General features: G+C 64.5%; 67 protein-coding genes and 2 tRNA genes (2 of these 69 running past the window's edge). 52 read left to right on the top strand and 17 right to left on the bottom strand.

Annotation, left to right across the window (positions count from 1 at the left end):
- The 9 genes from ACGHX3_RS10270 to ACGHX3_RS10230 all read left to right on the top strand — a co-directional run.
- Positions 1–448 carry the 3' portion of a hypothetical protein gene (locus ACGHX3_RS10270; RefSeq protein WP_394694883.1) on the top strand. It extends 212 nt beyond the left edge of the window, so 448 of the gene's 660 nt are visible here — the last part of the coding sequence; its start codon lies beyond the left edge, outside the window; its stop codon occupies positions 446–448.
- Complete coding sequence (locus tag ACGHX3_RS10265) at positions 445–861, top strand: DUF5681 domain-containing protein (protein WP_394694882.1); 417 nt, start codon at positions 445–447, stop codon at positions 859–861. Before ACGHX3_RS10270 ends, ACGHX3_RS10265 begins: the two co-directional genes overlap by 4 nt.
- On the top strand, positions 848–1,048 hold the full coding sequence (locus ACGHX3_RS10260; RefSeq protein WP_394694881.1) for a hypothetical protein: 201 nt from the start codon (positions 848–850) through the stop codon (positions 1,046–1,048). Before ACGHX3_RS10265 ends, ACGHX3_RS10260 begins: the two co-directional genes overlap by 14 nt.
- Positions 1,045–1,314, top strand: coding sequence for a hypothetical protein (locus ACGHX3_RS10255; protein ID WP_394694880.1), 270 nt, complete (start codon positions 1,045–1,047; stop codon positions 1,312–1,314). Before ACGHX3_RS10260 ends, ACGHX3_RS10255 begins: the two co-directional genes overlap by 4 nt.
- Positions 1,311–3,800 (top strand): hypothetical protein, encoded by a 2,490-nt coding sequence (locus tag ACGHX3_RS10250; protein WP_394694879.1) that lies wholly within the window; start codon positions 1,311–1,313, stop codon positions 3,798–3,800. Before ACGHX3_RS10255 ends, ACGHX3_RS10250 begins: the two co-directional genes overlap by 4 nt.
- Positions 3,801–3,827: 27 nt before the next feature.
- The gene (locus ACGHX3_RS10245) at positions 3,828–4,472 is read left to right on the top strand and encodes a hypothetical protein (RefSeq protein WP_394694878.1); all 645 of its coding nucleotides are present in this window, start codon (positions 3,828–3,830) and stop codon (positions 4,470–4,472) included.
- Between the two features lie 734 nt (positions 4,473–5,206).
- Positions 5,207–5,503: a hypothetical protein gene (locus tag ACGHX3_RS10240; RefSeq protein WP_394694877.1), complete on the top strand. Its 297-nt coding sequence runs from the start codon at positions 5,207–5,209 to the stop codon at positions 5,501–5,503.
- Between the two features lie 11 nt (positions 5,504–5,514).
- Complete coding sequence (locus ACGHX3_RS10235; protein ID WP_394694876.1) at positions 5,515–5,883, top strand: hypothetical protein; 369 nt, start codon at positions 5,515–5,517, stop codon at positions 5,881–5,883.
- A 75-nt stretch (positions 5,884–5,958) separates the two neighbouring features.
- Positions 5,959–6,219, top strand: a complete 261-nt coding sequence (locus ACGHX3_RS10230; RefSeq protein WP_394694875.1) for a hypothetical protein — start codon at positions 5,959–5,961, stop codon at positions 6,217–6,219.
- Positions 6,220–6,239: 20 nt separating this feature from the next.
- On the opposite strand, the gene ACGHX3_RS10225 is transcribed toward ACGHX3_RS10230, so the two are convergent.
- The 3 genes from ACGHX3_RS10225 to ACGHX3_RS10215 all read right to left on the bottom strand — a co-directional run bounded on the left by ACGHX3_RS10225 (position 6,240) and on the right by ACGHX3_RS10215 (position 7,685).
- Entirely contained in the window at positions 6,240–7,277 is a 1,038-nt protein-coding gene (locus ACGHX3_RS10225; RefSeq protein WP_394694874.1) for a hypothetical protein, read from the bottom strand.
- 205 nt (positions 7,278–7,482) lie between these two features.
- A tRNA-Glu gene (locus ACGHX3_RS10220) sits at positions 7,483–7,558 on the bottom strand.
- A gap of 51 nt (positions 7,559–7,609) precedes the next feature.
- Positions 7,610–7,685, bottom strand: a tRNA-Ala gene (locus ACGHX3_RS10215).
- Positions 7,686–7,824: 139 nt separating this feature from the next.
- Between ACGHX3_RS10215 and ACGHX3_RS10210 the strand changes: the two genes are divergently transcribed.
- The 21 genes from ACGHX3_RS10210 (at position 7,825) to ACGHX3_RS10110 (ending at position 25,708) form a co-directional block, all read left to right on the top strand.
- The gene (locus ACGHX3_RS10210) at positions 7,825–8,559 is read left to right on the top strand and encodes a beta-ketoacyl synthase chain length factor (protein ID WP_394694873.1); all 735 of its coding nucleotides are present in this window, start codon (positions 7,825–7,827) and stop codon (positions 8,557–8,559) included.
- A complete protein-coding gene (locus ACGHX3_RS10205; RefSeq protein WP_213604248.1) occupies positions 8,552–9,349 on the top strand; it encodes a 1-acyl-sn-glycerol-3-phosphate acyltransferase in 798 nt (265 codons plus the stop codon). Before ACGHX3_RS10210 ends, ACGHX3_RS10205 begins: the two co-directional genes overlap by 8 nt.
- Positions 9,336–9,596 carry a phosphopantetheine-binding protein gene (locus tag ACGHX3_RS10200; RefSeq protein WP_162337822.1) on the top strand — a complete coding sequence of 87 codons (261 nt, stop codon included), beginning with the start codon at positions 9,336–9,338 and terminating at the stop codon, positions 9,594–9,596. Before ACGHX3_RS10205 ends, ACGHX3_RS10200 begins: the two co-directional genes overlap by 14 nt.
- Positions 9,597–9,619: 23 nt before the next feature.
- Positions 9,620–9,874 carry an acyl carrier protein gene (locus tag ACGHX3_RS10195; RefSeq protein ID WP_142124725.1) on the top strand — a complete coding sequence of 85 codons (255 nt, stop codon included), beginning with the start codon at positions 9,620–9,622 and terminating at the stop codon, positions 9,872–9,874.
- 16 nt (positions 9,875–9,890) lie between these two features.
- Positions 9,891–10,442 (top strand): hypothetical protein, encoded by a 552-nt coding sequence (locus ACGHX3_RS10190; protein ID WP_394694872.1) that lies wholly within the window; start codon positions 9,891–9,893, stop codon positions 10,440–10,442.
- Positions 10,435–12,120: an AMP-binding protein gene (locus tag ACGHX3_RS10185; RefSeq protein WP_394694871.1), complete on the top strand. Its 1,686-nt coding sequence runs from the start codon at positions 10,435–10,437 to the stop codon at positions 12,118–12,120. The genes ACGHX3_RS10190 and ACGHX3_RS10185 overlap by 8 nt, the downstream gene beginning before the upstream one ends.
- Positions 12,110–12,889, top strand: a complete 780-nt coding sequence (locus tag ACGHX3_RS10180; protein WP_394694870.1) for a glycosyltransferase family 2 protein — start codon at positions 12,110–12,112, stop codon at positions 12,887–12,889. The genes ACGHX3_RS10185 and ACGHX3_RS10180 overlap by 11 nt, the downstream gene beginning before the upstream one ends.
- A complete protein-coding gene (locus ACGHX3_RS10175) occupies positions 12,886–13,830 on the top strand; it encodes an acyltransferase (protein WP_394694869.1) in 945 nt (314 codons plus the stop codon). Before ACGHX3_RS10180 ends, ACGHX3_RS10175 begins: the two co-directional genes overlap by 4 nt.
- On the top strand, positions 13,823–15,364 hold the full coding sequence (hutH, locus tag ACGHX3_RS10170) for a histidine ammonia-lyase (protein ID WP_394694868.1): 1,542 nt from the start codon (positions 13,823–13,825) through the stop codon (positions 15,362–15,364). The genes ACGHX3_RS10175 and hutH overlap by 8 nt, the downstream gene beginning before the upstream one ends.
- Positions 15,354–15,782 (top strand): acyl-CoA thioesterase, encoded by a 429-nt coding sequence (locus tag ACGHX3_RS10165; RefSeq protein WP_394697270.1) that lies wholly within the window; start codon positions 15,354–15,356, stop codon positions 15,780–15,782. Before hutH ends, ACGHX3_RS10165 begins: the two co-directional genes overlap by 11 nt.
- On the top strand, positions 15,779–16,405 hold the full coding sequence (locus ACGHX3_RS10160) for an outer membrane lipoprotein carrier protein LolA (RefSeq protein WP_394694867.1): 627 nt from the start codon (positions 15,779–15,781) through the stop codon (positions 16,403–16,405). The genes ACGHX3_RS10165 and ACGHX3_RS10160 overlap by 4 nt, the downstream gene beginning before the upstream one ends.
- Positions 16,398–18,764 (top strand): MMPL family transporter, encoded by a 2,367-nt coding sequence (locus ACGHX3_RS10155; protein ID WP_394694866.1) that lies wholly within the window; start codon positions 16,398–16,400, stop codon positions 18,762–18,764. The genes ACGHX3_RS10160 and ACGHX3_RS10155 overlap by 8 nt, the downstream gene beginning before the upstream one ends.
- Positions 18,761–19,993 (top strand): NAD(P)/FAD-dependent oxidoreductase, encoded by a 1,233-nt coding sequence (locus tag ACGHX3_RS10150; RefSeq protein WP_313928900.1) that lies wholly within the window; start codon positions 18,761–18,763, stop codon positions 19,991–19,993. Before ACGHX3_RS10155 ends, ACGHX3_RS10150 begins: the two co-directional genes overlap by 4 nt.
- Positions 19,981–20,526, top strand: coding sequence for a DUF3261 domain-containing protein (locus ACGHX3_RS10145; protein WP_394694865.1), 546 nt, complete (start codon positions 19,981–19,983; stop codon positions 20,524–20,526). The genes ACGHX3_RS10150 and ACGHX3_RS10145 overlap by 13 nt, the downstream gene beginning before the upstream one ends.
- On the top strand, positions 20,523–21,713 hold the full coding sequence (locus tag ACGHX3_RS10140) for a beta-ketoacyl-ACP synthase (protein WP_394694864.1): 1,191 nt from the start codon (positions 20,523–20,525) through the stop codon (positions 21,711–21,713). Before ACGHX3_RS10145 ends, ACGHX3_RS10140 begins: the two co-directional genes overlap by 4 nt.
- The gene (locus tag ACGHX3_RS10135; RefSeq protein ID WP_162337833.1) at positions 21,713–22,168 is read left to right on the top strand and encodes a hotdog family protein; all 456 of its coding nucleotides are present in this window, start codon (positions 21,713–21,715) and stop codon (positions 22,166–22,168) included. The genes ACGHX3_RS10140 and ACGHX3_RS10135 overlap by 1 nt, the downstream gene beginning before the upstream one ends.
- Positions 22,165–22,899 carry a 3-oxoacyl-ACP reductase FabG gene (fabG, locus tag ACGHX3_RS10130; RefSeq protein WP_213604273.1) on the top strand — a complete coding sequence of 245 codons (735 nt, stop codon included), beginning with the start codon at positions 22,165–22,167 and terminating at the stop codon, positions 22,897–22,899. The genes ACGHX3_RS10135 and fabG overlap by 4 nt, the downstream gene beginning before the upstream one ends.
- Entirely contained in the window at positions 22,896–24,131 is a 1,236-nt protein-coding gene (locus ACGHX3_RS10125; RefSeq protein WP_313928898.1) for a beta-ketoacyl-ACP synthase, read from the top strand. Before fabG ends, ACGHX3_RS10125 begins: the two co-directional genes overlap by 4 nt.
- Before the next feature lie 53 nt (positions 24,132–24,184).
- Positions 24,185–24,628 (top strand): hypothetical protein, encoded by a 444-nt coding sequence (locus ACGHX3_RS10120; RefSeq protein ID WP_394694863.1) that lies wholly within the window; start codon positions 24,185–24,187, stop codon positions 24,626–24,628.
- Positions 24,625–25,164, top strand: coding sequence for a hypothetical protein (locus ACGHX3_RS10115; RefSeq protein ID WP_394694862.1), 540 nt, complete (start codon positions 24,625–24,627; stop codon positions 25,162–25,164). Before ACGHX3_RS10120 ends, ACGHX3_RS10115 begins: the two co-directional genes overlap by 4 nt.
- A gap of 103 nt (positions 25,165–25,267) precedes the next feature.
- Positions 25,268–25,708 (top strand): excinuclease ATPase subunit, encoded by a 441-nt coding sequence (locus tag ACGHX3_RS10110; protein ID WP_238391239.1) that lies wholly within the window; start codon positions 25,268–25,270, stop codon positions 25,706–25,708.
- A 54-nt stretch (positions 25,709–25,762) separates the two neighbouring features.
- On the opposite strand, the gene ACGHX3_RS10105 is transcribed toward ACGHX3_RS10110, so the two are convergent.
- From ACGHX3_RS10105 to ACGHX3_RS10090, 4 genes are all read right to left on the bottom strand, one after another.
- Positions 25,763–26,278 (bottom strand): DUF411 domain-containing protein, encoded by a 516-nt coding sequence (locus tag ACGHX3_RS10105; RefSeq protein ID WP_394694861.1) that lies wholly within the window; start codon positions 26,276–26,278, stop codon positions 25,763–25,765.
- A gap of 11 nt (positions 26,279–26,289) precedes the next feature.
- The gene (locus ACGHX3_RS10100; RefSeq protein WP_394694860.1) at positions 26,290–27,198 is read right to left on the bottom strand and encodes a copper resistance protein B; all 909 of its coding nucleotides are present in this window, start codon (positions 27,196–27,198) and stop codon (positions 26,290–26,292) included.
- Positions 27,195–28,997: a copper resistance system multicopper oxidase gene (locus ACGHX3_RS10095; RefSeq protein ID WP_394694859.1), complete on the bottom strand. Its 1,803-nt coding sequence runs from the start codon at positions 28,995–28,997 to the stop codon at positions 27,195–27,197. The genes ACGHX3_RS10100 and ACGHX3_RS10095 overlap by 4 nt, the downstream gene beginning before the upstream one ends.
- Before the next feature lie 121 nt (positions 28,998–29,118).
- Positions 29,119–29,526 carry a CopL family metal-binding regulatory protein gene (locus ACGHX3_RS10090; protein WP_394694858.1) on the bottom strand — a complete coding sequence of 136 codons (408 nt, stop codon included), beginning with the start codon at positions 29,524–29,526 and terminating at the stop codon, positions 29,119–29,121.
- Positions 29,527–29,686: 160 nt separating this feature from the next.
- Between ACGHX3_RS10090 and ACGHX3_RS10085 the strand changes: the two genes are divergently transcribed.
- Complete coding sequence (locus ACGHX3_RS10085) at positions 29,687–30,688, top strand: glucokinase (RefSeq protein WP_394697269.1); 1,002 nt, start codon at positions 29,687–29,689, stop codon at positions 30,686–30,688.
- Here ACGHX3_RS10085 and ACGHX3_RS10080 read toward each other — a convergent pair.
- Complete coding sequence (locus ACGHX3_RS10080) at positions 30,570–31,040, bottom strand: helix-turn-helix domain-containing protein (RefSeq protein WP_394694857.1); 471 nt, start codon at positions 31,038–31,040, stop codon at positions 30,570–30,572. The genes ACGHX3_RS10085 and ACGHX3_RS10080 overlap by 119 nt on opposite strands.
- Positions 31,041–31,221: 181 nt before the next feature.
- On the opposite strand from ACGHX3_RS10080, the gene ACGHX3_RS10075 reads away from it, so the two are divergent.
- From ACGHX3_RS10075 to ACGHX3_RS10010, 14 genes are all read left to right on the top strand, one after another.
- The gene (locus ACGHX3_RS10075) at positions 31,222–31,473 is read left to right on the top strand and encodes a hypothetical protein (protein ID WP_394694856.1); all 252 of its coding nucleotides are present in this window, start codon (positions 31,222–31,224) and stop codon (positions 31,471–31,473) included.
- Positions 31,470–31,646: a hypothetical protein gene (locus ACGHX3_RS10070; protein ID WP_394694855.1), complete on the top strand. Its 177-nt coding sequence runs from the start codon at positions 31,470–31,472 to the stop codon at positions 31,644–31,646. Before ACGHX3_RS10075 ends, ACGHX3_RS10070 begins: the two co-directional genes overlap by 4 nt.
- Positions 31,643–31,837 (top strand): hypothetical protein, encoded by a 195-nt coding sequence (locus tag ACGHX3_RS10065; protein WP_394694854.1) that lies wholly within the window; start codon positions 31,643–31,645, stop codon positions 31,835–31,837. Before ACGHX3_RS10070 ends, ACGHX3_RS10065 begins: the two co-directional genes overlap by 4 nt.
- The gene (locus tag ACGHX3_RS10060) at positions 31,830–32,006 is read left to right on the top strand and encodes a hypothetical protein (RefSeq protein WP_394694853.1); all 177 of its coding nucleotides are present in this window, start codon (positions 31,830–31,832) and stop codon (positions 32,004–32,006) included. The genes ACGHX3_RS10065 and ACGHX3_RS10060 overlap by 8 nt, the downstream gene beginning before the upstream one ends.
- Positions 31,999–32,343 carry a hypothetical protein gene (locus ACGHX3_RS10055; protein ID WP_394694852.1) on the top strand — a complete coding sequence of 115 codons (345 nt, stop codon included), beginning with the start codon at positions 31,999–32,001 and terminating at the stop codon, positions 32,341–32,343. Before ACGHX3_RS10060 ends, ACGHX3_RS10055 begins: the two co-directional genes overlap by 8 nt.
- Positions 32,340–33,452, top strand: coding sequence for a replication initiation factor domain-containing protein (locus ACGHX3_RS10050; protein ID WP_394694851.1), 1,113 nt, complete (start codon positions 32,340–32,342; stop codon positions 33,450–33,452). Before ACGHX3_RS10055 ends, ACGHX3_RS10050 begins: the two co-directional genes overlap by 4 nt.
- A 5-nt stretch (positions 33,453–33,457) precedes the next feature.
- Positions 33,458–33,748, top strand: coding sequence for a single-stranded DNA-binding protein (locus tag ACGHX3_RS10045; protein WP_394694850.1), 291 nt, complete (start codon positions 33,458–33,460; stop codon positions 33,746–33,748).
- A 3-nt stretch (positions 33,749–33,751) separates the two neighbouring features.
- Positions 33,752–33,982, top strand: a complete 231-nt coding sequence (locus tag ACGHX3_RS10040) for a hypothetical protein (protein ID WP_394694849.1) — start codon at positions 33,752–33,754, stop codon at positions 33,980–33,982.
- Positions 33,983–34,022: 40 nt separating this feature from the next.
- A complete protein-coding gene (locus ACGHX3_RS10035; RefSeq protein WP_394694848.1) occupies positions 34,023–34,250 on the top strand; it encodes a hypothetical protein in 228 nt (75 codons plus the stop codon).
- A gap of 753 nt (positions 34,251–35,003) precedes the next feature.
- Positions 35,004–36,014, top strand: coding sequence for a hypothetical protein (locus tag ACGHX3_RS10030; protein ID WP_394694847.1), 1,011 nt, complete (start codon positions 35,004–35,006; stop codon positions 36,012–36,014).
- The gene (locus ACGHX3_RS10025) at positions 36,014–36,334 is read left to right on the top strand and encodes a DUF2523 family protein (protein WP_394694846.1); all 321 of its coding nucleotides are present in this window, start codon (positions 36,014–36,016) and stop codon (positions 36,332–36,334) included. The genes ACGHX3_RS10030 and ACGHX3_RS10025 overlap by 1 nt, the downstream gene beginning before the upstream one ends.
- Entirely contained in the window at positions 36,331–37,491 is a 1,161-nt protein-coding gene (locus tag ACGHX3_RS10020; protein ID WP_394694845.1) for a zonular occludens toxin domain-containing protein, read from the top strand. The genes ACGHX3_RS10025 and ACGHX3_RS10020 overlap by 4 nt, the downstream gene beginning before the upstream one ends.
- Positions 37,445–38,098, top strand: coding sequence for a TraX family protein (locus tag ACGHX3_RS10015; protein WP_394694844.1), 654 nt, complete (start codon positions 37,445–37,447; stop codon positions 38,096–38,098). The genes ACGHX3_RS10020 and ACGHX3_RS10015 overlap by 47 nt, the downstream gene beginning before the upstream one ends.
- Before the next feature lie 22 nt (positions 38,099–38,120).
- Entirely contained in the window at positions 38,121–38,606 is a 486-nt protein-coding gene (locus ACGHX3_RS10010) for a DUF4124 domain-containing protein (RefSeq protein WP_394694843.1), read from the top strand.
- Positions 38,607–38,657: 51 nt separating this feature from the next.
- On the opposite strand, the gene ACGHX3_RS10005 is transcribed toward ACGHX3_RS10010, so the two are convergent.
- From ACGHX3_RS10005 to ACGHX3_RS09990, 4 genes are all read right to left on the bottom strand, one after another.
- Entirely contained in the window at positions 38,658–38,957 is a 300-nt protein-coding gene (locus ACGHX3_RS10005) for a hypothetical protein (protein ID WP_394694842.1), read from the bottom strand.
- 398 nt (positions 38,958–39,355) lie between these two features.
- A complete protein-coding gene (locus ACGHX3_RS10000; RefSeq protein WP_394694841.1) occupies positions 39,356–39,808 on the bottom strand; it encodes an SseB family protein in 453 nt (150 codons plus the stop codon).
- 57 nt (positions 39,809–39,865) lie between these two features.
- Positions 39,866–40,138 carry a BPSL0761 family protein gene (locus tag ACGHX3_RS09995; protein ID WP_162109349.1) on the bottom strand — a complete coding sequence of 91 codons (273 nt, stop codon included), beginning with the start codon at positions 40,136–40,138 and terminating at the stop codon, positions 39,866–39,868.
- Between the two features lie 70 nt (positions 40,139–40,208).
- Positions 40,209–41,087, bottom strand: coding sequence for a DNA-binding protein (locus tag ACGHX3_RS09990; protein ID WP_213605397.1), 879 nt, complete (start codon positions 41,085–41,087; stop codon positions 40,209–40,211).
- Positions 41,088–41,195: 108 nt separating this feature from the next.
- Here ACGHX3_RS09990 and ACGHX3_RS09985 point away from each other — a divergent pair, with 108 nt between their 5' ends.
- Positions 41,196–42,308 (top strand): site-specific integrase, encoded by a 1,113-nt coding sequence (locus ACGHX3_RS09985; protein ID WP_185896178.1) that lies wholly within the window; start codon positions 41,196–41,198, stop codon positions 42,306–42,308.
- Positions 42,309–42,329: 21 nt separating this feature from the next.
- Here the strand turns inward: ACGHX3_RS09985 and ACGHX3_RS09980 are convergent, their stop codons facing one another.
- Positions 42,330–42,632: a helix-turn-helix transcriptional regulator gene (locus ACGHX3_RS09980; protein ID WP_249720640.1), complete on the bottom strand. Its 303-nt coding sequence runs from the start codon at positions 42,630–42,632 to the stop codon at positions 42,330–42,332.
- A 128-nt stretch (positions 42,633–42,760) separates the two neighbouring features.
- Here ACGHX3_RS09980 and ACGHX3_RS09975 point away from each other — a divergent pair, with 128 nt between their 5' ends.
- The 6 genes from ACGHX3_RS09975 (at position 42,761) to ACGHX3_RS09950 (ending at position 49,379) form a co-directional block, all read left to right on the top strand.
- Positions 42,761–43,573, top strand: coding sequence for a hypothetical protein (locus ACGHX3_RS09975; RefSeq protein ID WP_260618959.1), 813 nt, complete (start codon positions 42,761–42,763; stop codon positions 43,571–43,573).
- Positions 43,574–43,847: 274 nt separating this feature from the next.
- Positions 43,848–44,144 (top strand): type II toxin-antitoxin system RelE/ParE family toxin, encoded by a 297-nt coding sequence (locus ACGHX3_RS09970; RefSeq protein WP_185896994.1) that lies wholly within the window; start codon positions 43,848–43,850, stop codon positions 44,142–44,144.
- Between the two features lie 20 nt (positions 44,145–44,164).
- Positions 44,165–45,283, top strand: a complete 1,119-nt coding sequence (locus ACGHX3_RS09965) for a HigA family addiction module antitoxin (protein ID WP_185896176.1) — start codon at positions 44,165–44,167, stop codon at positions 45,281–45,283.
- Between the two features lie 17 nt (positions 45,284–45,300).
- Positions 45,301–45,780, top strand: a complete 480-nt coding sequence (locus ACGHX3_RS09960; RefSeq protein WP_185896175.1) for a hypothetical protein — start codon at positions 45,301–45,303, stop codon at positions 45,778–45,780.
- A 67-nt stretch (positions 45,781–45,847) separates the two neighbouring features.
- Positions 45,848–46,090, top strand: a complete 243-nt coding sequence (locus ACGHX3_RS09955) for a hypothetical protein (protein ID WP_185896174.1) — start codon at positions 45,848–45,850, stop codon at positions 46,088–46,090.
- 7 nt (positions 46,091–46,097) lie between these two features.
- Positions 46,098–49,379 carry a hypothetical protein gene (locus ACGHX3_RS09950; protein ID WP_221893555.1) on the top strand — a complete coding sequence of 1,094 codons (3,282 nt, stop codon included), beginning with the start codon at positions 46,098–46,100 and terminating at the stop codon, positions 49,377–49,379.
- Between the two features lie 270 nt (positions 49,380–49,649).
- Here ACGHX3_RS09950 and ACGHX3_RS09945 read toward each other — a convergent pair whose 3' ends face one another.
- The 4 genes from ACGHX3_RS09945 to ACGHX3_RS09930 all read right to left on the bottom strand — a co-directional run.
- Positions 49,650–50,207 carry a hypothetical protein gene (locus ACGHX3_RS09945; protein WP_394694840.1) on the bottom strand — a complete coding sequence of 186 codons (558 nt, stop codon included), beginning with the start codon at positions 50,205–50,207 and terminating at the stop codon, positions 49,650–49,652.
- A gap of 104 nt (positions 50,208–50,311) precedes the next feature.
- Entirely contained in the window at positions 50,312–50,980 is a 669-nt protein-coding gene (locus tag ACGHX3_RS09940) for a hypothetical protein (RefSeq protein ID WP_185896170.1), read from the bottom strand.
- A 69-nt stretch (positions 50,981–51,049) separates the two neighbouring features.
- Complete coding sequence (locus tag ACGHX3_RS09935) at positions 51,050–51,580, bottom strand: EYxxD motif small membrane protein (protein WP_185896169.1); 531 nt, start codon at positions 51,578–51,580, stop codon at positions 51,050–51,052.
- Between the two features lie 876 nt (positions 51,581–52,456).
- Positions 52,457–52,798 carry the 3' portion of a response regulator gene (locus tag ACGHX3_RS09930; protein WP_394694839.1) on the bottom strand. Its footprint extends 774 nt past the window's final position, so the window shows 342 of its 1,116 coding nt (coding positions 775–1,116); its start codon lies beyond the right edge, outside the window; it ends in the stop codon at positions 52,457–52,459.

Here is a 52,798-nt window from a genome sequence, read left to right as displayed (position 1 = left end):
CGCGATCGACACGCCGGCGCACTCGCCCTTCGATTACGTCTTCCCGCCGCTGCTGGTGCAAGACGCGGACGGGATGCCCGACGGGGACGAGATGCAGGCCATCGCCGGCGTCCGCTCGATGCTCTGGCATTCCGGCCTGCCCAAGGTCGACGGTGACGGACTCATGCAGGCCATCGCTGACGAATCGCACCGCCTGGGCGAGCGCATGGACCAAGCCACTTTCGAGATGCACGAGCGGCAGTCCGACGCGGCGCTGCGCGGAATCTGGGGCGATCGCTACGACTCCCTGCGCGGGAAGCTGGAGGACCTGTTCGATGAGCTCGGCCGAAAGACGCCTGGCGGCATCGAGCCGCTGTTGGAGGCCAACTGGCACGTGCTCATCTCGCCGCTGGTGATGAACCGGCTGCTGCAGCACGTCGACCGCCTGGAGCATCGGAGGCGCAAGTGAGCCGATTCCAGCCCGGACAGAGTGGCAACCCGAGTGGCCGAACGCCCGGCTCGCGAAACCGCGTGGGCGCCGCGTTGGACGGCTTGTTGTCGGAGGCCGACCGCAAGGCCGTCGTCCGCAAACTGGTGGCCAAGGCGAAGGGCGGGGACGTGGCGGCCGCCACGGTCATCGCCGACCGCTTCTGGCCCCGCCTGCGCCCTCAGGCGGCAACCGTCACCGTCGACCTGGGCGAAGCCAGGACGCTGGTGCAGAAGGCCGAGGCCATCGCCGACGCCGTCGCGGGCGGCGAGCTTCCCGCGGACATCGGCGGCGACCTGCTGCAGGCCCTGGCGGCCATCGCGCAACTGCAGCGCATCACCGAGCTGGAAGCACGGCTCGTCCAACTGGAGGAATCCCTCAATGCGCAGTCTTGAGCAGCTGGAAAAGCGTCTGGCGCGACTGGAAGAGGCCGCCGACGCCATCAACCGCCCGCAAGTGCATGTCATGCGCGGTCCGAACGGCACGCAGGAGGCCGCGTTCGCTGCCTACCGTTCCAGTACGCCGCCGGCGCGGCGCGCATCCCTCGTCGTATTCGTTCGCACCTTTGGAGCTACCGCATGAACAACGTCAATGCACTAGAGCGACGCATCCAGAAGCTGGAGGAGCAGGCACGAAACAGGGCGGACGATGCCCTTCGCCAGGCCCACGGCATCGGCTTCTTCCATTTCTCGCGCAGCCCTGAGCAGGCAGCCGAGTTCAAGCGCCGTCTGGACGCGTGTCCGCCCGGTCTTCGCCCGCGTCATGTCCTGCACATCAAGGTCTGGCGGGGATCGTGGAAGGAAGCATCCGCAAGCCCTACCTTTCGAGTGCTGGATACGCTGCCGTGACCAAGAAAACGCTTTGCCATGAGCTGATCGAGGAGGCGACCGGTCGCGCCTTCACCGCTGCCGAGGTTGATCGGTTCAAGCGCCGGTTTGAGCGCCGCGCGGCACGCTTGAGGGAGTCTGAGATGGGGCTCAGCTACAACGATTCGCTGGCCAGGGTCGTAGATGAGTTCAAGCAAGAAGCGGAAATGATGCTGGCGGTGTCGCGACGAGAGGTTTTGCTAGACCAACTCCGTCGCATGGATGCCCTTGACCAGTTGGAAGGGCAGTGGAAAGACGATCCGAGCGGCGGCCTGAAGGCCATGCTGGTGGGAACGCAGGATGCCCGAGCAGGCGCACGGCGCAGCATCGGCACCGAAATGACGGCGATGACCGACCAGATGTTGGGCGGGATGGTTGCTGACGTGGCAGCCGTCGAGCCGGCAGCGCTGAAGATCTTTTCCAGCGGCGCCCAAGATGATGACGTCGCCCGCGCTCTCTGGGCGCTCTCCAACGGAGACAAGCTAGACGGTTTCCCGAGCCTGACGGTGGGCATCGCCAAGGCAGTGCGTAAGTGGCAGGAATACAGCCGCGTCACCGCCAACGACGCCGGCGCCTGGATCGGAGAGACGAGGGGCTACATCGTCTCGACCTACCACGACACCAGCCGGATCGCCCGCGATCGCGATGGCTGGATGGAGTACGCGCGCACCCACTTCGATCTCCAGCGCATGGCTGACGAGATGGAGGTGGACATGTCGGACATGCAGAACATCCTGTCGGGCATCTGGCAGGACTTCGCTGACGGCGTGCACATGAAGCTCTGGCAGCCGCCCAAGCCCAAGGGGCCCTGGAGCAACCGCGACGCCGGCAAGGACGTGTCCTGGGAGCGCGTGATTCACTTCAAGTCCGCGGACTCCTGGACGGCCTACAACGAGGCGTTCGGTGCCGGCAATCTGCGAGAGGCGGCGATCTGGGGCCTCCGGTCGCGTGCCCGCGCGGTCGCACTGCTCAACGGGCTCGGTCCGCACTACGAGGCCAACTACGATCGCCTGGGCACCGAGGTGCTGGCCAAGCTGAAGCGCTCGAAGGCGCCGCCGGAGACCATCACCAAGTTCCAGCGCGACGTTCGCCGCTACAAGCGCATGTACCTGGCTGAGCTCGACGGCAGCCTGGACGTGCCTGGCAACGACACGCTGGCCACCGTCAGTGGGACCATCCGCGCGATCCAGTCCATGAGCAGCTTGGGCGGCTCGACACTCTCGTCGGTGTCCGATCTCGGAGTGATCGTGCTCGGGGCGAAGTACAACGGCCTCAACGCGCTGCAGACCGTGTCCCGCGGCATCGGCAACCTGTTCAAGAGCGTGCCGTCCGCGGAACGCCTCGAGCTGCAGGCCGACCTCGGGCTCGCGCTCAACTCGCTGACCGGGAAGCTGGCGCACGGGCGGTTCACGCCAGAGGATGACGTGCGCGGGATGATCGGCAGCCTGCAGCAGAAGTTCTTCACCTGGAACCTGCAGAACAGGTGGACGGATGCCTTTCGGGAGTCCATCGCGGAGATGATGTCCGCGAACCTGGCCAGGCGAGTAGGGGAGGGCTTCGACCTACTGCCCGAGCGCCTGCAGACCACGCTCGGCCTGTACGGCATCGACGCCGGGCGCTGGGATTTGATCCGCCAGGCCGAGCTGGGCGAGGTGGAGGGCTCCAAGTTCCTTTCGCCGAGCGCGCTGGATGACCTGCCGGACCACGCCCTGCAGGGCTATCTGGAGGCCCACGAGCGACCGACCACCGCGGGGGCCATCAAGGACCTCCGGCGAGAGCTGCAGCGACAGCTGCGGTCGTACTTCGTCGACCAGCGGGACTACATGCTGCTGAGCCCCGACGCGGGGACCATGGGCATGCTCAAGCAGGGGACCCAGCGCGGTACGGGCCTGGGCGAAGCCGTCCGCTTCATGATGCAGTTCAAATCGTTCCCCTTGGCCTACACGCACAAGATCATCGGCCGGGAGATCGCACAGGGCGGCATGGCAGGCGTGGCGCAGATGATCGCGCTGACGATCATCACCGGCTACGCGGCGATGGCACTCAAGGACGCCTTCAAGTTGCGGAAGCAGCGAGACCCCACGGACTGGCGCACGCTGGTTGCGGCCTTCAACCAGGGCGGCGGTGCGGGCCTCTACAGCGACGTGCTGTTCTCCCAAGTGCTGGACCGTCGGTTCAAGGACGCGGCCATTTCACTGCTGGGCCCAACGGCCTCGGACGCGAATTCCCTTAGCGACATCATGGCCAGGATCGCCCAAGGCGAAGACGCCGGCGCGGCAACGGTTCGGTTCGTCCAGGGCAACACCCCGATGCTCAACATCTTCTACGCGAAGGTCACGTTGGACTACCTGATCTTCTACCGCATCCAGGAGTGGATGAACCCGGGAAGTCTGCGGCGAATGGAAGAACGTATCCGGGAACAGACCGGGCAGGAGTTCATCGCTCCACCCTCGGAAGTTATCAACTAGCGACAACCACACAAGCGAGGAATCACCATGGCATGGGCACAGATTTGGCAGGGCGTATTTCAGGCAGTAGGGAAACTGGTAGAGGGTCGGCAGCAGGCAAACCAGATGCGCGACGCCGCCAACGTCGAGCAGTGGAACATCGACCAGCAGAAGCTGAACTCGCAGCGCGTGGGTCAGCAGACCAGCGCCCGCGAGGAGCAACTGCGGCGCAACTTCCGCCAGAGTCTCGGCGCACAGCGCGCCGCGATGGCGCAATCCGGCACCGGGTTCGGTGGCACGAACGCTGCCCTGATCCAGCAGTCGACCGCCAATGCCGAACTGGATGCGCTCAACATTCGGTATGCCGGCGAGCTGGAGCGGATGGGCATCGAGAACGACATCACGATGCGCACCTACAACAAGGCCATGCTGCGCAAGGGCGCAAAGAGCGCGATGCGGATGAGGTGGTTCAATGCAGCAGCTGCGGTGTTCGGCGCCAATGGCGCCAGCAGTCCGCCGATGGGCCAGCAGGGCGCGCCTTACGGCCAGGGCGGCATGTACAGCATGGGCAACAACATGAGCAGCTTCATGTCGATGCCGGGTGGATCCGGCAACCGACCCTATGGCGGGTTCCAGCAGTTCTCGCAGTTTAAGGGCTTCGGTGCTGGAGGTCTCAGCGGGTTTGGAGGGTAGGGCGTCTGGCGCAAGGCGCTCGGAGGTGGACAGGCGCAGCACGCTGGGCAACAGCGCTTCCCGCGCGACGTCTGGAGCACGAGGCGACAGGCCCCTCGGCTGGCTCTAACGTCAGGGTTCCGCCATCAGCTCTGAGAAGCCCGCTCCATCTAATTGATTCCATACCCAAGGGCGACAGCCGGGCGGAACGGAACAATTTCCAGTGAAAGGAACGTACTGCCCACCCTCTTTGCGCAGACGCTCATCGGTTTCGGCCGAGAATGCGATCCGATCGCCATGGCGGGGACCGCCAAAAAAGTAGATGTAGTCCTGCATACGCACCTCGCCTGGTTGATGGTCGCAGCGTAGGGAAGAAGCGCCCGGAGCGGGAGTCTTTAAAGCAGTGTCGTACGTCTCAATTCCGGCGACGGGTCAGCGCAATGCTGGCCCCAATGACGAGAAGAACGAATCGAAGACGTTGGGCCATGGCTGGGATCACCTGTTCGTGACCGATACCCGGAGCGAGGAGGAGGGGCGCGCGTCGAGTCGGAGGCGGTCAGGGCCGCAGGGATGTGCTTGGCGCGGACGTAGTGTGGCCAGCCGAAGCTGTGCGTTCTCAGAGTGACGTGAGATAGGCGCACGGACCTGACAGGCGGCTAAAGCCAGAACCCAGGCGGTCGATACCGTGACCAATGGCTGGTTGTATATACGCAGTTCTGTATATACACTTTCTCAACTCGACGGATCGGTGCCACATGCCCAGGGTCATCATCTCGGATGGAATCAGGGCCAAGCTCGCGGCAAAGCACGACGTGGGTGAGCCTGAAGTTCACCAGTGCTTCGCCAACCGGACCGGCAACATCCTGTTCGACACCCGCGAGCAGCACATCACCGATCCGCTGACCAGGTGGTTCATCGCCCCCACCAACAAAGGGCGCCTTCTGAAGGTGTGCTATGTCCCCGATGGGGACTACTACCTGCGTTCGTGCTTTGAGCCGGACGACAACGAACTTGCCTCGTATCGCAAGCACGGCAAGCCAACTGATTTTTGAGGAGCCAACCTATGAACGCTCGCCAGCTTGACCCCACCATCACCGATAAGTGGGAGAACGGAGAGCTGGGCCGTCACGATGAGTTTGTGGCGGTCGCGCCCGAGTCAGAATCCCTTGAGCTTGATTCGGCTCTGGCGATGAAGCTCGTTTCCATTCGCCTCCCGATCCCGCTGATCGAGACATTGAAGGCGATCGCGGGCCACCACGGAATTGCATATCAGCCGATGATTCGCGATCTCTTGATGCGCTTCGCGCGCTCGGAGATCAAGCAGATCGCCGACACCCTTGATGCTCAGATGCGCCAGGCACAAGCATCCGATGATTCGAGCCCGCCAGTGGAAGCATTCATTGAGAGAACGCGAACCGTTGCGTGCCGATGAATGACAAAACCCCGGCCTAGCCGGGGTTTTTTTTTCAGTCTCATCCCGTGGTTTGCGCACCACTACGCTACTGGGATGCTCGCTTGGGATCCCGTCAATCGTTACGGCCAGCACTGGCTGACGCTCCACGGCGTGGAGGTCGTTCTGGTCAGCGAGGGTCCGCCCGGAAGCTGGACCGTCCACGTCAACCGGCAGCGATACATGGAGGCGAGGGTGACCGCCGGGAAGTCGCCGACGCTGGCGCACGCGAAGAAGATGGCCGAGCGGTGGGCCCGGGTGAACCTGGCGAGGCTGGAGGTCGAGGTGGCAGACAGGCTGGCTAGGCGTCGACGCTAGGGCGCTTTGTGTCCGCGCCGCTATCGATTGGAGTTCAGCGTCCGAAGCTCTGCCGATAACTGATCAAGTACTTTCACTTGCTCAAGTCGTAGTTTTTCTTCTTCCGCGGCCAGTTCTTGAATCCTGCTGACAAGACCGTTGTAGCGTTGTGCCAGTTCGTCCGTAGAGAAAATAATCTGATTGCCTTGGACCTGAGTATTTCCTAGCTGATCCGCCATGAATTCGTTCAGATCGGAAGCAACAGAAATTAGTTGTTCTTGGTTGTCGAAAACTCGCGATGATCTAGCATCTCGCTTAGCCTTGCCATTCCGGTATCCGGCGAGAAGGCTTGTGTAAGCGGGGTCTTCGGCCAAGGCAAGTATCTTGGTATCGAATTCTTCAGTCAGGCTTTCGCTGGCATTCCTGTACGTGCTAAGACCTTCGCTGGCGACAGCTAGGGCTTTGCGATTTTCCGAAATACCTTCTTCACTGATCAACCTGTCGGGAGTCAGTATTTCACCAAGGCTGGATATCGATTCGCCGTACGATTTCTCGAGGACCCTTGCCCGTCGTTGGAAGGCTGTGACCAGATCTGAGACGTTCTGAATTGGACTGACGTACGCGGTCACGTCGGGGCGCTGGATCTGGTCCTGAGATTGCTCAGGCTCTGCGCTTGCTCCTTGCACCGCTTTCTTGCGCTCATCGATGGCGTCCGCCATCGCCTCTACAGCACGCCTATCTTTCGCTTGATGGTTGTCATAGTTGCTCGCCCCATAGTGGGATAGCGCCACAACAACCACGACTGATATGGCTGCGGCGGCAAGCGACCTCTTCAGGAACACCAAAGAGACGAGAAATGGGACTGCGGAGGATCCAAGCAAGAATGCCGCGTCCGTATGCTCGCCTCGCGAGTAAGCGCTAGCTATGGTGAGGGCGATGGAGCCACAGAGAAGGCCCAAGACTTCAAGCCCCCAGCGGCGCCTGGGTGCGTTAAGGGCGCGGCTCACAGTGTCCGGTGATCGCGTGGCGCCTATATTGAGATTTGGCCGCGGAGGCGTCGCCAGATGCTGGCGCTCCATCGGTGCTCCACAATGTGGACAAGCAGCAGCGCGATCACTAATTTCTTTGGCGCACTCTGCGCAAGAAATGAGAGCCATCCCTATCCCCTTAGTCTTCCCCGATCGAAATCCTACACCTCGACAAATCGGTTGAGCGGGAATTCCCCAAGCGCTCCCCAAAAGAGAAGGGCCGGGGGTTAACCCGGCCCTAAATGCTTGAAAAGATTGGCGTCCCCACGGGGATTCGAACCCCGGTCGCTACCGTGAAAGGGTAATGTCCTAGGCCTCTAGACGATGGGGACGCACGAAAGTGTTGCCAGATTTTCTTTCCGGACGGCCTATTGTCCGGAAGTTGGTGGAGCCAGGCGGGATCGAACCGCCGACCTCCTGCATGCCATGCAGGCGCTCTCCCAGCTGAGCTATGGCCCCACGTGCTGGCAGGAGCGGAATAATACTTAGGCTGTTTCCGATGCGCAAGCATCCGCCACGAAAAAATTCACGACTGGCGAACGTCGGGGCGTGCAGGTTGAAATAGGCCGTTCCGGAATCGGCAAGGCGTCGCGCAGCAATGATCGGTTTTTCAGTGAAGGAGTGGTCGGCGTGGGCGCCGGGACTGGTGGATCGCGATGCATGGCGCGCGTGGGCTGCTGCGCCGTGGCTGCCGGCGGGCGACGACACGCCCGCGCTGGCGGAAGTGCCGGCCATGCAACGGCGGCGCATCGAGCGGCTCGGGCGCATGGCCATACAGACGGCATTCTGGTGCCAGCAGGCCGAAGACAGCGGCATACCGCTGGTATTCGCGTCGCGCCATGGCGATGTGGCGCGGTCGATGGAACTGCTCGAGGCGCTGGCCGCCGAAGAGCCGCCATCGCCCACGACTTTCGGCCTGTCGGTCCACAACGCCATCGCGGCGCTGTATTCGATCCTGCGTCGTGAACGCGGCAACTACACGGCGCTGGCCGGTGGCATGGCGACGGTGGAAGCGGCCTGCGTGGAGGCGGCCGGCCTGATCGCCGACGGCGCGCCGGAGGTGCTGCTGGTGATCTACGACGCGCCGCTGCCCGCGGTCTATGCGGATTTCGCGGATGAGCCCGATGCCGGTTTCGCCTGGTGCTGGCGTATCGCGGCCGAGCGTGCCGGCGCGCCGGCCTACCGTCTTGCGTGGGCGCCGGATCGTCCGGGGGAAGGCGCCGTCGCCGGCTTGCCGCATGGCCTGGAAGTGCTGCGTTTCTTCCTGTCGGGCGAATCCGAGTTGACGCTGGCGGGCGAGGGCTCGATGTGGCGCTGGCGACGAAATGCTTGATCGCCTGGACCATGCCTGGCGCGTATTCGGCACGGGGCTGAGCTTCCTCGCCTTCGGCGTGGGCGGCCTGTTCCTGGGCGTGGTGGTGCTGCCGGTCATGCTCCTGCTGGTCCGCGATGAGGACCGTCGTCGTCGCTGGTCACGACGCGTGGTACAGGCCAGCTTTTCGGCCCACGTCGAGCTGATGCGGAGCCTCGGCCTGATGACGTACGAAGTCCGTGGGCGTGAACGCCTCCGGCGCGATGGCCTGCTCGTGCTGGCCAACCATCCCACCCTGATCGACGTGGTCCTGCTGGTGTCCCTGCTGCCGAATGCCGATTGCGTGGTGAAGTCCGCGGTGGCCCGCAATCCGTTCATGCGGGGGCCGGTGCGCGCGGCGGGCTACGTGGCCAACGACGACGGCGCAGGCCTGGTCGAGGACTGCATCGCCGCCGTGCGTGCCGGCGGTGCGCTGGTGATCTTCCCCGAGGGCACGCGGACAACCCCGGGGCAACCGTTGAAGCTGCAACGGGGCGCCGCGAACATCGCCGTGCGGGGCGCGCTGGACATCACGCCCGTACGGATATCCTGCTCGCCGCTGACGCTGGGGAAAGGGGAGAAGTGGTATCGTGTGCCGCCGGTGCGATTCCATATGGTGATCGATGTTCAGGAAGACCTGCCGATCGCCCCATTCCTGAACGGAATGGAGGGGGGAGATCCATCGGCAGGGGGAGAGGCGCTGGCAGCCCGGCGGCTCACGGAACATCTGGCCAACTACTTTGCGGGAGATCCATCGCGTGCAGGCACTTGAGCACGAGATCAAGGAATTGATCATTTCGTCGCTGTCGCTGGAAGACATCACGCCCGACGACATCGACACCGGTGCGCCGCTGTTCGTCGAAGGTCTCGGGCTGGATTCGATCGACGCCCTGGAACTGGGGCTGGCGCTGCAGAAGCGCTACGGCGTCGCACTCTCCGCAGACTCGCAGGAAACCCGCCGGCATTTCGCCAGCGTGCGTGCCCTGGCGGATTTCGTCGCCTCGCAGGGCAAGGCCTGAGCAGGGACGGCAGGACTGGCAAGATGACCAAGAACGAACTTTTCGACCGGATCGTCACGATCCTGCATGACAGCTTCGAGATCGAGCCCGCGCGCATCACGCCCGAGGCCCGTCTCTACGACGACCTCGACATCGACAGCATCGATGCGGTGGACCTGATCGTGCAGCTCAAGCCGCTGCTCGGGCGCAGCCTGCAGCCGGATGCGTTCAAGTCGGTGCGCACGGTGCAGGACATCGTGGACGTGCTGTACGGCCTGATCCGCGACCAAGCCGCCTGACGCCGGCCGCGTTCCCGTGTCCCGGATAGGCGCGGCCATCTTCGTGGCGTTGTCGGTGGCGTATCCCCTGGTGGTGTACTGGGCGATGGGCCGCTTCGAGCCGCGTTGGCTGGCGGTGTTGCTGCTGGTCCTGGCCGTGCTGCGCGCCATCGCGACGCGGCAGGCCATCTGGCTGGTCGCGGCGGCCGGCGCCGCACTGCTGGCGGCGCTCGCCACGGCTTTCAATGAAGCGCTGCCCTTGAAGCTGTACCCGGCGCTGATCAACGCGGTGATGCTGGTCGTGTTCGCGACCAGCCTGGTCTTCCCGCCCTCGGCGGTCGAACGCATCGCACGCATGACCGAGCCCGACCTGCCGCCCGCCGGCGTGGCCTATACGCGCCGCGTCACCCAGGTGTGGTGCGGGTTCTTCGTCTTCAATGGCGCGCTCGCGCTGGTCACGGCGTTGTGGATGTCGGACCGCGCCTGGGCGCTCTACAACGGCCTGATCGCGTATGCGCTGATCGGCCTGCTGTTCGGGGCCGAATGGCTGGTGCGGCAGCGGGTGAAGGCGGGGTACCGGCATGGCTGACTGGCGCGCGCTCGCCGACGTCGCCGTGCGGCCCTTGCCGGGACGCGCGTTCCTCGCCGCAGGCGCCGCGTCCGCGGACCATGCGAACTTCCATCGCGAAGTTCTGCACTGGCAGGCGAGTTTCCGCGCGCGGGCCGGCGACACCTGGGCGCTCCATTTCGAGGACGCCGCGCGTTTCGCCGCGGCGCTTTACGGTGCATGGCACGCCGGCAAGACCGTGGTGCTGCCCGGCGATGCGCTGACCGGTACCCAGGCGCGCCTGCGGACGCGGGTGGATGGCTTCGCCGGCGACTGGATCGAGAGCGATATGCCCGCGCCGGATCATGCGCCGGATGCCGATGCCGCGATGGTGGCGCTCGACGCCGACACGACGCGCCTGGTCGTGTTCACCTCGGGCAGCACCGGTGAACCGGTCGCCATCGAGAAGCGGCTTCGCCAGCTCGACGCCGAGGTGCATGCGCTGGAAGCGGCGCTCGGCACGCCGCTCGACGGCGTGGCCGTGCACGGCACCGTCTCGCACCAGCACATCTACGGACTGCTGTTCCGCGTGCTGTGGCCGCTGGCGGCCGGGCGCGCCATCGTGTCGCGGGCGTTCTTTCCCGAAGACCTGCTGGCGGCGATGGACGGGCAGGATGCGGTGCTGGTCGCCAGCCCCGCGCATCTGAAGCGTCTGCCGGCACAGCTGTCGTGGGCATCGCTGCACGGGAAACTGCGTGCCGTGTTCTCCTCGGGCGGCGCGCTGCCCGCCGAGGCGGCACACGAGGTTGCCCGCCTGCTCGGCGTGCCGCCCACCGAGATCCTCGGGAGCAGCGAGACCGGCGGCATCGCCTGGCGTCGCTGGGAGACGGAAGTGCCGGTCTGGCACCCGCTGCCCGGCGTCGAGTGGCGCGTGCAGGATGGCGTGCTCGAAGTACATTCGCCCCATCTGTCCGGGGATGCGTGGTGGCGCAGCCAGGACCGCGCCGAAGCCGAAGCGGCCGGCGGTTTCCGTCTGCTGGGGCGGGCCGACCGCATCGTGAAAGTCGAGGAGCGGCGCGTGTCGCTCGACGCGCTCGAACGCCAGATGCAGGCGCATCCCGCGGTGAAGGACGCGCGCGTGCTGCTGCTCGGTGGCGCACGCAGCGCGCTGGCAGCGGTGGTCGCGATGGCCGACGGCGTGCCGGTGCCGGCCGATGCAGCATCGCGCCGTGCGTTGTCGCAGTCCTTGTCGCGACACCTGGCGGCGACGCAGGATGCCGTCACGCGTCCACGCCGCTGGCGCTTCGTGGTGGCGTTGCCGTCCAACGCGCAAGGCAAGGTGACCGAAGCGGCGTTGACCGCGCTGTTCCGTCCTGAACGGCCCGAGCCACACTGGACGCTGCGCGAATCCGGCCGGGCGCACGTCGAGTTGCTGCTGGATGCTTCGCTGGCGGTGTTCGACGGTCATTTCACCCAGGCGGCGATCCTGCCGGGTGTGGCCCAGATCGACTGGGCGGTGCAGTTCGCGCGCGAAGCGTTCGCCATGCCGCCGCGTTTCCTGCGCATGGAGGCCTTGAAGTTCCAGCGGGTGGCGCGTCCCGGCGACCTGATCCGGCTGGATCTCGAATGGCAGGCGGAGCGGGGCACGCTGGTGTTCCGCTATACCTCGGTGCACGGTGCGCATGCGAGCGGTCGCGTGGTGTTCGCCGATGGCGAATGATGCTGCGCCGACGTCGGCCGGTTTCCGCCCGCTGGTGGTGATCCCGGTGTTCGACCACGAGCATGCGATCGCCACGATGGTGGAGGGCGTGCTGGCGAGCGGCACGCCATGCCTGCTGGTGGACGACGGCTCGGGTGAGTCGTGCGCACGCGAACTCGACCGGCTGACGGCGCTGTATGCGCCGCGCGTGCGACTGCTGCGCCTGCCCATCAACCAGGGCAAGGGCGGGGCGGTGCTGGCCGGGTTCCGCGACGCGGGTGGCCACGGATATACCCATGTCCTGCAGATCGATGCCGACGGCCAGCACGACCCGGCCGACATCCCGCGCTTCCTCGCCGATGCGCAGGCGCATCCGGCCGATGTCGTGTGCGGCGTGCCGCTGTACGACGCGAGCGTGCCGAAGGGGCGGCTCTACGGCCGTTACCTCACCCATGTCTGGGTATGGATCAACACGGTGTCGTTCGCCATCCGCGATTCCATGTGCGGCTTCCGTGTCTATCCGCTGCCGCCGGTGCTGCGCCTGATCGACGAGGAAACCATCGGGCGTCGCATGGATTTCGACGTGGAAGTGCTGGTGCGGTTGTTCTGGCGTGGCATCGTCGTCCGCAACCTGCCGACGCGGGTGACTTACCCGCTCGATGGCGTGTCGCACTTCGACGTATGGCGCGACAACGTGCGCATCAGTCGCATGCATACGCGCCTGTTCTTCGGCATGGTGCGGCGGCTGCCGCGCCTGCTCGTCCGTCGTACTCCGGTGGCGACATCATGAGTGGCCGCAGCGAGCACTGGGCCGACATCGGCGAGTCCACGTCGGTGCGCGGCATCCTGCTGCTCTGCGCGGTGCATCGCTGGCTGGGCCGCTGGCCGTTCCGGGTGTGCGTGTATCCGGTGGTCTTCGTCCACTGGCTGCTCAACGGCACGGCGCGGCGCGCGTCGCTGCAGTACCTGCATCGCGCGCACGAGTATCAGGGGGTGCCGTCGCCGCGCCCCGGCATGCGGCAGAGCCTGCATCACTTCGCGATGTTCGCCGAGACCATGCTCGACAAGATCCTGGCGCTGGGGCAGCGCTATCCCGTCGACAAGGTGCGGATGCTGAGGCAGGACGTGCTGGCGCGCGTGCAGGCGGGCGAGGGCGGGCTGATCGTCACCGCACATCTCGGCTGCCTGGAGCTGTGCCAGGTGATGGCCGACCTGGTGCCCGGTTTCCGGCTGACCGCACTGGTGCATACCGCCCATGCCGAGCGCTTCAACCGGCTGATCCGGCGGCTGGACGCGGGCAGCCGGGTCGAACTGTTGCAGGTCACCGACCTGGGGCCGGCCGATGCCGTGAAACTGGCCGAGCGCGTGGCGCGCGGGGAATTCATCGCCATCGCCGGCGACCGCGTGCCGTTGCGCGGCGGGCGCAGCGTGGTCGCCCCCTTCCTGGGCCACGATGCGCCGTTCCCCATCGGCGCTTACGTGCTCGGATCGGCACTGCGCTGCCCCGTGTTCACCATGGCCTGCACGCATGATGGCGACGGTTACGAAGTGCGGCTGGAGGCCTTCGCCGACCGCATCGTGCTGCCGCGCGGCTCGCGCGACGCAGCCCTGGCCGGCTACGCTGCGCAGTTCTCGGCATGGATGGAGCGGCAGGTCCGCTTGTCTCCGTACGACTGGTTCAACTTCTACCCCTTCTGGGATCAGGTACCGCATGACGCCCGCAATGAATGAACCCGTGGCGCCCGTGTTCGGCGACTCGCCCCTGCGCATCGAGGACGTGGTCGCGCTCGCGCAGCGGCGTGCACCGGCCGTGCTGTCGGACGATCCGGCTTTCCGGGCGCGGATCGCGCGTGGTGCCGACTTCCTCAGCCGGCTGCTGGAGGAAGAGGGCGTCATCTACGGCGTCACCACCGGCTATGGCGATTCCTGCACGGTGAACATCCCGCCGGCGCTGGTCGCGGAACTGCCGCACCACCTGTACACCTACCACGGCTGCGGCCTGGGCCGGTTCCTCGACGAAACCGAGACGCGTGCCGTGCTTGCCGCGCGGCTGGCGTCGCTGGTGCGCGGCATGTCGGGGGTCAGCCTGCCGCTGCTGGAAGGACTTGCGACGCTGTTGCGCCATGACGTGCTGCCGCTGATTCCCGCCGAAGGTTCGGTCGGCGCCAGCGGCGACCTGACCCCGCTGTCCTACGTGGCGGCGGTGCTTTGCGGCGAACGCGAGGTCATGCATGGCGGGCGGCAACGTCCGGCGCGCGACGCGCTGGCCGAGATCGGCATGGCGCCGCTGACGCTGCGCCCGAAGGAAGGCCTGGCGATCATGAACGGCACCGCCGTGATGACCGCGCTGGCGTGCCTGGCGTTCCATCGCGCGGAATACCTGTCGCGCCTGGCCACGCGGTTGACCGCCTTCAACGTGCTGGCGGCCGATGGCAACGCGCACCACTTCGACGCCGTGCTGTTCGCCGCCAAGCCGCACCCCGGCCAGTCCCGCGTGGCGCAACGGCTGCGCGAGGACCTGCACAGCGACCGGCCGCCCCGCAACGAACAGCGCCTGCAGGACCGCTACTCGCTTCGCTGCGCGCCACACGTGATCGGTGTGCTGGAGGACGCGTTGCCGTTCCTGCGCCAGTTGATCGAAACCGAGCTCAACAGCGCGAACGACAATCCGCTGATCGATCCCGAGCGCGAGCAGATCCTGCATGGCGGCCACTTCTACGGCGGCCACATCGCCTTCGCGATGGATTCGCTGAAGAACACCGTCGCCAACGTCGCCGATCTGCTCGACCGCCAGTTGGCGCTGATCGTCGACGCGCGCTACAGCCACGGCCTGCCGGCGAACCTGTCCGGTGCGACAGGACCGCGCGCGGCCATCAACCATGGCCTGAAGGCGCTGCAGATCAGCGTGTCGGCATGGACGGCGGAAGCGCTGAAGCTGACGATGCCGGCCTCGGTGTTCTCCCGTTCCACCGAGTGCCACAACCAGGACAAGGTCAGCATGGGCACCATCGCCGCGCGCGACTGCCTGCGCGTGATCGAACTGACCGAACAGGTCGTCGCCGGCATGCTGATCGCCGCGCGCCAGGCGCTGGCCCTGCGCGAGCGCGTCGGCCTGCAGTCGACGCTGGGCGAGGGACCGGCGGCGATGTATGCCGACCTGCAGCAGCGCATCGCGCTGGTCGAAGAGGATCGCGCGCTGGACGGCGAGCTGCGCCAGCTGCTGGTCGACATCCGTGCAGGACGCTGGGATGTCTATGTCGGCTGACCGCGACGACTTCGCCATCGAGATCCGGCTCAGTCCGGCCTTCCATGATTGCGACGCCATGCAGGTGGTCTGGCACGGGCATTACTTCAAGTATCTGGAGATCGCGCGCTGCGCGCTGCTGCAGCGCTTCGACTACGACTACCCGCAGATGCACGCGTCCGGCTATATGTGGCCGATCGTCGACACCCGGGTGAAGTACATCCGGCCGCTGTTGTACGCCCAGCCGGTGATCGTGGCGGCCCGCATCAGCGAGTGGGAGAACCGGCTGAAGATGGAGTACGAGATCCGCGACGCCGCCAGCGGCGACGTGCTGACGCGTGCGCACACCATCCAGGTCGCGGTCGACGCCGCTTCAGGCGAGATGCGGTATGTGTGCCCGCCGGTGCTCTGGGAGCGGCTGGGAGTCGATACACCATGAAGACGATCCGCGGACTCGTGTCCGTTCTCGTGCTCGCTGTTGCAGGCGTTGTCGTACTGCCGGCCGCCGCCGCCGACCCGCTTGCGCAGGTGCGCGCCCAGGTGGCGCAGGTGCCGGTGCTGCGCGGCGAGTTCGCGCAGGAGAAGCAGGTCGCCGGCTTCAAGAACCCGCTGCGCTCGAACGGCCGCTTCCTGCTCGCCCGCGACAAGGGCGTGCTGTGGACCACCACCGCGCCGTTCCCGTCGGAGATCGTCATCACCCAGGACCGCATCCTCAGCCGCCAGCGCGACGGCAGCAGCCGGGTGGAGGTGGACGGCAAGCAGCAACCCGGGCTGCGCAGCGTCAACGCGATGATGTTCGCGCTGATGAGCGGCGACATGAAAGCGCTGACCTCGACCTTCGACGTGAAGGAGGAACCGGCGGCAGGCGGCTGGAAGATGACGCTGGTACCGCGTTCGCGGCAGCTGGCGCAGGCCTTCACCTCGGTACGGCTGTCCGGCGACCGCTATGTCCGCGACGTGGAGCTGCGCGAAGCCAATGGCGACCTCACCCGCCTGCGCTTCAGCGGCATGAGCGAAGCGCCGGCCACGCTGTCGCGCGACGAGGCGGCCCGGTTTGACTGATCCTGCACTTCCCGCAACGTCGGGCCATCCATTGCGTGGCTGGCGATGGCTCGCGCTCGCGTGGCTGCTGGTGTTGGTCGCCGTGGCCTGGCACCAGTGGCGGTTCTGGCAGGTGCCACGCATCGACAGCGACGTGCTGGCGCTGCTGCCGCAGGAAGCGGGCGATCCCACGGTGGCCGATGCCACGCGGCGTATCGCCGACAACAGTTCACGCGATGTCGTGGTGATGCTGGGCGCGGAGGATGCCGAGTCCGCGCTGAAGGCACGGCAGATGTTCGCGGGGGCACTGGCGACCCCGGCCGCGCAGGCCATGCTGGCGACGACGGGCTCGCCGGAAGACTGGTTCACCCAGGCGCGTGACGCCCTGGCGCCTCACCGGGATCGCCTGCTGACACCGGCACAGCGCGAAGCGCTCGAAACAACCTCGTCCGACGCACTGGCGGAGTCCGCGCTGGCGGCGCTGTACGGCCCGATGGGCGCACCACGCCTCACCGAGTGGCGCAGCGATCCGCTCGGACTGTGGCCGCAGTGGTGGCAGGCGCAGGCCGCTGCCTCCGGCATGGCACTGGACGGTGACGGCCTGCTGCAGGCCGAGGACCGCCACTGGGCGGTGATGCAATTCACTCTGAAAGGATCCGCATTCCGGCTGGACGGCGAACGGCATCTTCATGACGTGCTGGATGGTGCGACGGCGGCGGCGAAGGCCGCCGTTCCCGATCTCCGCGTATTGAACGCGGGCGTTCCCCTGCATGCGGAAGCTGCCGCGGTACAGGCGAACCGCGAGGTGAACACCATCGGCTGGGGATCGCTGGCGGCCGTCCTGCTGCTGGTCTGGCTGGCGTTCCGCTCGCTGCGTCCGCTGCTGCTGGTGGCGGTGTCGCTGCTGGTCGGCTGCGCGGTCGCGCTGACGGTGACGGTACTCGTCTTCGGCAAGATCCATCTGCTCACGCTGATCTTCGGCGCCAGCCTGGTCGGCGTGGCGGAGGACTACGGCATCCACTGGTTCGCCTCGCGCCAGGGCGTGGCCAGCGAGCGACGGTGGTCGCTGCTGCGGCACCTGCTGCCCGGCCTGTGGTTGGCGCTGCTGACCAGCGCCATGGCCTACCTGGCGCTGGGTCTGGCGCCGTTTCCCGGCCTGCGGCAGATGGCGCTGTTCTCCGTGGTCGGACTGACGGCGGCGTTCCTGACGGTGATCTTCTTCTTCCCCTGGCTCGATGGCGGGCAGGTCCGAACGACCGGGTTCTCGCGCTGGCTGGGCGGCACGCTGGCGCGCTGGCCGCGGCTGGCGACGCGTCGCGCCGGCATCGTGCTCGCCGTGGTGGTGCTGGTGGTCGTTGTGCCGGGACTGATGCGCGTGCAGGGCAACGACGACCTGCGCGGCCTGCAATCGTCGCCGCCGGACCTGATCGCGCAGCAGCGCGATGTCGGTCGGCTGCTGGGCATGCCCAGTCCGGCGCAGTTCTTTCTGGTGCAGGGTCGCGATGCGGAGCAGGTCCTGCAGCGCGAAGAGCAACTGGTCGAACGTTTGCGCCGTGCCGAGGCCAAGGGACAGGTGGGTGGTCATCGCGCACTGAGCGACTGGCTGCCTTCGCAGCGGCAGCAGGCGACCGATGCTGCGTTGACCGCGCGCGTCGAGCAGGAAGTACTGGAGCGCTTGTCGGCCGCCACCGGCGAGTCGCTGTCGCGTGGCGCGTTCGCTGCCTCTGCGATGGAGATCGACGCCTTCCTCGCATCCCCCGCGTCGCTGCCCGTACGCCATCTCTGGCTGGGACAGGTGGGGCAGGGCATGGCGTCGGTGGTGATGGTCAACGACCTGTCGCGCCCGGACGCGCTGGCCACGTTCGCCGCGCAGGCCGACGGCCTGGACGGCGTGCGCTGGGTCGACCGCACTGCGGATATTTCACGCCTGCTCACGCACTACCGACACATGATGTCGTGGTTGCTGCTGGCCGGCGTCGTGGTCGTGTTCGCCGTCCTGGCGTTCCGCTACCGCGCCCAGGCCTGGCGGGTAATCACGCCCACCTTGCTGGCAGGCGTGCTGACCATCTCTTTGCTGGGCTGGCTCGGCCAGCCGTTGCAGCTGTTCAACGTGCTGGCGCTGATGCTGCTGCTCGGCATGGGCATCGACTACGGGATTTTCCTGGTCGAACACCGGGGCGATGCCAGCGCGTGGCTGGCGGTCTGCGTCGGCGCGGCGAGCACCTGGCTCTCGTTCGGCCTGCTGGGCCTGTCGGCCACACCGGCGTTGCGCGCATTCGGCCTGACGCTGCTGTTCGGCATCGGCCTGGTCTGGTTGCTGTCGCCCCTGTTCCGGCCCCCGCCGGATGACTCCTCCTCGCATGGAAACACCGCTGCATGAAAACCGAACGCACTGACATCCTGATCATCGGCGCCGGCCCGGCCGGGTCTGTGGCCGCGGCGATGCTGCGGCAGCAGGGGCGCAAGGTCCTGATCGTCGAGCGCGAGCAGTTTCCGCGCTTCTCCATCGGCGAGAGCCTGCTGCCGCAGAGCATGGAGTACATCGAGGCGGCAGGCCTGCTGCAGGACGTGGTGCAGGCCGGCTTCCAGTACAAGAACGGCGCAGCCTTCGTGCGCGGCGAACGCACCACGGAGTTCGATTTCCGCGACAAGTTCTCGCCGGGCTGGGGTACGACCTACCAGGTGCAACGCGCCGACTTCGACCATGTGCTGGCGAAAGGCGCCGAGCGCATGGGGGCGGAAGTGCGTTACCGCCATGAGGTGCTCTCGGCCGAACCGGGCGACACGCCGCGCGTGACCGTGCGCTCGCCGGAAGGGGAGGAGTACGTTATCGAAGCGGACTTCATGCTCGATGCCAGCGGCTTCGGGCGCTTGCTGCCGCGCCTGCTGAAGCTGGAGTCGCCATCCAATTTCCCGGTGCGCGGTGCGATCTTCACCCATGTGCGCGACCACATCCCGCACGACGCCGGCTTCGACCGCAACAAGATCCTGATCACCACGCATCCCGAGCATGTCGACGTGTGGTACTGGACCATCCCGTTCTCCAATGGCTGCTGCTCGCTGGGCGTGGTCGCCGAGATGGACTTCCTCAACCGCTACCAGGGCACCGATCTGGAGCGGCTGCAGGCGATCGTCGGTGAAGACCCCAACCTCACACGCCTGCTGAAGAATGCGGAGTGGGCGGTGCTGCCGGTACGGCAGATCACCGGGTACTCGGCCAACGTGTCGTCGCTGTGGGGGCCGGGGTATGCGCTGCTCGGCAATGCCGGCGAGTTCCTCGACCCGGTGTTCTCGTCGGGCGTGACCATCGCGTTCAAGTCGGCGCAGCTGGCGAGCGAATGCCTGCGCCGGCACTACGCCGGCGAAACCGTGGACTGGGAAGCCGACTATTCGGTACCGCTGCGCGGTGGCGTGCAGACGTTCCGCCGTTTCGTGGAGTCGTGGTACGCCGGCGGCTTCCAGAAGATCATCTTCCATCCCGATCCGCAGCCCGACATCCGTCGCATGATCTGTTCGATCCTGGCCGGCTATGCGTGGGACAAGAAGAATCCCTATGTCGCCGATACGCAGCGCCGCCTGCAGGTGCTGGAGCAACTGTGCAGCGGCTGATCGTCCTGTTGCTGTGCGTGCTGCTGGCCGCGTGCGCGACGCGGCCGGCCAGGCCGGCGGTCGAGCTGCCTGCGTTGCGCCTGGCACCGTCCGCGCTGGGCCATGAACTGGCCGTGCAGCAGCGGCTGGTGTTCCGTTTCGGCACGCACCTGCGTGAGGTGGATGCACTGCTCGAAGTCGACGCCAGCGAGGTGCGGCTGGCCGTGCAGGCGATGGGCCGGACCGGCGTGAGCCTGCAATGGGATGGCAAGCATCTGGCAGAGCAGCGCGCGCCGTGGCTGCCCGCTGCGGTGCGTGGCGAGCGCGTCCTCGACGATGTGCAGTTCAGCCTGTGGCCCGCGGATGCCATCCGCGCCGCCCTCCCTGCGGACTGGGAACTGGTCGAGCGCGGCGCGTTCCGGGAGCTGCGCAGGAACGGCCAGGTCTGGCTGCAGCGCGAGCAGGTGGATGCCGGCACACTGCGTGTCCGCAATGGCGCCGACGACTACGAGCTGACGATCGAATCGGTGGCTGGCGGAGTCCAGGACCCGTGAGCGACGCGCCGATCTTTCTGAATCACCTGGGCATCGTCTGTGCGCTCGGCGGGGACATCGCCTCGGTGCGCACGGCGCTCTTCCGCGACGATGCGCCGGGGGGTGTGGCCGTCGACGACACGCTCGTGCCCGGACATGCGCTGGCATTGGGCAAGGTGGCCGACGGGCTGCCCTCGCTCGACCACCATGCCGTGCAGCTGCGTGGCCGCAACAACGCGCTGCTGCGCGCGGCCTACCTGCAGATCCACGACCCCGTGCAGCAGGCCATCGAACGGTATGGCCCCGCGCGCGTCGCCATCGTGGTGGGCACCAGCACCTCGGGCATCGGCGAAGCCGAGCGGGCGATGGCGCACTGGCAGCAGCACCGCGGGTGGCCCGCAGGCTTCCACTACGTGCAGCAGGAAATCGGCGCGCCCTCGCGCTTCCTCGCGGCCGAGTCCGGCGCCCGTGGGCCGGCCTGGACGATTTCCACGGCCTGTTCCTCCAGCGCGAAGGCGATGGCGTCCGCCGCCCGCCTGCTGCGCGCCGGCCTGGTCGATGCGGTCATCACCGGGGGTGCCGATTCGCTGTGCGAGTTCACCGTGCGCGGGTTCATGGCGCTGGAATCGGTCTCGACCGAGCGCTGCAATCCGTTCTCCGCGCACCGCCACGGCATCAACATCGGCGAAGGCGCGTCCCTGTTCCTGATGACGCGCGCACCCGGCGCGGTGCGGCTGGCAGGGTGGGGCGAAACCGCGGATGCGCACCACATCTCCGCACCCGAACCGCAGGGCATCGGCGCCATTGAAGCCATCCGCCTGGCGCTGGCGCGGGCGGGACTGTCGCCGGCGCAGATCGACTACGTGAACCTGCACGGCACGGCTACGCCGCAGAACGATGCGATGGAGAGCCGGGCGGTGACGACGGCACTGGGCGGCGCCGTGCCGGTCAGTTCCACCAAGCCATTGACCGGCCACACGCTGGGCGCGGCCGGTGCGGTCGAGGCGGGTCTCTGCTGGCTGGCGATGACCGACAATCCCGAGCATCGCCTGCCGCCGCACTGGTGGGACGGGGCGTCGGATCCCACGCTGCCGCCGCTGGCCTTTGTCGCGCCCGGCGATCGTGCGAACGGACCGCTGCGCCACGTGCTGAGTCAGTCGTTCGCATTCGGCGGCAGCAATGCCGTGCTGGTGTTCGGAGGGGAGTGATGCGCGAGTTGTACGACATCGAACGCGTGGTGCCGCATCGCGGGACGATGCGCCTGGTCGACCGGCTGGTGGACTGGGACGAGGACACCGTGGCCGTCGAGCTGCGCGTGCCCGAGGAAGGACCGTTCAGCCATGCCGAAGGCGTGCCGGCCTGGGTCGGCGTGGAATACATGGCGCAGACCATCGCGGCGTGGGCGGGATGCCACGCGCGGGCTGCGGGGCGCGAACCGTCGATCGGCTTCCTGCTGGGCACCCGCCGCTACGAGAGCCGCACCTCCTGGTTCCCGGCCGGTACCGTGCTGCGGGTGGAGGCGATCCGCGAGCTGCTGGGCGACAATGGGCTGGGCATGTTCCGCTGCCGCATCCTGGGGGAGGGCGAGGAACTGGCGACCGCCAACGTGTCGGTGTTCGAACCGCCGGACGCGATGGCCTATCTGGAGAGTACGCAGGAATGAGTGCAGAGAATACGGTCCTGGTCACCGGGGGGAGCCGGGGCATCGGGAAGGCGATCGCGCTGCGGCTGGCGCAGGACGGCTTCGATGTCGTCGTGCATTGCCGCAGCCGGGTGGACGAAGCGGAAGCCGTCGCCGGCCAGATCCGCGGACTGGGCCGCGCGGCGCGCGTGCTCGCCTTCGACGTGGCCGACCGCGCCGCCGCGGCGCATGCGCTGGAGGCGGACATCGGCGAACACGGCACCTACCACGGCGTCGTCTGCAACGCCGGCATCGCGCGCGACACCGCCTTCCCGGCGATGAGCGCCGAGGACTGGGACGACGTGCTGCGCACCAACCTCGACGGCTTCTACAACATCCTCAATCCGCTGGTCATGCCGATGGTGCGGCGGCGCAAGCCCGGCCGCATCGTCACGCTGTCGTCGGTGTCGGGCCTGGTGGGCAACCGCGGACAGGTGAACTACAGCGCGGCCAAGGCCGGCATCATCGGCGCGACCAAGGCGCTGGCGCTGGAACTGGCCAGCCGCGAGATCACGGTGAACTGTGTCGCGCCAGGCCTGATCGACACCGAGATGGTCAGTGGCGAAGTGGTGGACGAGGCGCTCAAGATGATTCCGATGAAGCGCGTCGGCAAGCCGGAGGAAGTGGCCGCGGTGGTGTCGTTCCTGATGTCGCCGCAGGCGTCGTACGTCACCCGCCAGGTGATCTCGGTCAACGGAGGACTGGTCGGATGAGTCGCAACGATCGACGCGTGGTGGTGACGGGCGCCGGTACCATCAGTCCACTCGGCCACGACTGGCCCAGCGTGCATCTGCGCCTGCGCGAATGCCGCAATGCCGTGCGCCACATGGACGACTGGGCGAAGTACGAAGGGCTGAACACCCGCCTGGCCGCGCCGGCCGAAGCCTTCGAGTTGCCATCGCACTACAACCGCAAGACCACACGCAGCATGGGCCGCGTTGCCCTGATGTCCGTGCGCGCGACCGAACTGGCGCTGGAGCAGGCGGGCCTGCTGGGCAATCCGGTACTGAAGAGCGGGCGGGTGGGCGTGTCATACGGCTCGTCCGCGGGCAGCCACGAGGCGGTCGGCGACTTCGGTCGCATGCTCAACAACCTCACCACCGAAGGCATCAACGCGACCACGTACCTGAAGATGATGAGCCACACCGCGCCGGTGAACATCGGGGTGTTCTTCGGGTTGACCGGTCGTGTGTACACCACGTCGAGCGCCTGCACGTCGGGCAGCCAGGGTGTCGGCTGTGCCTACGAAGCGGTGCGCAGCGGCAAGCAGGTCGCAATGATCGCCGGTGGCGCCGAGCAGCTGGATGCCACGGCGGCGGCGGTGTTCGACACGCTGTTCGCCACCAGCGTGCGCAACCATCAGCCGGAACTCACGCCGCGCCCGTTCGACGCCAACCGCGACGGCCTGGTGCTGGGCGAGGGTGCGTGCACGCTGATCCTGGAGGACCTGGAACATGCGCAGGCGCGCGGCGCCAGCATCCTGGCCGAGATCGTCGGCTACGGGACCAACAGCGACGGCCAGCACGTCACCCAGCCGAGCGCCGACACGATGGCGCAGGCGATGCGGCTGGCGCTGGAGGATGCAGGGCTGGAACCGGATGCGATCGGCTACGTCAATGCGCATGGCACCGCCACCGATCACGGCGACATCGCCGAGACGGCGGCGACCGCGGCGGTGTTCGGCAGCCGCATGCCGATCAGTTCGCTGAAGAGCTACGTCGGCCACACGCTCGGCGCCTGCGGTGCCTACGAGTCGTGGATCACGCTGCAGATGATGCGCGAGGGCTGGTTCGCCCCCACGCTCAACCTGGAGGAGCGGGATCCGCGATGTGCCGACCTGGACTACATCACCGGTGAGGGCCGCGAACTGCAGACCGATTACGTGATGAACAACAACTTCGCTTTCGGCGGCATCAACACGTCGCTGATCTTCAAGCGCTGGTGAGCGAGCGGGCAGGGGTGCCCGCACCGGCGTTTCCAACGACAACAGGGGGAAGGATGAGCAAGCGTTCCGTTTCGTTGCTGTTGGCGGCCGTACTGGCCGCTGCCTGTGCGCCCGCCATCGCCGGCAAGCAGGACCCGATGGTGATCCCGGTTTACGAGAAGGTGGAATCCACCAACGGCATCGCGCCCACGGCCGCACGCATCAAGGCCGCGATCATCCATGCCGGCAAGTCGCGAGGCTGGACGGTCACCGACAGCGAGCCCGGCAAGGTCACGCTGCGCTATGCGCCACGCACGCACGAGGTCATCGTGGCGGTGCGCTACGACGCCAACGGCTTCAAGATCGAGTACGTCTCCAGCAGGGAGATGAACTACGAGATCAAGCGCGGCACGCCCGAGATCCACGGCAACTACAACCGCTGGATCCGCAACCTGGCGTTCGATATCCAGAACTCGCCGGTATTTCACCAGCCCGATGCCGCGAGCACGGCGCCTTGAACCGCGTACTGATGCGCGTGTGGATGGCCCTGGCGCTGGCGACACCGCTGGCATCGGCCGTTGCCAGCGATGTCATCCGCACCAGCCCCACGATCACACTGCGCGATGGCTACGCGGGGTATCCGGAGTTCATGAAGGAGTGCGAATGGGCGGAAGAACTGCCGGCGCACCTGGTCGAGTACTCGAAAGGACTGGTGGAACTCACGGACCAGGATCTGGATACGGTGCCTGGCCGTACCCTGCGTATCCGCATCATGCACATGCGCAGTGCGGAAGGCGGTGGCTTCTCCGGTCCCAAGTGGGCCGTGATCCGGGCCGATCTGTTCGAGGACGGCAAGCTCATCGGCCAGTTCCAGCCGTACCGGCGGACGATGACGATGTTCCGCGGCGGGTGCTCGTCGCTGAGCAAGATCAGCGACGCACTGGCCGCCGACACGGCAGCGTGGCTGCGCCGAGGCGATTTCAGGGTGCAGTTCCAGGATGAGCAGAACACCATCGAGATCGGACCCGACGAGGATGTTCCGCCCATCCAGTGACGCCTGCGATGGCGTCGATGCGGTCCTCCACGCCGCCCGAACATCCGGGTTGGCAAGCTTCCATCTTCAGCGGCCCGGCCGCCCATCCCCCAGGAGCTAGACCTTGAAACGACTTCTGACCACCGGTGTGACCTGCCTGATGCTGGCCGCCGCCCCGGCGTTCGCCGCCGATACGCGCCTCGAACTGCCGCTGCAGGACCTGATCAACTCGCCGGAGGCGAAGGCCGCCGGCATCGATGGCAGCGTGCGCTTCTATCTCGCCGGCCAGAAGACGCCGGCCGTGGTGTCCCGTTTCGGCGAGGACGTCACCAACAAGAAGACCAATGGCGTGGGCAAGTCCGATGCCGAGTCCTGCCGCTGGGTGGCACTGTCGGCGCTGAAGGCGTTGCAGGAAGGCGCCAAGGACCGCGGCGCCAACGCGGTCATCGACATCGTCAGTTACTTCAAGAAGAAGGAGTTCCGCAGCGCCACCAACTATGAGTGCCATGCGGGCGGCATCATGAGCGGCGTCGCGTTCAAGGCGACCTACGCCAAGGTCAAGTAAACGCGCTGCGTTGCCGTGCGGCCGCCTTCGGGCGGCCGCATGTGTTTCAGGGGTTCATGGTTGGTGCTGCGCGTAGGTAGACGTCGTGCCGTCGTGATCTACCTTGAGCACGGTGTATGCCTCGGCCTCGACGCCCTCGACCTCCATGCCAGGTGAACCCATCGGCATGCCCGGCAGGACGAGGCCGTGGACCGGCGGCCGTTCCTTCAGCAGCCGGCGGATGTCGGACGCTGGGACATGGCCCTCCACCACGTAGCCGCCGACTTCGGCGGTGTGGCAGGACGCATGCGCCGGCGCGATGCCCAGACGCTGCTTCACCAAGCCCATGTCGTCCTCGACGCGGTCGTCCACCTCGAAGCCTTCTTCTCGCAGGTGTTCCACCCACAGGTGGCAGCACCCGCAATACGCATCGCGGTGCACGGTGATGCGCGGCAGGGTTTCGGTGGCCTTCGTCGTCGGTGCGGCCAGGGCTGCACTCACAGGTGGCGGAACCGCCTGCGTGCACGCGGAGGCGAGCGCCGCGACCAGCACGGCCGAGGCGCCGCGAAGCAGGGGAGTGCGATATCGCATGGTGGTCTCCATCAGAACCAGAGCCTGACGCCCGCGACCCAGCGGGTGTCGCGCGTGGATTCTCCGTCGGCACGTCGATACCCGGCGGTATCGCCGAACACGCGTTCGTGCACCACGCCGACGTAAGGCGCGAAGCGGCGACCAATTTCGTAGCGAAGACGCAGGCCGGCTTCGAAGCCGGAAACGCCACGCCCGATGCCGTAGTCCGGATCGTCCTTCGCCGCGATGTCCACCTCCACCAGTGGCTGCAGGACCAGGCGGTTGGTGATGCGCAACGTGTACTCGGCCTCGACGTTGGCGGCGACCTGACCGTCTTCGCCGATGTACGCGGTTGCCGAGACTTCGAACCGGTAAGGCGCCATGCCCTGCACGCCGACGGCGGCCCAGGTGCGCGCATCGCCGGGCGTGAAGTCGTGGCGGACACCCGCCACCACATCCCACCAGGGCGAAACACTGCGGCCGTACAGCACTTCGAGATCGGCGCTCTCGGTGTGGCCACCGACACGCTCGCCCTCGCTGCGCAGCCACAGGCGATCGGTATCGGTGCCGAACCAGGCGATGCCTTCCCAGGCCTGGCCGGTGCCCTCATCGGCATCCCAGGCTTCCAGCCGGTTGAAGGTCACCTTGTGGTTGAACGCCGGTGCGTGCTGCATGGCATGGTGGTCGATGGCCGGGAACGCGGCCGCCAGATCGTCCGCGGTGATGGCGGGGATGGGCTCGCGCGGCGATGTCGTTGTTGTTGCCGGCGCTGCATTCGACATCGCGCCATGGTCGTGCTGCGCGTGTTCGTCCTGCGTCGGCGCATCTGTCGTCGCGTGCTGCGCATGATCGTGATGTTGCGCAAAGGCAGGCACCGCGGCACCGAGTGCCACCGCAAGCGCGCTGGCGAGATGGAGCGGGGCAGGGGAGAGGGTCTTCATGCCTCGATCCTCACTTCCCGCATCATCCCGGCTTCCATGTGGTACAGCAAATGGCAATGGAAGGCCCAGCGTCCGAGCGCATCAGCCCGCACCCGATAGCTGCGCCGCGTGCCGGGTGGCATGTCGATGGTGTGCTTGCGCAGGTGGAAATCGCCGTCGGCATTCTCCAGGTCACTCCACACGCCGTGCAGATGGATCGGATGCTGCATCATCGTATCGTTGACCAGCACGATGCGCATGCGCTCGCCGTACTTCAGCGTCAACGGTTCGGCGCTGGCGAACGGAATGCCGTCGAATGACCAGGCAAATTTCTCCATGTGCCCGGTCAGGTGCAGTTCGACCGTGCGGCTCGGCTCGCGGCCATCGGGATCGTCGAACAGGCTGCGCATCGCGCCGTAGGTCAGCACCTGGCGGCCGTTGTCGCGCAGGCCGATGCCGGGATCGTCGAGCTTGGGTTCGCTGGCGGAGGACTGCATGTCGACCAGCGGATTGCCGGTCTCGCTGGCGGGATGGTCCGGGGCAACCGATGTCGAGGCATGCGCACCGTGGTCCATCGCCGCCATGTTCGCGCCGCAGCCGCCTTCGCCCATCATCGCGCCGCAGCCGCCTTCCATGCCCTTGTGGGCGCCATGGCTGCCCATGTCATGGCCCATGTCGGCCATCGTCAGCAGCGGACGCGGATCGCGTGCGGGAATCGGCGCTTCCATCCCATCGCGCACTGCCAGCGTGCCGCGCGCGTAGCCGGTGCGACCCATGTCCTGCGCGAAGATCGTGAAGGCGTCCTGGCCCACCGGTTCGACCAGCACATCGAACGTCTCCGCCACGGCGATGCGGAACTCGTCGACGCTGACCGGGTGGATGTACTGTCCGTCGGCGGCGACGACCGTCATCTTCAGGCCGGGGATGCGCACGTCGAAATAGGTCATCGCGCTGCCGTTGATGAAGCGCAGCAGCACCTTCTCGCCCGGCTTGAACAGGCCCGTCCAGTTGCCGTCGGGCGCCGCGCCGTTCACCAGGTAGGTGTAGGTGTGCGCGTTGATGTCGGAGATGTCGGTGGGCGTCATCCGCATGCGCCCCCACATGCCGCGGTCCTCGACGGTCTTCCCCAGCCCATCGCGGCGCGCGTCGCGGACGAAGTCCACCAGCGTGCGCTGGTAGTAGTTGTCGTGCTCCGGCATCTTCTTCGTCCGCCGGTACAGTGCGGCGGGATCCAGGTCGGTCCAGTCCGACAGCAGCACGACGTGTTCGCGGTCGTGGTGGTACGGCGCCGGTTCCCGCGGATCGACGATCAGCGCGCCATACAGGCCCGCCTGTTCCTGGAACAACGAGTGGCTGTGGTACCAGTACGCGCCCGACTGCTTCAGCTGGAAGCGGTACTGGAACGTTTCGCCCGGCGCGATGCCGTTGAAACTCAGGCCCGGCACGCCGTCCATGTTCGACGGCAGCAGAATGCCGTGCCAGTGGATCGAGGTCATGTCGCGCAGCCGGTTGCTGACCCGGACGGTGACGGTGTCGCCCTCGCGCCAGCGCAGCGTGGGCGCGGGCAGGCTGTTGTTGACGGTGATCGCCGGTCGCGTGCGCCCGGAGATGTTCACCGGCATCGCGCCGATGTTCAGCGCGAAATCGGTGCCGGCGACCAGTGCGGCGCCGCCACGTCGCGCGGGGATCCCGGCGGAGGCGGGCATGCGGGCGAGGCCGAAGCCGAGTGCGACGCCGCCGGTCGCAAGGCCGGTAACGAACTGGCGGCGCGTAGGCCGGAACGCGCCCAGGCGCCCCGGTGTGGAGTCATCGTGTTCCATTCAAACCATCCTGTGCATCGTCGGTACAGCCGACCGCTGTCGCGGTGGCGTCCGTCGTGGTCGTGGGACTGGCGCGCGTCAGGCGCTGTCCGGTCCTGCGGCAAGCCGCAACGTGGCGGCGTCAGGCCGCCAGGATGGGAGGTCGGTGACGGTGCGACAGGCGCACGGAGGCATGGACATCGGCGCGGTAGACCGGTGCGTCGGCCGCCGGATAGCGGGGTGTTCCCAATACCACCAACCAGCTCAGTGCGGGCGCGTGCTGAGCACAGAACCCGTCGCAACTGCCGGCCTTGCAGCAATCGGGAAGACCAGCGTCGTCGTGATGATCGGCCTTGGGCGCACCCGGGTCGTCTATCGCCACGTCCATGTCCATGTTCTCGTGGCATGGCGGCATGTCGTCGTGGCCGGACTGTACGGCCGCCCCCATGTTGCCCATCGCCATGCGCGTGGCGGCATGCGCATACGCGGTGCCGTTGAGCAGCAGCGCAAGGCAGAGCAGGGCACGGAGCAGGGCGGCGACGCGGGGCATGCCGGCATCATACGCCATGCCACCGGACGTACCGTGGCGTAGGGCGCCAGAGGGTGCGAGACAATGGTCCACGATGCCAAGGCACACGGCGACGCGATATCCTTGCCGCGTTGGTGAAGACTCCGGACAACGTGGCGATCGCATGACGGGCACGGTAATGATGAACAAGGTGCCGGCGGGCGTTCCCACCGATTCCTCACAGAAGGATTCCGTTTCCACCCGCATCATCGTGGCGGACGTGGGCGGCACGTATGCGCGGCTTGGCTGGATCGACGCCGACGGCGGCAACGAGATCCACGACTACCGGCGATACGCCTGCGCGGAGCACCCGGATCTCGCTTCGATCCTGCGCGATTACGCGGCCGGTACGCCGTGCCATGGCGCGGTCGTGGCGATCGCGGGCGTGCTGGAAGGCGATCGGCTGATCAATTCCAACCTGCCGTGGGCCGTGTCGGTGGAACAGACGCGTGCCGGTGCCGGGTTGGCCTGGGTGCAGCTGATCAACGATTTCGAAGCGGTGGCCAATGCGGTGCCCACGCTGGCGCCGGACACGTTGTCGCCGTTGACGGCCTTGGTGTCGTCCGGTGTTTCGTCGCCGGCCCTGGTGATCGGTCCCGGCACCGGCCTGGGGGCTGCGGTCTGGATCGAGGGCCAGCCGCCGCGTGTGCTGCCGACCGAAGTCGGCCAGGCGTCACTGGCGGCCGGCAACGCGCTGGAGCTGGACATCGTCCGCCGATTGCTGAAGGACCGGCCATACCTGCACAACGAGCACGTGTTGTCCGGCCCCGGCCTGATGAATCTGTACCGGTGCCTGTGCGAACTGCGCGATGCGACGCCCGTGCACGCGGATGCGGGCGCGCTGGTGGCCGCGGCGGCCTCGGATGCGCTGGCCCGGGAGACGCTGGAGACGTTCTGCGGCTGGCTGGGCAGCGTCGTCGGCGATCTGGCGATCATCTTCGGTGCGCGTGTGGTCTATCTGGCCGGCGGCGTGACCGGCCACATTCCCAAGTTCCTGCACGACGGGCGCTTCCTGCAGCGTTACCTCAACAAGGGCGTGATGACCGAGCAACTGGAACGGGTGCCGGTCTGGCGGGTGGAGCATGGCCAGCTGGGGCTGCTGGGAGCGGTGGCCTGGTATCGGCAGAACCGCGCTGGGATCTGATCTGGTCTGCATACTGTCTTGTACATAATAGGCATTCTTCCGCTGCCGAGCTCGAAAACGAGGTGGCGAAACCCTTATGCGCCAAGGCTTTCGGGGCGACGGCTCCGGAAAATCCGATTGCGCATAGCAACAGCGCCACCGATCCGGCCAACTTCCGCCAGACGGCCTTTTCTTCCCGGCTGATCGCCCGCGCCTCTCCCACGATTCCCATAACCTGTGCCAGAGGCAGTCCCGACAGTCCGGCAATCGTCGCGCACTGCACGGGGTCGGGCAGCCTGTGTCCGTTTCGATAGCTCGACAGTGCTTGCTTCGAAACCCCCAGCGCTGCGGCCAATTCGCCGTCAGTCCTCACCCCGCATACTTCCTTGCACTTGTCAAGCAAAAAATTTACGTCCACGTAGTCCTCACCCTGTAGACAGATAGTCCTCACCTAGCGTACAACGTGCCCAGTCCTCGGACCGAGGACTTTCCCGGCCCCCAGCGCCCTAGCTGGGGTGACCGGGGTCTAGGGCGCTAGGGCAGGGGACACCATCATGCAAACCGCACGTACTCGCTGGGCTGCCGCATACCGCGACGCTCGAAAGGTCCGTACCTTCAACCTTCGGTTTCATCACGTTCTGGAATCGCGTACTGATTCCTGCAACAGCGTTCTGGTCGATGCCATCCAGTGGCCTGTCTTTAACGCGGTGTGGCGTAGTGTTGATCGCTTGTCGTATCCCACCGACAAGGAATTTCCTCGTTTCAAGATCGATGCGCGCGGCCCGCTCGGAAGGCTGCCCGCATGATCGGCTTCCTTATCTTCGCCGCACTGCTGGCGATCACCTTCGGAATCGTCGGCGTCTGGAATGCCGGCGTGAAGTATGGCGACGCCAAGCGTCTTCAGGCATTCAAAGCTCACGCCATGGTTGCCGATGAGCTTCACCGCGCACGCGCTCGCCGCAAGGCTGGTGCTGCATGACGCCCGTGACGCTCACCCCCGATCAGTTCTCCACGCTGATGCAGGTTTTCGCACTTTTCGCGATGGCGGGCGGCGCGTTCGTCGTCCTCGCTTGCGTCGATCTATTCGACTACATAGACCGCATCCGCTGGCATCGCCGCCGCCGCGCACGCCTCGCACGTCGTCGTGCAAAGGCTGTCACCCGTGCGTGACGGCTACATCATCGAAGAGGTAGGCGGGCAGGGCATGAGCGCCTGTTACGGCTGCGACGAAGCCGCTGCCATCGCGAACTGCCGTTGGTACAACTTCCTAACACGCGGTCGCCGCGTGTTTCGCGTCGTCCTGCGCACGGGCTCGCTTGTGGCGGTGGTCTATGGCTGACGGCGGCTGCTCCCTGGAACGCGCGGCGCTGCTCGCCGCTGCATCACGTCGCACCGAAATGGCCGCGCAATCGCTCGGCCAGCACGGTTTTTCGGCGGCGGCCGGAGGCCGTCGCCTTGGGCTTGTCCATTCTTCAACAAGTGACACGCGGCGCGTGTCCTTCACTCTGCTGTTCGCCTGCCTGCTCGCCATCACCTTCGGCATCGTTGGCGCCTTCAACGCAGGTGTCCGCTACGGCGACGCCAAGCGCCTCCAAGAGTTCAAGGCTCACGCCATGGTCGCCGACGAACTCTTCGCGCAGCGCATCAAGCGCAAGGCAGCGGAGGACGTGCAGTGATCGAGGTCGAACACCGCGCGCCGTCGGACAGACTCCCCGCGTCTAACAGGGGAGTCAGTGAAACTGAACGAATCGGGGTGGTGCTGGACTGGGTAGCCGCTTCTTTCGATCTTGTTGCTGTTCTCGAAGCTCACCGCTTCATGGACGATCCGCAGGCCGTGCTTGATGACCTCGACGGCATCGTCGGCAACTGCGTGCCCGCCGTCGCCGGCATCCTCGCCTCGCATTTCGTGCCCGACCTGTTCGACCTCGGCGAGAAATCACGCGGCCGATTCTTCAACTGGCGCGTCGCGCTGCGCTCCGGCGATCAGCACGTGGGCCTCTTGGAGTTCGGCGGCATCCACACCATGCGGCAGGACGGCACGCGTACTGCGCGTATCGAACTCACGGGCGACGGCTGCCGCCTGTATGAAGCCAGCAGTGGCGGCGACCATGCGCAGCGGTGGTCGTCGCTGGCTTCACTGCTGGGCGCTGTCGATGCGCGTCTCACGCGCGTCGATATTGCGGCAGACGACTTTGCAGGACATTGGCCCGTTGCCTGGGCGATTGAGCGCTACAACGAAGGCGCCTTCGACCGTCGCGGACAGCGCCCAAAAGCGCGCCTGATTGACGACATGGGCAACCGTACCGGCAAGACCTTCTACGTCGGTAGTCGCACGTCGGAGAACCAGCTGCGCGTCTACGAGAAGGGCAGGGAGCAGGGCGACCCCGAATCGCCTTGGGTGCGCTACGAGGGTGAATTTCACGCCAGCAACCGCCGTGAGCTTCCCCTCGACATGCTGGTCGATCCCGCGCCTTACCTCGTGGGTGCGTATCCGGTCCTCGACTTCGTCGAAGGTATCGGCGAACGCCTGCGCATCGCCGCGGAAAAGGTCTTGGCCAACTGCAAGCGCGCCGTGATGCATTTCCGTCGCCAGTACGGCCCGATGTTGAACGCGATGCTCCACGCCTCTGGCGGTGATGAGCGAACCCTTACGAACTTGGTCATGGGCACTGCACGCGCCGGCTTGCCGTCGTGGTGTGCACGCCCTGACGACGCCGCGCAGCTGCTCGCGGCAATCCTTTTCGCCCCGGTGGGGCATATCGAAGCCCAGACAGGGCAGGAGTGATGACGATGAGTCTGCAAGTCAACGTGCGTGAAGCGAAGATCGACACCAAGAACGGCGTGAGCCGCAAGACCGGCAAGCCGTACAGCATCCACGAACAGCCGGCATACGTGACGTTGCCCAACGGCGAGACGCGTCGCATCACGTTGCAGCACGAAGACGGCGATCCGCCGCTTCTCATCGGCGACTATCAGCCCAAGCCGTCCGCGTACTGGGTGGGCGACTTCGGTGCGCTCTCCATCAGCACGCGCGCCAAGCACTGGGAGCCCGTCAGCGCCGCCAGCAAGAAGGCTGCGTAACCCATGTCATCGCCCGACCCGGAAACCGTGCTCTATGTCGTCGGCTGCGCTGCTGAAAACGTGCAGCCCGATGGCACGTGCACGGTCCCGGTTTGGGTGCCTTACCACCAGCCAGTATTGCCGCCCCTCGATCTGGCAGATGGAACCCTTGTCGCATTCGCCATCGTCGGCGTGTGGGCCATTGGGTTGAAAGCGCGCCTCACATTCCGTGCGGCGCGCCTCGGGGTCTATTAACCCGGGCAATTCCGCCTGGGCACAACGTGGAGAGAGAAAAATGCAGAAGCTGCGCACGCTGTTCAAGTCCACCGCCGCCAAGATCGGCGCCGGTACCACCGCCCTGACCACCAGCGCCATGGCGCTGGCCGGTGGCGCCACCTCGCCGGGTTCCGCCATCGCGGGCGAACTGTCCGGCGGCAAGGCCGACGTGATGCTGGTCGTCGCGGCTGCCGCCGTGATCCTCGGCGCCCTCATCCTGTGGGGCTACGTCAAGCGCGCCAAGTAACCGGCGCTGGGCAGGGGGCTTGCGGCCGCAGCCCCCTTTTTTTTCGGGAGATATCCATGGTTGCTAGCGGCATGCTCGGTCAGCTTCTGTCCATCGAGCTAACACAAGCTCAGCAGGACATTCTCGCTGTTATTACTGCCATCGCGTTCATATGGGCCAACATCTGGTTGTTCAAGAAGATGATGCGGGGTAGCTGGTGATGGGTTATTTCGTCATCATCGGTATCTGCGGTGCGGTCTGGCTCGCATTCGAGGGCATGTGATGAGCTTTCGGCGCATCCTCGCTAATGCAGTGGCGCGACGCATCGCTTACGTCGTCGTAGCAGCTGCATTGGCGTGGCTGGGTCTCGGTCGCGCGTACGCGCAGACGTACGACTATTCCGGCTGCGATAATGTCTCGTTGCAATCCGCTACGTGTCCCACTATCGCAAGCGCTCAATCTGCCTTGCAGGCCATTCGCACCAGTACATGCTCTCAGTCCGACGTTACTCGCTGCGACCCCGCTAACATTCAGACGACGCGTCATACTGAGGTGCACTACGCCCTCACGATGACGTTCTACTACATTCGGAACAGGCAGGGTCTCAACGGATCTGCCAGTCGCACTGTGCGAATTTCGTGCCCTGCCGGTCAGGTGTACAACGAAAAAGCGGCTCAGTGTCAGCCGCCTTGCACAGGGCGTCCCTCGACGGTGCAGCCGTTCTTGCCGCTGAGTGGTTCCACGCAGTGCTACAACGGCTGCGTAGTGTCGTACATGCAGAATGGCGATGACGAAACCTCGACGCGCAGCTATAGCGGCGCGATGTGCGGCAATGATGATTTTAAGCAGAATTGCCCTGTCGGTTCTTTTTGGAACGGCTACATGGGCGTATGTCAGCCGATGCAGCCCGACTGTCCTTCCGGCCAAGTTCGCGAAGGCGGTCAATGCAAGCCTGAGAATAAGTGTCCCGGCGGAATGATCGCGGTGACCGGTTCTACACCCGGCGCTATTTCTTCCGGCTCGCTCAATTGCAAGCCTTCGGAGGACACCTGTCCCGCCGGTCAAGTCCGTTCGCCTTCCGGTCAATGCTTGCCCGGTGAAGGGCAGTGTGCCGCTGGTGAAGCGCGTCGTAAGGATGGCACGTGCGGCAAGGATGACAACGGCGACGGCACTGCTGACGACGACGACGACGACGATACCAACGACTCACAGAAAGAGTCTTTCTCCGGTGGTGATAGTTGCACCGCTCCGCCGTCGTGTGCTGGCGGTGCTATCGACTGCGGCATGGCGCGCATTCAGTGGCGTATCGACTGCAACACGCGTACCAAGGTCAACATTACCGGCGGCACGTGCGGTGCTGTTCCTCAGTGCGTCGGTGAGAACTGTCGCGCCATGGAATACGCGCAGCTATTGCAGCAGTGGCGCTCTGCGTGCGCGCTGGAAAAGTTGGCTAAGCGCGAAGGCGGCGAGGGCGGTGCTGTCGGTGATGCGAACAAGAACGGTGTCGCCGATGTACTGGAGGGCAATCTAACGCCCAGCACTGGCGGCGATGGTGATACGGAAACCGGCGTGTCTGTGAAGTCGGTCGGAACCTCGCTACTCAATACGGACAACATCTTTGGCGCTGGGTCGTGTCCCCAGCCGCCCACTTTTCAGATCATGGGTACCACCGTGAGCGGTGCCGACTTCCCTCACTGGTGTAACGCGATGCTGATCCTGCGCGGATGCATCCTGATTTTCGGTGCCTTTACGGCGATCAAGATACTAATGGGGTGGGGCTTCTAATGGGCATGGTGGCAGACTGGATCAAGGATGGTGTCGCGCACCTGATCGGCTCGCTCAAAGAGTCGATCAGCGGCATCGTCGGCAAGTTTCTTGCGGCGTTCGGCTTGACCACCGTGTCATGGTCGGCTGTGCTGCCGAACCTCAAGGCCTTCATCACGCAGCAGATGGGCGGCATCAGTGGCCCCGCCGCCGATATGCTCGGTTACCTGCGCGTTGGCGAAGCCATCAGCATGATTCTTTCGGCGCTGACGGTGCGACTTGCCTGGAAGGTCTTTATCGTGCCGAAGGCGGTTGCCGATACCATCGGTGGCGGCTCGTGATCTACTGGTATACGGGCCAGCCTGGTCACGGAAAAACGCTGCACGCGATCACGCGCCTGCTGGAATTCAAGGATCAGGGGCGCATCGTCTACGCTTGCAACATTCGCGAATTCGATTACGCGAAAACCGGCGTTCTGGAAATGACGCCGGATCAGTTCAAGAATTGGCCCGACTTCCTGCCTGACGGTGCGGTGGCGCTGGTCGATGAGGCTTATGAACACGGCATGCTGCCTAAGCGCCCGCCCGGTTCTAAGGTGCCGCATCACGTTGAGCAGTTGGCGAAGCATCGTCACCGGGGTCTTGATTTCATCTTTGTCAGCCAGTCGCCGGACAAGCAGTGCGACCAGTTCGTCCAGGACTTGATTGAGCGCCATATTCATGTGCGCCGTCGCTTCGGCACCAGCTATGTGCATCTTCGCGAGTTTGATAGATATGAGGCGCAGGCCGAGAAGGCCACGCCGTTGTCCATCAAGCGCACCACGCTCCCTAAGCGTGCGATGGGGACTTACAAGTCGACCGAGCTTGACACAACCGAGCGCAAGATTCCGTGGTACTACATCGCGCTGCCGATTGCGGCCGCGCTTGCCCTGTTTCTTATGTACTACACCTTCGGCAGCATGGGCGAGCGCTTGGGCGGTGGCGATGCGGCAAAGGCTTCTTCTCAGAAGGCGTCTGCCGCTGACGGAGCGTCAGCGACGGCGGCGGCTGGCGGCATTCGTGATTCGATATCCCCAGCACAGTACGCCAGTCGCTTCATTCCGCGCGTGCCCAGTCAGCCCTGGAGTGCGCCTGCCTACGATGAGGTTCTCACGTTGCCCACGGAGGCACCGCGCCTGTTTTGCATGTCAGCACGCGAAGGATTCGATGCTGTCGGCAACGCGTTGCCTGCATCGTGCACCTGTCTGACGGAGCAGGGCACGCGTTACGAGGTGGACATTGGGGCGTGCTTCTTTATCGCGCGGCGCGGCCAGTACGAACCCTTCCGTGATGAGCGTGGTGATCGCTATGCGGATGGTGAAACGCAGGTGGAAAACGCACGCGCTGAGATTGCCAAGCGCGATGGTGGGATGGTCGTCAGCGGCAAGGCGTCACACGTTGGAGAAGTGTCTAATGAGGTCAAAGCGCCTGCCGGTAGCTTCGGTCGTGGTTCTCTCTAGCGCCGGTCGCGAGTGGCTTAAATGGCTCGCCCTTGTTCTTATGACGGGTGACCATGCCAATAAGGTGCTTCATCTTGGTATGCCGGTCCTGGGCGATATCAGCCGGGTGGTCTTTCCCATTTTCGCCATCGTGCTGGCTTACAACATGTGCGACGCTTCGCCTGCGTCCCGTCGTCAATCGATGGTTCGGCTGCTCGCTGCCGCCGTGATCGCGCAGCCGTTCCACGTTCTTTGTTTCGGCGATCCTTTGACCCTCAACGTCCTGTTTACCTTGCTGCTCGGCGTATTCGTCGTCTATTCCGGTACGCCCATGCTTTCGCTGGTCGCCGTGCTGACGGCTGGTTGGTTTGTTGACTACGGCCCTATGGGTGTCGCCGTCGTCGTGACGGCCTCGATGCTGTTCCATGGTGGTCTCCATGTGCGGCTGCTGCTCGCGCTGGCCGCGTCTGTCGCCTTGCTCTACCTGGTCAATGGGAACTGGTATGCCTTGGCTGCGCTGCCGCTGGTTGCCGTCCTTGGCCGCGTTCCCGGAACGTTTCCCCGCTGGCGCTGGACCTTTCTGGCGTACTATGTCGGTCATCTGGCCCTGTTGGCGGCAATCGCCTAACATATATGTCACTCATCCGTCAATGGGGCAAGAATCGTGCCAGTTAACTGGCATTCATATTCTGTTTATGGATGATTCAGAAATGGGGAAATTGGGGCTATTTTGCGTGTTTCTGGCCGTTTCCGGCGCAGTGTCCGCCCAGTCGATCTACAAATGCCGTGACGCGAAGGGCGGGGCGGTCTACCAGTCCGACCCGTGCCCTGCGGCCGAGAAGCGCTGGGACACCCAGCCGCGGGACTACACCTGGGATGACCACTACAAGCGTCAAGCCGCGGAGGCCTCTATTGCTCGCGATAGGCGCATCGTCCGTCAGCGCAATGCGGATCAGCAGCCCGTAGCGGCTGGAATCGGTGGCTCTCGGCCTTCCGGTGCTGCGATACCTGCCGTTACGACGTCTTGCCAGTCTGCCCGTGAGCAGCGTGACCGCATGAACGAAGTCCAGGGCGTCAATCGCACGTACGCCGGTTCGCGCGTGTGGGATCAGGCCGTGTGGGATGCCTGCAAGTGATCGGCGTGTAGGGGCGTAGCCCCTACGGTGACGCTTCACGTCGCTCCACGCTTATCCAGCGCGGCTTCCGAAGTGCTTGTCGTGCCAGTCTGCAAGGTCCACCACGACGACTTTCACCTTTCCCTGCAAAACCCGCTTTTCCGCCTCACGGCGTGAGCGAAGTCCTGCACGGCGCAGTTCCATGGAATCCCGCCAGAGAATGCCCTGTAGACGCTCTGGCGTGATCCTGTGGCGTTCCGGGCTGATCAGATGCCGTCCGCTGCCGGAGAAGTGCCAGCCGGCCCATGCGTCCGGCACGTCGGTTTGAATGGCCACGATGGCCGGGGCGTCGCTGTTCAAGCGATTGCGCATGCTTCCAAGCTCCCGTTGGTGGGCTTGGAGCCACGCAAGCGCCATGCCAGCCATTGCCGTAGCAGCCATGCCCACCAGCCCCAGTCGGCGAATTGACATAATAGGCATTATGCGAAATACGGTATGGGGGAGCTGAGCTGGTGGCTCTGGCTGCTACGGCAGTAACCGGGCTCGGTAAAGCTGTGACTTTTCGCCCCGCTCCCGGCCAAGTCACAGAATTAGCGTGTAGTTCGGGCAAGTCACAGCTTTAGTGTGGCGATTCTTTCAACCTGAAGTTCGGTCGAAGATGGCGATAACGCCAGGCTGCGTTAGGTGCTCAGGGAGCGGCAAACTGCGGTCATGGATCATGATGTCGATCATCGCGTCATGGTCCGAGCACATTGGCTGTACCGCCGCAGTTACCAAGCGAGCCGCACGTTGTCGCGCACGGCAGCTACCAACCAAGCCGGGACGGTAGTGGCGGGCCGGATTTCCAACTGAGTATGTTCGATCTTCTCAATGCGGGCCATATAGCCAGTGTCTAGGAGACTGGCGATCTCCTCTGGATACAACACCGCACCGCCATCGTTGGGATTGAGCATCAACGTGGCACCGCGCGTCTGGCTCAGCAACTCACGTGCCTCAAGCTCAAGAATCCTGACGGCCCGCGAGCTGGCGAACTGCGCCTTCTGTAGGGAGGTGAAAAACGGAATGGCATCAAAACCGTCCGGATGGCGGAATTGCACAAGCCGTAGGTGCTTGCTGTCGTCCGACACCGGCGCATGGACATAGACGGTGGCCTCAAGCAGGCTCCGGAAGAACGCCGGCTCCTCGGTCGGGTCGAGCCTCGATCTCTCCAGTCGCGCTTCCAACTCGTGATGGGGTGGTCCCGGGTGGCCTGGCGGCATGCGTGGTCGAGGTGGCATGCCCTACTCCCGATGCGGGCCGAGGGGGTAATTCCGCAACCAGTCCGCTTCGAAGCACGATGTTAGGTAGGGTCGTACGAAGAAGGATTGAGTCAGCTCGCGTAACCGTTCCTCGTGACCTGCTATGGCCTCGACATCGCTGATGGTCGGGTAATGCCGCAGCAGCCGATAGGCTTCTTGGCGAACGGTCTTTGGCACGGCTTGGTTGGCGGCGAGTTCTTTCAGGAACGCGCCGGCCTGCAGCAGGTTTCGCGTGCGCTCGCTGGGCATGGTCATGCGGGCACTGAAGCTGAAACTAAGGAATTCTTAGCCTACGCCGAAAGCGCATGCCAGACCAGCGCCCCCACTACGTGGTCTTGGAAGCGGGTTTTCGCTGGCGCGGTGTGGCGGCCTTCTTTGCCGTGGTTCGGCGCGAGCCCGACGTAGCCAACAGGGCATCTAGGCGGGCACGGGCCGCGGCACTCTCGCGCTCTGCCGCATGTTGGGCATTCTCCGCCGTCCGCTGAGCCTGGCCGGCGGCTTGCAAGGCGCGGGTGTGCTCACGCGCCTGCGTGCTCAGTTGCGCCTTCGTCGCCTTCACCTCCTGGCGGAGCCGATCGATCTCGGCAAAGCCGCGGTCCTCGGCCTGGCGCAGATGGGCTTGCAGCGCCTCACGCTCGGCCGCTGCGGCGGTGCGCTCTTGCTCCACGCGGTCCAGCGCTGCCTGGAGCTGCGTTTCCTGGGCGCGATTGCGTTGCTGGAGCTCCTCGTTCTGGCGCTGCAGATGGCCGACTTGGCTGGCCAATTCGTCGGCGCGCTGCGTACTGATGGCCAAGGCCGCCTCGGCAGACTGGGTGGCGGCGGTGGCCTGCTGCGCCTGGGTCTGGGCCTGGCGGACCTGATCGCCGGCAGCGGCCAACTGCGCCGCTAGGGCGGCCTGGGCGTCGGTCAGCCGCTGGCGCTCGGGCACCAGCGTAGCCTCAGCCTGCTGGCGTCCGGCCGCCAGCGCCAGCTCCCAGATCTGGGCTAAGGCCGTGCCCACGGCCTCCGGCACCGCCGGCATTTTCAGCCGGTGCTGCAGGCGTTCTGCCAGCTGCATCCACCACATATCCAGCAGCGGTCCGATCGTGTTCGGCGAGCCGCGTCCCAGGGCCTGCCGTACGCGTTCAACCGTAGGCCGCTCGCCGGCGCCCAATAGCGTGTCAGCCGCGGCGAAGACCTCGTTTTCCTGCACACCTCGCGCCATGGATCGCTCTCCTATGCGGGCGCCCTGCCCCGTTGTTTATCTACTTCCGATAAGGGATAGTTATCGGAAGTAGATGCCCTATTTCATATAAAGTAATACATACAACATATGAAATCTAACACACTCGTGCCGCGTCCCGATGACCTCCCTGCCCTCGCCCCAGATCGGTTGGCGGCGCAGGCCGCCGAGGCCGTGCGCGAGCTGCTGGCCGAGGCCGCGGCGGCCAACACCACCCGCAGCTATGCCAGCGCGCTGCGTTACTGGGCGGCCTGGTTCCAGGGCCGATTTGGCCAGCCGATCGCGCTGCCGGTGCCCGAGCCGGCCGTGGTCCAGTTCGTAGTCGACCATCTGGCCCGGCGCGGCAAGACCGGCCTGGCCTGGGAGCTGCCGCCGGCGCTGGATGCGCAGCTTGTGGCCGCCGGCCTGAAGCAGAAACCCGGCGCATTCAAGCTCAGCACCGTCGTGCACCGCGTGGCCGTGCTCTCGGCCGCCCACCAGGCGCACAAGGCCGCCAACCCCTGCGAATCGCCAGCGGTGCGGCAGTTGCTTAAGCGCGGGCGCCGGGCCTCGGTCAAGCGTGGCGAGCGGCCGCACAAGAAGACCGCGATCACCCGTCCCGAGCTTGAGGCGCTGCTGGCGACCTGTGACGGCTCGCTGGAGGGGCTGCGCGACGCGGCGCTGCTGTTGTTCGGCTTTGCCAGTGGCGGGCGTCGGCGAAGCGAGATCGCCGCGGCCGACTGGCAGGACCTGCGCCGCGTGGGCGACGGCGCCTTCGTCTACCGCCTGGAGCACAGCAAAACCCAGCAGGCCGGCCCCAGTGCCAGCGCCACGCCCGACAAGCCTGTGCTGGGGCGGGCTGGCGCAGCGCTGGACGCGTGGCTGCGCGCGGCCAGCATCACCGAAGGCCCCCTCTTCCGCCGCCTATGGGGCGCACGCGTGGGTTCGGGGCTGTCACCCAAGTCCGTGGCCGCCATTGTCCAGCGGCGGGCGTTTCTGGCCGGATTGAATGGGGACTTTGCCGGCCACAGCCTGCGCTCGGGCTTCATCACCGAGGGCGGCCGCCAAGGCATCGCCCTGCCCGCTTTGATGGCGCTGACCGAGCATCGCTCGGTGGCGCAAGCGATCGGTTATTTCCAGGCCGGTGAGGCGACCCACAACCCAGCCGCGACGCTGCTTGAGGGCGCTCCGACGCCGCCCACCCCAGCCTCTCCCCAACCCTGAGTAAGCGGATCGTTTGCTCCCTTAACGGCTGGGGCTTTTTTTGGAGGTCTTTCCGCGGGGCGCTTTCTCCAGGCTCTTCAGTAAGGCCTTCTTCTTACTGACCGACAGGTCGTTCCACTGCAGCAACAGCTGCGCCAGCAGTTCGTCCTCGGTGTAGAAAAACGCCGGTGGCACGCCCAAGGCGTCCGCCAGCTGCTTGGCCGTCTTCAGTTGGGGCTCGTGCTTGCCCCGTTCGTACTGGTTGATGCGGGGAGAGGCCACGGAGGGATCCATGCCGGCAAGAAGGCCCAGCTGCGTCTGCGACAAGCCAGCGCGCTCGCGCACAAACGCCAAGCGTCGCGCAAAAACCGGGTGTTCAGCTGTCCGCCTGGCCACGTTCGCTCCCTCTGGAAGGGGTAAGCATGGCGAAATGACGGGCAGTTGGATACTAAGATATTCTTAGAGGAGGGGCAATGCCAATGCCCCCTCTCCCCGGGAATGCCCGCCTGGTGGCCTTTGTACGATCCATGAGAAAAACAAAGCCGCACCCGACCAGCACGCCCCGCCCTGACGGCCCCACCCTGCCCGATGTGAGTCACCTGGGAGGTCGTGCGGCGCTCTATCTCTTGGCGGTGGTGCGCGCCCACCACTCACGCAAGCGCGTGGCCCCTACCCCTAAGGGCAGCGACGCGGTGTTGTCCGCGCTCTCCACACTGGGGCTGATCGAGGTCGATCCTGGACTGGAGGGCTTTGTTGTACCTGGGGATACACCGGCCTGGTCGTACACGTGGCCAGCGGTCCCATTCGAGGAACTTGAAAGCTACCTTACAGACTATCTATTGCAGCGCGGGCGCGAACCGGAATACGCCATGACCTGGTTACGGGTATGGCAGGAGTTGCTACCGCAGGAGGTGATGGCGTATCTGCAGCACCAACTTCGCCTGCATCATTTTCCCGACCTTTACATGAGTGAACTCGCTCGGCTTATCCAGCCCCACGATGCCAGTTACAGCCTGGGTCACTGGCGCTATGCGTGCTGGGCGTCCGTCAGAAGCATGGCATCGGTATCCCTTCAATATCCGGGCAATGCAGAAATCCTTAAGTTCACGTTGAGCAGCGAGATGCCTCGGCGCCTGAAGATGGCGCGTAGTTCAACGGAGGGAAAACTTTGCTTCTCGGCCTCACACACATTGCCAGACAGTGCACTTACCACGGTCATTGCCACCGTCGCGACCGATCTTGGCGATCGATATTGGATGGTGCCGCCCTCCTTGGCGGCAATCTGATACTGCTCTCGCTAGATCAACGGAGGCCAGAGTGAAAACACAGCTAGCTACTGTGAAGCGCCTAAGCGGCTCCGATGGCTGCTGACGCTGGAGAAGGCCCTCTTGGCTAACGAGGGTATGGTTCGAGTCGACGTCGGACGGGGTGGGTGGTGTTCTCCCTTGTGATGTCTCCAGTCGGGTGTAGACGCGGGTAGTTCGAATTAAATTACCACTATTACACTAAGTGTAATAAGGTCATTTGACATCTTAGGGCCTGCGCCGTATCGTGCCCGCCATGGACGTGGATTTTGAAGATGCCTCGCTGCGCAGGCTGGAAACGGACCCGGCGTACACCGCAGGGTTCGATGCCGCCATCGTCAAGGCCTTCCGAAAACGTCTGCAGTTCATCCGCGCCGCCCTGGACGAGCGCGCGTTCTACGCCATGAAGTCCCTGCACTACGAGAAGCTGAAAGGAAACCTGGACGGTCAAAGTTCGATGCGGCTTAACGACCAATGGCGGCTACTGCTGCGCCTGCGGCAAAACGAAGACGGCAAGACCGTCGTCGTTATCTCCATCGCCGATTACCACTAACCCTTCCCAGGATGAGCCCCATGAACACCCCCGTTGCCGAAGTCTTCCCGCCTGGCGAGTTCCTCCGAGAGGAACTGGAAGCTCGTGGCTGGTCGCAGACCGAACTGGCGGAGATCATTGGCCGTCCCGTGCGCCTGATCAATGAGCTGATCGCCGGCAAGAAGGCCATCACCCCGGAAACGGCCATCCAGCTTGGCGATTCGCTGGGCACGGGCCCGGAGGTCTGGATGAACCTGGAGAGCCAGTACCAACTGTCCAAGGTTCGGCCCACCGATGGCCTGATCGCCAGACGCGCCAAACTGTATGAGCGGTTTCCCGTGCGCGAGATGATCCGCCGCGGCTGGATCGAAAGCAGCAAGAGCATTGAGGTGCTTGAGCAGCAGTTCCTCACCTTCTTCGGTATCGAGGCGCTGGAGCAGGAAGTGCCTTTCTGCCATGCGGCCAAGAAGACTGCGCCATATGACGGTCCCAGCATGCTCCAACTGGCATGGCTGTGCCGGGCGCGCCGCCTGGCTTCTGAGCAGGTCCTTGGGGCGTATACCGAAGCCGCCCTGCGTCAGGCCCTGCCTCGCTTGTCGGCTCTGCTGTCTGCCCCGGAGGAAACCCGCCATGTGGCGCGCGTGCTGGCCGAGTGCGGCGTGCGGTTTGTCATCGTGGAGCCGATCCCCGGCGCGAAGATTGACGGCGCCTGCTTCTGGCTGACCTCGGCTCAGCCGGTGGTGGCCCTCTCACTGCGGCTGGATCGCATCGACAACTTCTGGTTCGTGCTGCGCCATGAGCTCGAACATGTGCTGCAACGCCACGGGCATGAGCGAGGGTACATCCTGGACCAGGACATTGAAGGATCCGCCGGCGATCAGATCGATGAGGAGGAGGCGCTGGCCAATCGGGCGGCAGCCGCCTTCTGTGTCTCAACCGATGAGATCAGCAACTTTATGCTGCGCGTATCGCCCTTCTTCAAGGAAGAGCGCGTGCTCTTGTTTGCCCAGCGCCTGAATGTGCACCCGGGCATTGTCGTAGGCCAGTTGCAGCGCCGATTGGGACGCTACGACCTGTTTCGCAAGCACCAGGTCAAGGTGCGGCAGTTCATCACCTCATCGGCCCTCACCGATGGCTGGGGCGTCATCCACACGGTCTGACAGTAGGAGCATCGCGCATGTCCGCTTATTCCAATGCCGTCAAAGAGTACGTCGAGCGCTACAAGGCCGAGGTCGGCTCGGATGGATTGCTCGATCCGCATGCGGTGGCCGAGTGGGCCTACCGCAATGGCCTGCACAAGCCCAACCTGACCACCGTAATCGATGCCATCGCCACCGACATCGCACAGGTCTTCCGCGAGGAATACCGTGTCGATCGCCACGGGCGGCGCTACCGCGCCAAGCATGCGGCCGTGGAAAAACGCGGCACGCGTTCGATCTCGCTGTGGGCCGACATGGACGATCCCAACGCACCACACAGCCACTTCCAAAAATCCTTTGGCCAGCGGCGCCACCAGATCGTGGACGACTGCGTGCAGCTGAAGACCGACGTGGATGTCTACAACGACAAGCGAAATCCGGCCGAGCCAATCCAGATCACGCTGGACTTCACCCTGGACGTGGCGGAGTTGCAGCAGGTACCTCGCAGGGTCGCCTGAACCCTCGGCCCTGGGCCTTCAGTGGGGGCCAGGGCCGATCCCTCCTTCCACTGAAGGAACTGATGCCATGGCCAAGAACGAATCCTCTGGTCCCAAGGTCGCCAAGACTGCCTCGGCAGTCTTGCGGGATCCGGGTGCGAGCAAGACCGCCAAGTCCCTCGCCGGCAGCGCGCTGTCGCAGACCCACACGACTAAGCAGTCCTCTGCCACCACGGCCAGCACCGCCTCCAAGGCACTCAACGATGGCCGCAGCAGCGGCTCGACCAAGTCCTTGGCCGGTAGTGTGCTGACCCAGAAGCCCAAGAAGTGACCTTGGCTTGCCGATGACCGAAGGTGCGCCGCTCGTCCGCGCACAAACGCCGACTCCCTCGGCGTTCATGCGTGGGCGACGCCCTACCCTGTACTCCGATTCCCTGGTCGAGTCGCGGGCGGCGTTGACCCGCCCCGAATTTGAGTACCAGCTGCAGACTATCACCGCGCGCAGCGAAGAAGCGCAGTTTCAGCGCTTCATCCACGCGTTGTTGGAAGTGGAGGTCTGTCCCAACCTCATCCCGCAGACTGGACCCACCGGGGGTGGCGACAGTAAGGTCGATGCCGAAACCTATGCGGTGGCCGATGCCATTGCCGAGCGCTGGTGGAGCGGCACCGCCCGTGAAGCGGCTAGCGAGCAATGGGCCTTTGCGATCAGTGCCATGGCCGATTGGCGCAAGAAGGCACGCTCGGACGTGGACAACGTCCTGGCCAGTGGCCGCACATACCAGCGCATCCACTATGTCACCAACCAGTTCGTCCGGGACAAGGATCGTGCCGCGCTTGAGAACGAACTCACGCGCCGAGCCGGCAACGTCCCGGTGCGCATTTTTGACCGTACTTGGATCCTTCAGGCGGTGTTTGACCATGAACACTGGGCCATCGCCGAACGCGAACTTGGCCTGCCGGCCGCACGGGCCACCTCTACGGGGGTGTTGGGGCCACTGGACGCTGACCGTGCGCGCGAGCTGGTCGAGCTAGAAGAAGAATTGGCAAATCCGGCGCGCTTTGCCAACAGCCCTATGCAATTGGCGCACGCGTGGCTGACCTCGGCGTTGTTGGCGCGTGGTTTGGGTCGCCGTCGCGAGGAACTGGATCAACGCTTCGATCGCGCGATCGAGGCCGCACGCCGTGGGCATAACGCCCGCGGGCAACGGCGCATGCTCTATCAGAAGGTGTGGACCGCATTTTGGTGGTTCGATGACTACGCCGCGGTCATCGGCGGTTTTGACACCATTGAGGCCTTGCTGGATGAGCAGGCCAACGCGTGGGATCTGGCTCAGCTCACCAACCTCTACAGCCTGCTGCATTCGGCCGAGCACCACGGCTGGCTGCCGCCAGCGGCCGCTAACCTGCAGGCGCGGCGTGAGCGGTTATGCGAGCGACTGGAGCCGCTCGCCAAGCGCCGCTCCCACCCCACTGATGCGGCCATGGCTCGCACCCATCTGCTGCACCTGGGCTTCTTGGCCGACCCGCACGATCCGCATCGGCAAGCCGAGACCGTCAAAGGGTTCAAGGCGTTGCTGCGTGAAGTCGAGCGGCTGCCCGATTATCCGGTGGAATCACTGTGTGAGACGATTTCCGTGTTTACCCAACTCCCTTTCTCGGTCGAGGGGATCGATGCCATCGCCGATCGTGCTGGCGAGCTGGTGGGCCAGCGCCTCGGCGCGCACGCTCAGGCGCGCCAGCTCCTGGATCGCGCAACCCACAAGGTGGAGAACAAGGCGCCGGAGGAGGCGTTGCGCCTGCTGGGGCGGGCCATTGGACTGCTGCAGCGACAACACTCCCGTGAGCTCTACTTGGAAGGAGCCTGGATCGCCTCCCGGGCGTATTGCGAGGTTGGATTGTTCTGGGCAGCCCGCGCGCACTTGCTGCTGGGCCTGAGCCGTTCGTTGCGCAGCGTGATCGAGGATGCAGAGATCTCTTTCGATTCGCTCAACTTCGCGGTGCGATTGGCGTGGGTAGAGTTGGCCGCTGGACGCTTGCCGCTGCTGCTTGAGGCTTTGTCGTACGCCGATATCATGGCCAGCGCGTTGGACTTGTCAGACCACGCCAAGACGGCCTACTTCGACGAACGGCAAGCCATCGAGGCGCGCTTGGCGTGGGCGATCGCCCAGGCCACGCCGGAGGACGCGCACGCTATTTCAATCGCACCGCCCATCCTGGCCGATCGTCAACTGGACCTGGCGGAGCAGGTCACGCTGGCCTTGCTCGGTCACCCGCAACAGGCCTTGCAGGACATGACCGATGGGACCGACTTAGCCGCGATCCAGGAGATGGATTGGGGTGCCGAGGCTGGTCGCATCGAGTGGGAACCAGGCCTTGCCCAGACGCTGCGCACACGCATCGTCGGGTGTGAAGTGGTCGCTGAGGGCATCACCACGTACGAATCGCATGCATTGGTGATGTCGATTTTCGCGGCTCTGGAAGGATTTGCTGCCACGGCTTTTGCAGATCGTCTGGCGCCAAGCAATGATCGCCTGCTGGTCACGGTCGACGACTCCCAACATTCACGCTCGCTATCGGTGTCGCTGGACGAGGACGAATGCGGCGATCCGTTGCTGCGACTGAGCTTTGCCCGCGGAACGCTGCCGTCCTATGCAACCACAAAGGAGTTCCAGAAAAAGGCCGTCGAAGCGGTGGCGTACATCATCGTGCATGTTTGCACACCGGGTGGCCGCACCGACATGAAGCGCATGTTTTCCCAGGATGCCGTGCATGAGCGTGCGTTCAACCTGCTGCAGGCCGTGGCCTTGGACGACAGCTCTCTCCGCTCACCGGGGCTGGCCGCGCTCTGCCCGGCAGATTGCGCGCTGGTGGAACTGCTAGATGGCGGCCGCTTCAAAGCGGCCACCGATTCGGCGAGCGAGAAAGGTATGTGGGAGGTACCGATGCAGACCGGTGCGCCTCCTGCTTACCTGCTGCAGTTCAACCATCGGCAAACGCGCATGGTGGGGGTGATCAACAGTCCTCTGTGGGATCGTGCCGGCTGGCGCGGTGTGGGCTTCACTTTCTGGGCCGATGGCGTGCCGGGCATGGAGTTGATGTTCACGAAAGCCGATGAGGCCGCCAAGATTCTGCGTAGTTGGCACCGCCGCATCGGTACGCTGGAACCGGATCAAGTCCTGCGGCTGGCCATTCTCACTGACGTGGATCAACACCACCGCCACCACTATAGGGTCGGCATCGCCCCGGCGGCCGCGGGGGGCACCGGTGACGCCACCAAAACGCTGATGATCGCCATGCGCTCGAAAACGTTGACGCCGCAAGACACGGTGAACCTCGACGTGTTCTTGACCGCCTTTGCCAAGTATGGGCGCTTTCGTCTGGGAGTGGCCGCGGCACCGGAAGATCCGAGCATCCCGTTCACGCCACTGGGGTTGAAGCCGATCGAGCTGACCAGGATCGAAAGGAAGGCAGCCTGGCAAATCGATGCCGGCGAGGTGCTGTACGGGATGATGCTCTGTGACGACGATACGCCATTCATCCCCGAGCATGTCGCTGCGCCGGATGAGCTGCCAGTGATGCAGATGATTGGGGCCCGGCAGTTACGAAAGCACCGCCGTTGAGTCAGTTGGAACGCCATCTCAAAGTGGTCATGCGCTAAACATGCGGCGTTGCGACGATCCGGCGCAGCGAAATTTCGAGATCGAGTGGGATGGGCATCAGCCTGCAACATCCGACAGCGTGCCTCGCTATCTGATGCTCCCCTGGTGCTCATGCTCAAGGGTATCGGCTGACCACTGAAGATGTCCGCTACCGGCCAGAAGCGGACATCGGTCAGCGCCTGAATTAAGCCGCGCCGCGACGCGGCGTCGACATGAAAGAAACGTTATCGCTCATCTGAAATCGTCTCCGCCGTTCGGATTTATGACGTAGCTGAAGGTTATCTCATCCTTCAAGTCAGACCTTGCGCTGTCCTTTATGTCGGAAACTTTCAAAGCCGCGTAATTGCCGTATCTATTCTTCAATATAACCACGTCGCCCTCTTGAGGAGTTCTCGATCGCGACGAGAAGTCTAGGTTAGAGACGCTCCTCAGGTCCTTTATGTGAGCCACTCCAAGGGCTATGGCGATGGAGTCAATCGAGGGTGGATCCTTGTAGATGTGGATCGAGGTATCACTTGCCTTGCTCCACGCCGTCTCAAACAACATTTCCTCTCGCCCGATGACGTATCGGCCATTGTTATTGGAATAGTTGAAAGTGACGGTCCCGGAAAGTCGCCTTGATGCATAGCTTTTTCTGCCGGTTGGCCACCACTGGGTGAAGAGACCCATCAGGCCGACAATCACAAACAGCCAAGGCTCAAAGCCTGGCTCGAAAAGCTGCCAAGCGATCCCGCCTGCTAGGGAAAGCAGAGATAGTGACAGGACAACTGTTCGCTGAGCCACTGTCATGAGCGTTAACACCTGAGTTCGGCCGACCTGTGCAGCAGCCGGGCTGTGTGATACACGTTACCGCACAAGCCAGGCCGCGCAGCAGCTTCGGATTGAAGGAGTTTTTAGACACCGCTTCGCAGTGACTCAAGCTGCTCCGGTGACAACTGCTTGGTTGTGCCCCAACCACGCAAGTACGTCTCAAGGATGCCCGTTGCTTCTCGGAAGCATCCCGCCACTTCAAGCCAACTGAACTCTGGAAATCTCTGGTCCTGGTCGGAGATCAAGAACTCAACGGTTCCGTCCCCGTCACTCAAGTCATTAATTGCATCTGTGATGTGGGAGCCGGAGAAGTGCACGTACCCACAAAGATGCTCGTAGACATCGGGAAGCCAAGGATGCTTGTCTTTGTGGAGTTTCACCAGATAGGCATCCGTAAGACGATCTCCTGATCTAGTCTTCAATTTGTCTATTCGTGCCCCCCTCAGAACCTCCATGGAGAAATCATGCGGGTTCTCGACGTGCCACGCTGCAGAAAATCTGAGCGAAGTGTCGATGTGAATTCTTAGAAGTGATCTTGCAACGACCATGTTCCAAGAATTGATGGCAGACACAAATGCACTGGTAGTACTGGCATGTCGTTTCGTAGCTGCGAAGGCCAGGAAATCCAAGGGGAACATAGGGCTCCCGGAAGGAGCAACCAGTTCGATCATGATGCGTTGCAACTTTCTCGCATCACTCTCCAGTTCCTCAAGGGCTACGACTACGTTCTTGCTATGCGTGGGATGCGTCATGAGCTATTTTGCGGTGTCTAACACCTGAGTCAAGCCGCGCCGCGAAGCGGCGTCGGACTCAATGAATTTTTAGGCAACAACGCCACGAAGTCGCCGATTTGCTAACCGAACAAACCTCTCATGCGCCAAAGTGAAGCTTGGCACTAGAGAATTGATCTCCATCGCCTCGGCCTTGATGTGATCAGGCGTGGGGCCGGCAGGCAGATAGTCGGGCTTTACTGATCGCAAGTGGCCCGTCGCTCCAATCGGAACGGTGTTCTTTGCAATAGTCCTGCCCAACTCAAGTGCTTTCTCATAGACTTCTCTGTGCGCCTTATTAAGAAGGGGGTCGATGAATTCATGATCGATCGTTCCCCAAGAATCTACGTAGCGAGAGAATGGCGACCAGTAGGCGCTTTCAAATGCGCCGAGAAAGTCGTGGCCCCGATAGAAGTCGGCGACTCCGCTATCAACTATCAACTCCCTATACCGCTTGTACAGGTCAATGTCGTGTTGGCTCCTCTTGCCTCCCCTGGAAAACAGCGCTCTAACCTTGTCCCAGAAGTAGCCGATGGCGGCAATTCCTCCAAGAATGGTTGCGATGACTAGCAGGTTATCCATACTGCCTCTTGTTGCCTAACGCTGGAATTAGGCTGCGCCGCGAAGCGGCGTCGACTTGAACGAATTGTTAGGTCTCAGCCGGGATGCCAGGTAACGGGCACAGACGGAAGCCCACGAAACAAGAAGAGCAAACGGGAGCCACGATCCGCTGCCAGGGCCGTAGAGCCTGACAAGGCTGATGAACTCCCACGCCTCAATCAAACTCAGTGCAATGAGCGCCGAGACGAGCACGTGACCAAACGGCCGTCCGCGGGTGATGCATAGCACTGCGATCCCAATTAGCAGTCCAAGAACGGCCACAACCGTTGATGTTACTACTACACGAACGGGCCACTCATACGATGCGCCCGTAAGAACCTCAACTCGAAAGCCCCCAAGTACCCACGCAGCAGCCAATAGGTACCAACCCGCCACACCAAGGTTGATCACTGAAAACAGCAGACGCGACAGGATTTTCATGAGGCTAAGCTACCTAATAGCCGGATCCCTGAGTCCTGTTATACGACTTGTCCGCTGCGCACGCTAGGGTGGGCTATCCCCTTGATACGGCTTGATCTTAGGGCTGCTGGGTCCGGCTAACACGCCGATGCATATTCTGACCCAGCGAGCTGAGCAGGCCGCACTTCGAAGGGCCGTGAGGAAGCGCTGATGAACGTCCGCTTTGGGTCGGAAGCTGCCACCCCCTACCCCTGATAAACATCCCTAATCATCCTTTACCTAATGTGGCGCGCCGCTGGCGACGTCCGCCTTCTTCCATGTCAGGAAATCAAAGCTGTACTCGCGCGCTTGCGCGATGAGCTGGCCCAGTTGCCGACTAGGTACGTTGAGGGGAAATGTAGGACGCGCTAGCGCATGCCGATCTAGATCCCTACAGGCTCACGAAATTTTTTCGAAACGAGCTTCCAGGTGGACTTGCCCGTTGTCGTTGGTCGCCGACAGCGTGCCGCCGTGTGCCTTGACGAACTGGTCAGCAATGAACAGCCCGAGCCCGAGTCCTTGGCTGGCATGGAATGCTCCCTTGAATGGCTCGAATAGGCGAGGAAGCAACTCTTCGCTGATATGGCCGGGGTTTGAGACTCGCACCACCACAGCGCCCTGAGTCGCGCTTTCCAAGACGATACGAACCGATCCCTCTTTGCCATGGATTACCGCATTGCCGACCAGGTTGATCATTACTTGGGTCAGTCGATCCGGATCTGCCTTTACCGACAAGGGATT

Origin of the sequence: Pseudoxanthomonas japonensis (assembly GCF_043632995.1) — a bacterium.
Lineage (GTDB): Bacteria > Pseudomonadota > Gammaproteobacteria > Xanthomonadales > Xanthomonadaceae > Pseudoxanthomonas_A > Pseudoxanthomonas_A japonensis.
The sequence above is the reverse complement of the archived record's forward strand: the minus strand, read 5'-3'. Positions and strand labels throughout refer to the sequence as shown.

Coding starts and splice junctions, on each gene's coding strand:
- ACGHX3_RS10260 (WP_394694881.1), top strand. CDS start 848: ATGCGCAGTCTTGAGCAGCTGGAAAAGCGTCTGGCGCGACTGGAAGAG.
- ACGHX3_RS10255 (WP_394694880.1), top strand. CDS start 1,045: ATGAACAACGTCAATGCACTAGAGCGACGCATCCAGAAGCTGGAGGAG.
- ACGHX3_RS10245 (WP_394694878.1), top strand. CDS start 3,828: ATGGCATGGGCACAGATTTGGCAGGGCGTATTTCAGGCAGTAGGGAAA.
- ACGHX3_RS10240 (WP_394694877.1), top strand. CDS start 5,207: ATGCCCAGGGTCATCATCTCGGATGGAATCAGGGCCAAGCTCGCGGCA.
- ACGHX3_RS10235 (WP_394694876.1), top strand. CDS start 5,515: ATGAACGCTCGCCAGCTTGACCCCACCATCACCGATAAGTGGGAGAAC.
- ACGHX3_RS10230 (WP_394694875.1), top strand. CDS start 5,959: ATGCTCGCTTGGGATCCCGTCAATCGTTACGGCCAGCACTGGCTGACG.
- ACGHX3_RS10225 (WP_394694874.1), bottom strand. CDS start 7,277: ATGGAGCGCCAGCATCTGGCGACGCCTCCGCGGCCAAATCTCAATATA.
- ACGHX3_RS10210 (WP_394694873.1), top strand. CDS start 7,825: ATGATCGGTTTTTCAGTGAAGGAGTGGTCGGCGTGGGCGCCGGGACTG.
- ACGHX3_RS10205 (WP_213604248.1), top strand. CDS start 8,552: ATGCTTGATCGCCTGGACCATGCCTGGCGCGTATTCGGCACGGGGCTG.
- ACGHX3_RS10195 (WP_142124725.1), top strand. CDS start 9,620: ATGACCAAGAACGAACTTTTCGACCGGATCGTCACGATCCTGCATGAC.
- ACGHX3_RS10185 (WP_394694871.1), top strand. CDS start 10,435: ATGGCTGACTGGCGCGCGCTCGCCGACGTCGCCGTGCGGCCCTTGCCG.
- ACGHX3_RS10180 (WP_394694870.1), top strand. CDS start 12,110: ATGGCGAATGATGCTGCGCCGACGTCGGCCGGTTTCCGCCCGCTGGTG.
- ACGHX3_RS10175 (WP_394694869.1), top strand. CDS start 12,886: ATGAGTGGCCGCAGCGAGCACTGGGCCGACATCGGCGAGTCCACGTCG.
- hutH (WP_394694868.1), top strand. CDS start 13,823: ATGAATGAACCCGTGGCGCCCGTGTTCGGCGACTCGCCCCTGCGCATC.
- ACGHX3_RS10165 (WP_394697270.1), top strand. CDS start 15,354: ATGTCGGCTGACCGCGACGACTTCGCCATCGAGATCCGGCTCAGTCCG.
- ACGHX3_RS10160 (WP_394694867.1), top strand. CDS start 15,779: ATGAAGACGATCCGCGGACTCGTGTCCGTTCTCGTGCTCGCTGTTGCA.
- ACGHX3_RS10150 (WP_313928900.1), top strand. CDS start 18,761: ATGAAAACCGAACGCACTGACATCCTGATCATCGGCGCCGGCCCGGCC.
- ACGHX3_RS10135 (WP_162337833.1), top strand. CDS start 21,713: ATGCGCGAGTTGTACGACATCGAACGCGTGGTGCCGCATCGCGGGACG.
- fabG (WP_213604273.1), top strand. CDS start 22,165: ATGAGTGCAGAGAATACGGTCCTGGTCACCGGGGGGAGCCGGGGCATC.
- ACGHX3_RS10125 (WP_313928898.1), top strand. CDS start 22,896: ATGAGTCGCAACGATCGACGCGTGGTGGTGACGGGCGCCGGTACCATC.
- ACGHX3_RS10120 (WP_394694863.1), top strand. CDS start 24,185: ATGAGCAAGCGTTCCGTTTCGTTGCTGTTGGCGGCCGTACTGGCCGCT.
- ACGHX3_RS10105 (WP_394694861.1), bottom strand. CDS start 26,278: ATGCGATATCGCACTCCCCTGCTTCGCGGCGCCTCGGCCGTGCTGGTC.
- ACGHX3_RS10100 (WP_394694860.1), bottom strand. CDS start 27,198: ATGAAGACCCTCTCCCCTGCCCCGCTCCATCTCGCCAGCGCGCTTGCG.
- ACGHX3_RS10095 (WP_394694859.1), bottom strand. CDS start 28,997: ATGGAACACGATGACTCCACACCGGGGCGCCTGGGCGCGTTCCGGCCT.
- ACGHX3_RS10090 (WP_394694858.1), bottom strand. CDS start 29,526: ATGCCCCGCGTCGCCGCCCTGCTCCGTGCCCTGCTCTGCCTTGCGCTG.
- ACGHX3_RS10085 (WP_394697269.1), top strand. CDS start 29,687: ATGAACAAGGTGCCGGCGGGCGTTCCCACCGATTCCTCACAGAAGGAT.
- ACGHX3_RS10075 (WP_394694856.1), top strand. CDS start 31,222: ATGCAAACCGCACGTACTCGCTGGGCTGCCGCATACCGCGACGCTCGA.
- ACGHX3_RS10070 (WP_394694855.1), top strand. CDS start 31,470: ATGATCGGCTTCCTTATCTTCGCCGCACTGCTGGCGATCACCTTCGGA.
- ACGHX3_RS10065 (WP_394694854.1), top strand. CDS start 31,643: ATGACGCCCGTGACGCTCACCCCCGATCAGTTCTCCACGCTGATGCAG.
- ACGHX3_RS10055 (WP_394694852.1), top strand. CDS start 31,999: ATGGCTGACGGCGGCTGCTCCCTGGAACGCGCGGCGCTGCTCGCCGCT.
- ACGHX3_RS10045 (WP_394694850.1), top strand. CDS start 33,458: ATGAGTCTGCAAGTCAACGTGCGTGAAGCGAAGATCGACACCAAGAAC.
- ACGHX3_RS10040 (WP_394694849.1), top strand. CDS start 33,752: ATGTCATCGCCCGACCCGGAAACCGTGCTCTATGTCGTCGGCTGCGCT.
- ACGHX3_RS10035 (WP_394694848.1), top strand. CDS start 34,023: ATGCAGAAGCTGCGCACGCTGTTCAAGTCCACCGCCGCCAAGATCGGC.
- ACGHX3_RS10030 (WP_394694847.1), top strand. CDS start 35,004: ATGCAGAATGGCGATGACGAAACCTCGACGCGCAGCTATAGCGGCGCG.
- ACGHX3_RS10025 (WP_394694846.1), top strand. CDS start 36,014: ATGGGCATGGTGGCAGACTGGATCAAGGATGGTGTCGCGCACCTGATC.
- ACGHX3_RS10015 (WP_394694844.1), top strand. CDS start 37,445: ATGAGGTCAAAGCGCCTGCCGGTAGCTTCGGTCGTGGTTCTCTCTAGC.
- ACGHX3_RS10010 (WP_394694843.1), top strand. CDS start 38,121: ATGGGGCAAGAATCGTGCCAGTTAACTGGCATTCATATTCTGTTTATG.
- ACGHX3_RS10005 (WP_394694842.1), bottom strand. CDS start 38,957: ATGCGCAATCGCTTGAACAGCGACGCCCCGGCCATCGTGGCCATTCAA.
- ACGHX3_RS09995 (WP_162109349.1), bottom strand. CDS start 40,138: ATGACCATGCCCAGCGAGCGCACGCGAAACCTGCTGCAGGCCGGCGCG.
- ACGHX3_RS09990 (WP_213605397.1), bottom strand. CDS start 41,087: ATGGCGCGAGGTGTGCAGGAAAACGAGGTCTTCGCCGCGGCTGACACG.
- ACGHX3_RS09985 (WP_185896178.1), top strand. CDS start 41,196: ATGAAATCTAACACACTCGTGCCGCGTCCCGATGACCTCCCTGCCCTC.
- ACGHX3_RS09975 (WP_260618959.1), top strand. CDS start 42,761: ATGCCAATGCCCCCTCTCCCCGGGAATGCCCGCCTGGTGGCCTTTGTA.
- ACGHX3_RS09970 (WP_185896994.1), top strand. CDS start 43,848: ATGGACGTGGATTTTGAAGATGCCTCGCTGCGCAGGCTGGAAACGGAC.
- ACGHX3_RS09965 (WP_185896176.1), top strand. CDS start 44,165: ATGAACACCCCCGTTGCCGAAGTCTTCCCGCCTGGCGAGTTCCTCCGA.
- ACGHX3_RS09960 (WP_185896175.1), top strand. CDS start 45,301: ATGTCCGCTTATTCCAATGCCGTCAAAGAGTACGTCGAGCGCTACAAG.
- ACGHX3_RS09955 (WP_185896174.1), top strand. CDS start 45,848: ATGGCCAAGAACGAATCCTCTGGTCCCAAGGTCGCCAAGACTGCCTCG.
- ACGHX3_RS09945 (WP_394694840.1), bottom strand. CDS start 50,207: ATGACAGTGGCTCAGCGAACAGTTGTCCTGTCACTATCTCTGCTTTCC.
- ACGHX3_RS09940 (WP_185896170.1), bottom strand. CDS start 50,980: ATGACGCATCCCACGCATAGCAAGAACGTAGTCGTAGCCCTTGAGGAA.
- ACGHX3_RS09935 (WP_185896169.1), bottom strand. CDS start 51,580: ATGGATAACCTGCTAGTCATCGCAACCATTCTTGGAGGAATTGCCGCC.